This is a genomic window from Arthrobacter echini (genome assembly GCF_004803505.1).
GTDB lineage: Bacteria > Actinomycetota > Actinomycetes > Actinomycetales > Micrococcaceae > Arthrobacter_D > Arthrobacter_D echini.
This window is the reverse complement of the sequence record NZ_SSWH01000006.1, coordinates 56,606-112,849: the sequence shown is the minus strand read 5'-3', so window position 1 is coordinate 112,849 and position 56,244 is coordinate 56,606. Positions and strand designations below refer to the sequence as shown.

Here is a 56,244-nt window from a genome sequence, read left to right as displayed (position 1 = left end):
TTGTCCACCCGGACGTCGTCGTACTTCGGGGACATCGCCTCCACGCGCTCGTCCCAGTAAGGCATGGTGATGGAGATGCCGTTGCTCTTCGTCGCGGAGGTCAGGTGCTTCTTCTCCCGCTTCTGCGCGAGCTCGAACGCGTAGCGGAGGATCCGGTCCACGCCGGTGCGCGTCATGACGGTGTCCTGGATGACGGTCTCGCGCTCGGTGCCCTCGAACATCCTGCCGCCCACGCTCGAGTACTCGCCCTCGGTGTTCTCGCGCACCACCCAGAAGTCGACGTCGCCGGGTTCCCGGCCCGCCAACGGACTCGTGATGCCCGGCAGCAGGCGCACGGGGCGCAGGTTCACGTACTGGTCGAAGTGGCGGCGGAACTGCAGCAGGCTGCCCCACAGCGAGACGTGGTCGGGCACGACGTCGGGCCAGCCGACGGCGCCGAAGAAGATCGCGTCGAAGGTGCGCAGTTCCTCGAACCAGTCATCGGGCAGCATCTGGCCGTGCGCCGTGTAGTACTCGGCACTGGCGTAGTCGAACTCGACGGCGTCGACGGTGAACCCGTACCGGTCCGCCGCTGCCCGCAGGGCCCGCAGCCCCTCGGGTACGACCTCCTTGCCGATGCCGTCCCCTGCGATGACGGCGATGCGGTAGGTCCTGGTCATGGCTGGATCCCCTCGTCGAATGGTGGCTGGTGCTCCCACCCTAGGCGCAGGCCCCTGGCGCCGCACGGCGTGTGTTACGTGGGCGCACGGCAGTGGGGCTGCCAGCCGGTAGCGTTGTGGTCATGAAGTACGCCGAATCGATTGTCGACCTGATCGGCAACACCCCGCTGGTCAGGCTCAACTCCGTGACGGACGGCATCGCCGCCACCGTCCTCGCCAAGGTCGAGTACCTGAATCCGGGCGGGTCGGTGAAGGATCGCATCGCGGTCCGGATGCTCGACGCGGCGGAGGCCGAGGGCAAGATCCTGCCCGGCGGCACCATCGTGGAACCGACGTCCGGCAACACCGGGGTGGGTCTGGCCCTGGTGGCGCAGCAGCGCGGCTACCGGTGCATCTTCGTGGTGCCGGACAAGGTGGGCGAGGACAAGCGGAACGTCCTCAAGGCGTACGGCGCGGAGGTCGTGGTCACGCCCACGGCTGTGGCTCCGGAGAGCCCGGAGTCCTACTACGGTGTGTCCGACCGCCTGGTGCGCGAGATCCCCGGCGCGTACAAGCCCGACCAGTTCTCCAACCAGTTCGGCCCGCTGAGTCACTACGAGACCACCGGCCCCGAGATCTGGGCCGACACCGAGGGCACGGTGACACACTTCGTCACCGGTGTGGGCACGGGCGGGACCATCACCGGGACCGGGCGCTATCTCAAGGAGGTCTCGGCCGATCGCGCCGGAGGCCCCGTGCGCATCATCGGCGCCGATCCCGACGGCTCCGTCTACTCCGGTGGCACGGGGAGGCCCTACTTCGTCGAGGGTGTCGGCGAGGACATGTGGCCCGGCTCCTACGACCCATCCGTTCCCGACGAGATCCTCGCGGTCAACGACGCCGAGAGTTTCGAGATGACCCGGCGCCTGGCCCGCGAGGAGGGACTGCTGGTGGGTGGTTCCTGCGGGATGGCCGTGGTGGCCGCCCTGCGCGTCGCCAAGGACCTGACGGCTGACGACGTCGTGGTGGTCCTGCTGCCCGACGGCGGGCGCGGCTACCTCGGCAAGATCTTCAACGACGAGTGGATGGCCTCCTACGGCTTCCTGGGCGACGACGGCGGCGGCGCGGACACCGGCGTCGGCGCGGTGCTGGGCGCGAAGGATCCAGCTCTGCCGGCTCTCGTACACGCACACCCGGCACAGACCGTCCGCGAGGTGATCGCACTCATGACCGAGTACGGCGTCTCCAGCGTTCCTGTGCTCTCCCAGGAACCCCCGGTGAAGATGGGCGAGGTACTGGGATCGGTGGACGAGCGTTCCCTGACCGGGAAGCTCCTCCGCGGTGAGGCCGACCCCACGGACAGGGTCTCCGACCACCTGGAGGCGAGGCTTCCCCTGATCGGGTCGCTCGAGTCCCTCGAGGCAGCACATGATCGCCTGCAGCACAGCGACGCGCTGATGGTGACATCCCTGGGGTCCCCGGTGGGAATTCTGACGCGCCAGGACGTGCTGACGTATCTGAGCAGGTAAACGACACCCGACCCCAGGAGCACCATGACGCAGCCCGACGCCCAAGGTTTCAACACGCGGGCCATCCATGCCGGACAGAACCCCGACCCCACCACGGGAGCGGTGATCCCGCCGCTGTACCAGACGACGACCTTCGCGCAGGACGGCATCGGCAAGCTCCGCAACGGGTACGAGTACGGTCGTGGCACGAATCCGACGCGGGACTCGCTGCAGACGCAGCTCGCGGCACTCGAGGGCGGTAAGTACGCCTTCAGCTTCTCCTCCGGGCTGGCGGCGGAGGACGCCCTGATCAGGGCCGCACTGCGCCCCGGCGACCACATCGTGCTCGGCAACGACGCCTACGGCGGCACCTACCGGCTGATCGACCGGGTCCTGTCACAGTGGGGCATCACGAACTCGGCCGTCGACATGGCGGACGCCGGCGCGGTCCAGGCCGCGATCTCGGCCCACAACACGAAGCTGGTGTGGGTCGAGACGCCGTCGAACCCGATGATGAAGATCACCGACATCGCCGCGACCGCGCAGCTGGCCCACGACGCCGGCGCCCTGCTCGTGGTCGACAACACCTTCGCCTCGCCGTACCTGCAGCAGCCGCTCACCTTCGGCGCCGACGTCGTCGTGCACTCGACCACGAAGTACATCGGCGGCCACTCGGACGCCAGCGGCGGGGCCGTGGTCGTGAACGACGACGCGCTGGCAGAGAAGGTCGGCTTCGTTCAGTTCGCCGTCGGGGCCGTCTCGGCGCCGATGGAGGCCTGGCTCACCACGCGCGGGCTGAAGACGCTCGGCGTCCGCATGGACCGTCACTCCTCGAACGCCACGGCGATCGCTCGGTGGCTGCAGGAGCAGGCCGGGGTGGAGCGCGTCTACTACCCGGGTCTGCCCGAGCACCCCGGCCACGATCTCGCTGCAGCGCAGATGAAGGACTTCGGCGGCATGGTCTCCGTGACCTTCACGGGTGGGGCCGAGGCCGCGAAGAAGGTGGCCGAGTCGACGCACGTCTTCACGCTCGCCGAGTCCCTCGGTGGCATCGAGTCGCTGATGAACTACCCCTCGGACATGACCCACGCCTCGGTGCGGGGTACGGAGCTCGCCGTACCCGAGAACCTGATCCGCCTGTCGGTGGGCATCGAGGATCTCGAGGACCTGATCGGCGATCTGGAGCAGGCCATCAGCGCCTTGCGCTAGTCCTGCCCGCGCTTCCTCGTGAAAGGTTCTCCGTCCGCTTCGGTTCTTTCACGGTCCGCCGATGAGCGTAACCCCGACGATGATCGCCTGAATGACAAAGAACCCCCAAAGAGCTGAAGCTACCGCCCACCAGGGATGCTCACCTCTGATCGCGAAGCCTGCTCCGATAATTCCGAGTAGTGGAGGAAGAGCAAATATCCAAATCGGGCGATTGTTCCCAGTTCCGGCCCAGTCCGGGAGCAACAGGACAATAATCAGTGCCGCCACCATGAAAGCCCATGTGATGACAGGTCTTCTGGCTTGCGGTGTGGAGCCACTGGTCTCATTGATGTGGGACATCGTCGAACCGCTCCTAGCAAGGATCTTCTACAGTCTGAAGGTAACCGCAACGCCGTAGCGGTTGCCTTCAGAGCCTACGTGAAAGGGTTGCAGAGGCAGTAGGTGAAGTATGTGCTGACGGCTGCGGCTACTGTCCTTTCGGCTTTACCCATGCGCGTGATGTTGCGCTGAATGTCCTTCACGATCGCCCGGTCGCAAGAGCACGCGAAGTAGCCACGCGACCCGTAGCATTTGTCGTGGGTGCGACAAATGGAGTCGAGAACGTCGACAGCAGAGCCACCGCCATGCCCGGGGCCACACCAGTTCCCCCATAGTGGCAGACTGAGCCCGTTGGTGGACATCTGCCCGTCAGAGACAGATTTCTGTCCTGCGGCAAGTCGATTGATGATCGCACCCATTTCGAGAGTCGCAGCATCGGCTCCTGCTGCTCGGGCTGCGCTCATATCGAAGTAGGTGGATTCGTCGGCAGCTGTGCGCATGAATTGCGTTGCTGCATCAACCTGTCGGTTGAAGGCTTCAACCTCGGCTTTCTTCGACTTTCCCAGGGTCGACTCTGAACCCTCCGACACAATTTCATCAATGACACCGGCTGAAAGAATGTCAGGGTACGCCGCTGTTTCGGGAGACCCACCTATCAAGAGGATGGTAGCGACTCCCAGCGCGGTCGATGCTCCCTTTTTTGAGCGGGCAAACTTCAGTGATGAGATGGATGAGGCCATTCTTCCCCCAAGGAAGTAGTAGTCATGCCCGCCTATGAGAGTGACCTGCGGCACTCGAAGTGACCGTATGCCCGGGTTGTTCTGCTGTCAATAGTGTCTGAAATGACTGCTGGACATGGTGTGGGATTCCTGAGGGATGGAGCATCCGGGTCGATTTGGTTCTGGATAGTGGAGTTGTATCCAGTGTCGATTGGATGGCGATTTATGTCTGGCCGAGTTCGAAACAGTACGGGGTGAAGCAGGGCGAGCAAGACGGACGCCGTGTGGCTTCGTCGTTTCTAATGGCCCCGCGGGTGAGTGACCACTGCCGCACGTGGTGAGCGGCTTTGCTGGCTCCCCACTGATCCCCGCCTGTATCGCGGGTTCGCCACGGCCCACGCGCTGAGCCTGCGGACGCGATGAGGTTCGGCTCGCCGAACGAGACTGACAGGGCCGTAGGACTGTGGGGAACTCGTATCTGCGAGGTGCCCTCTCACCGAGGTGACTGTGGGCCTCGGGCAGTCCTATTCGTCCCGGTCAGCCGGGCATTTCGTCGTCAACGACGTGCTGTCTCGCTGACACTCATCGGTGGACCAGGGCTAGGCCATTCGTGGGATTACTGCCTGACATCTGACCCTCGGGACCGAGCTGTCCTGGTTGGTTGCAGCCGAGAGACAGGCCCGCGTTCTCGTTCTTCGCCGTCGCTCCCACCGACTAGGCTCACATGCGTGATCACAGGTGAAATCAAGTCCCAGGTAGACAAGGTCTGGAATACGTTCTGGAGCGGCGGTATCTCCAACCCGCTGGAAGTCATCGAACAGATCACGTATCTGCTGTTCCTGAAGCGTCTCGACGAGAACCACACGCGCGAGGAGAAGCGGGCCAACCTCCTGGGCCAGCCGCTGCAGAATGCGGTGTTCCCGGACGGCCTGGACCCGCAGGGTCGTCCCTACGCCGACCTCCGCTGGTCGCGGTTCAAGGACTTCTCCCAGGCTGAGATGTTCACCGTCTTCTCGCAGAGTGTCTTCCCGTTCCTGCGGAACGAGCTCCCCAAGCTGTCCAACGGCGAGGAGTCTACCTACAGCCACCACATGAAGGACGCGCAGTTCAAGATCCCGAACGCGGGCGTCCTGAAGCAGGTCGTGGATGTCATCGACAGCATCAACATGGACGGCAAGGACACCAAGGGCGACCTCTACGAGTACATGCTCTCCAAGCTCGCGTCCGCCGGCACCAATGGCCAGTTCAGGACGCCGCGGCACATCATCGACCTGATGGTGGGCATGACCGCGCCCAAGCCACTGGAGGCCATCTGCGACCCAGCCTCGGGCACCTGCGGATTCCTGGTCCAGGCAGGTGAGTTTCTGCGGAAGAACAACCCGAACCTGCTCACCAACGACGAGAGCAAGAAGTTCTTCCACAACCAGCAGTTCCATGGCTTCGACTTCGACTCCACCATGCTCCGCATCGGCTCCATGAACATGCTGCTCCACGGCGTGGAGAACCCGGACATCTCGTACCGCGATTCCCTCGCCGACCTCCACGCCGAGGAGGAGGAGAAGTACCACGTCATCCTGGCCAACCCGCCGTTCGCCGGCAGCCTGGACTACGAGAACGTGGCCAAGGACCTCCTGACCGTCGTCAAGACCAAGAAGACAGAGCTCCTCTTCCTGGCGCTCTTCATCAAGCTGCTCAAACCGGGCGGACGCGCGGCCGTCATCGTTCCCGACGGCGTGCTGTTCGGCTCCACCGGAGCCCACAAGGCGCTGCGCAAGATGCTGGTCGAAGGCCACAAGCTCGACGCCGTGGTGAAGCTCCCCTCCGGCGTCTTCAAGCCGTACGCGGGAGTGTCCACGGCCATCCTGTTCTTTACCAAGACCAACTCCGGCGGCACCGACAACGTCTGGTTCTACGACGTGAAGTCCGACGGCTTCAGCCTCGACGACAAGCGCACACCCCTTGCCTCGTCCGATCTCCCCGACGTCCTCGCCCGCTGGAATGAACGCACGACGACGGAACGTCAGCGGGCACGCACGGACCAGTCGTTCTGTGTGCCGCTCTCGGAGATCGCCGCGAACGACTATGACCTGTCGCTGAACCGGTACAAGGAGATCGAGCACGAGGACGTCGAGCACGCCGACCCGGAGGAAATCCTGACGGTGTTGGACGGGCTCGAGGCTGAGATTGCTGAGGGCATGGCGGATCTGCGGGAGCTGCTCGGTGGTTGAGCTTGTTGAAACCCGAAGGGTACGCCTCGGGGAAGTGGCGGACTTCATAAACGGTGCTGCATTTAAGCCTGAAGACTGGGGGCCGACCGGAGCGCGTATCATTCGAATTCAGAACCTGAGTGATCCGTCGAAAGCGTATAACCGCACCGAGCGCATTGTCCCTCAGAAACTCCACGTGCGACCTGGCGATTTGTTGGTTTCATGGTCAGCGTCGCTCGGGGTTTTCGTGTGGGACCAGGACGATATTGCCCTTCTGAACCAGCACATTTTCAGAGTCATCCCTGACGACGCGCTTGTCGACAAAAACTACCTCCGCCACATGCTGAGCGATGCTCTGGACAGCATGAAAAGGCACCTTCACGGGGCTACTATGATGCACGTTAATCGCAAAGAATTCCTTTCCACGAGCATCCCCCTACCGCCCCTCGACGAGCAGCGGCGGATTGCGGCGATCCTGGACAAGACCGACGAGCTCCGCACCAAGCGCCGCGAAGCCCTCGCCCACCTCGACATGCTCACCCAGTCCATCTTTCACTCAATGTTCGGTGGCGTTCTTTCACGTGCGCTGCTGTCGGACGCAATCGGCAGGCTGGTTGGAGGAAAGAATGTGGTCGGACCCGATGACAGCCCCAACGCCTTTCGCGTCTTGAAGATAAGTTCCGTCACCTCGGGACAGTATCTGGAGGCGGAATCGAAACCGTTACCAGAAGATTACGAGCCCCCATCTGATCATGTTGTGCGTGACGGAGACGTCATCATCAGCCGAGCCAACACAACGGAACTCGTAGGATCGAGTGCTTTGGCGGCGACAACGAACGGCAAATCTGTGCTTCCTGACAAGCTATGGCGCGCTGTCCCAACTCCTAGAGCCGATTCTCGGTTTCTGCTGGCGACGCTTCAATCGCCTGCTGTCCGCGGTGAGATAAGTCGACGGTCTAGCGGAAGTGGCGGTTCGATGAAGAACATTTCGCAACCGAAGCTCCTCTCGATACCTATAGCGCTTCCGCCGATGGAACTACAGCAGACGTTCGCAACCCGCGTTGCCGCCGTCGAACGGTTGAAGGAACTACACCGTAAGCACCTGGCTGAGCTGGATGCTTTGTTCGCTTCCCTTCAGCACCGAGCGTTCAGGGGAGAATTGTGATGACTGAGGCGACCGAGCAGGACGGTATTCCGAACTGGCACGGCTTCATGTCGGCTATCCTGCAAGTGCTTGCTGACGGGCAGCCGAAGACCCGGAGTGATCTGGCCAAATTGGCGATGGACGTTGTGGGCCTCACAGACGAACAGCGCGCAGTCCGAGTCAACTCCGGAAGCCTCAAAGCGAAGGGACGGGTCGGGTGGTCCCTATCCCACCTGATTGCCGCCACCGCACTTGAGCGACCTGATAGCGCTTTGTACGTCATCACGGACGTCGGGCGCCAGCTCCTGAGCAACAATCCGAAGGGTCTCGCTCAGTCTCACTTGCGGGAAATTGATGCCTACCGTCGGCACCGGGCCGAGGTGAGCGCGGCTCGGAGGGCTATCTCGTCAGCTACAGAAGCGGATGCCCTCGACGAGGACGAGGATCCGAACGATGTCATCGACACCGCCATGGACCGGATCAACGCCGAGGTTGGTGCGGATCTGATCCAGAAGCTCCGGGAGAATGCTCCTGAGTTCTTCGAGGAAGCCGTCGTAGACCTGCTCCTCAAAATGGGTTACGGAGGGGCGGAACAGCGGGGGCGCCGGATCGGCGGCTCGGGCGACGGCGGCGTTGATGGCGTGATCGACCAGGATGCCCTCGGCCTTGACCGAATCTATGTCCAGGCCAAGCGCTACGCCGATGGCAACACGGTGGGGCGTGAAACCATCCAGGCCTTCGTGGGGGCATTGCACGGCGTCGGGGCGTCCCGCGGCGTCTTCATCACCACCAGTACCTTCACATCGGCAGCGCGTCAGTACGCCGAGAACGTCCCATCACGGATCATCCTGATCGACGCCGCCCGTCTCGTTGTCCTCATGATCAAGTACCGGGTAGGCGTCCAAGTGAAGCAGAGCTATGACGTGGTGGAGCTGGACGAGGACTTCTTCGAGTAATGCTGCTCTGTGCATGGGGCATGGAATGCTTCATTCCACCTCGAGGATCTCGACGACGTCGCTGACCAGCTCGAAGTCCTTCGCGTTCCGCGTCATCAAGGGAATCCCCAACGAGTGGGCCTGCGCTGCGATCATGATGTCCTTGCTCCTGGCATGTTGCGGCCGAAGCGAGCGGACCTTTGCCGCCAGCTCCCCGTAGCTCTCCGCCGCAGGCTCATCAAAAAGGAGCCAGTCCATCAGCTCCCGCCAAACGGCGAGGCGGCGTACGCGCTGCCTCCGGATCTCCTCTGAAGCGGAGGAACGGATGCCGAAATGCAGCTCCGCCAGCGAAATGATGCTTGACCCCAGCACCTCACCTTCCGGCCACTCCGCCGGCGGGCTGATCAGGATGTTCGTATCGAGGAGGATCTCCGCGTCTCCCACGGATCCACCAAGGGGTCCGCTTCGCGGGATTGCCGGTGCTCCTCCAACCAACAGCCGGTCTGGTCTGCATCGAGTCCGGCCAGTTCGAGAGCCCGGGCAACGTCGGCAGCGGGTGTCCACTTCCGGCGGTGCGTGATCGGAGACATTCTGGCCACAGCCCGTCCCTGCAGGGTGATCTCCACACTGGCTCCGTGCTCAACGCGCTCGATGACAGCCCTGGGGTTCTGCTTCAGTTCCCGCACGCCGACCCTGTCCATGAATGCACTGTATTCCCGAAGTAGTCTCTGTTCTACAAGTCCGGGACCGTCGCTTCTGCATGGTTGACTGGTTCCCACATGCGGCGTGGCAGCGACGGGGGTCCAGTAGTGGGGGCAGGCAACAGCAACTTCGGCTTTCTGCTGGCCGAGTGGCCTGACCTCGCCCAATATGCCCGGCGTGCCGAGAAGTTCGCCCGCATCGACCCGCGCGCTTCCATGTTCTACTCCCGGTACACAGTTGAGCGGCTCGTCGAATGGCTCTACACGGTGGAAACCGCGCTGGCGCTCCCGTACAAGGAAGACCTCAACGCCCTGCTCAATGAGCCTGCGTTCAAGGGGCTCGTGGGCACTGTCATCGGCGGCAAACTCACCATCATCCGAAAAGCCGGGAACAACGCCGTCCACAACCCGGTCGACCCCACCGCACAGGGCGCGGACATCGTCCTGCGGGAGCTGCACCACGTCTGCTACTGGCTCGCCCGGAACTATGCGAAGAACGGCAGCCAGCTGCCGCCGTCGCTGGCGTTCGACGCTGAACACCTCGCCCCGGCCGGCACAGCTCCTGCCCAGCAGCAATCTCCCGAGGCGCTCCAGAAACTGGAGGAGGAGCTCAAGGCCAAGGACGCGGCCCTGGCCAGGGCCGCCGCCGAGTCGGCGGACTTCGCAGCACAGCTGAAGCAGCTGCAGGCCGAGATTGCCACCATCAAACAAGAGAACCAGACCGTCCCGGACCAGCACGACTACGACGAGGCGCTGACCCGCAGTCGCCTCATCGACGGGAACCTCGAGGAGGCCGGCTGGCCGCTGGACAATCCGGAGGACCGGGAATTCAAGGTGGACACCATGCCCACGGCCAGCGGCACGCTGAGCGGCGTCGGCTACGTGGACTACGTGCTCTGGGGCGCCGACGGGCTTCCGCTCGCCGTCGTCGAGGCCAAGCGGACCACCAAGGACCCGCACGTGGGCAAGCAGCAGGCGAAGCTGTACGCGGACAGTCTGGAACGCCGGTACAACAGGCGGCCCATCATCTACTACACGTCCGGTCACGAGACCTGGATCTGGGACGACACCATGTACCCGGAGAGGGCCGTCCAGGGCTTCCACACACGGGACCAGCTCCAGCTCCTCGTCAACCGCCGGCAGACCCGCAAACCACTGGCGCAGCAGCAGATCGATGACGGAATAGTCGAACGGCCGTACCAGCACAACGCCATCCGCGCCGTCACCGAAGCGTACGAGAACGACTACGAACGCAAAGCCCTCGTGGTCATGGCGACGGGCACGGGCAAGACGCGCACCGTCGTCGCACTCACCGAACTGCTGCAGGAAGCCAACTGGGCCAAACGCGTCCTCTTCCTGGCCGACCGCGTGGCCCTGGTGAAGCAGGCCGCCAACGCGTTCAAAACCCATCTCCCCGGCTCCGGCCCGGTGATTCTGGGCTCCGGCGAGGAGGCGGACAGCCGCATCCACGTGGCCACGTACCCCACCATGATGAACCTCATCAATAAGACGGAGGGCAGGCTGCGCCAGCGCAGGTTCGGGATCGGCCACTACGACCTCATCATCGTGGACGAAGCCCACCGCTCCATCTACCAGAAGTACAAGGCGATCTTCGACTACTTCGACTCGCTCCTGATCGGCCTCACCGCCACTCCCCAGTCGGAGGTGGACCGCAACACCTACAGCCTCTTCGGCATCGAGGACAACGTCCCCACGTTCGCCTACGAACTGAACGAAGCCATCGAGGCCGGGTACCTCGTACCTCCCCGCGTTGTGCCGGTGCCGCTGAAGTTCCCGTACGAGGGCATCGCCTACGACGACCTCCCCGAGCACGAGAAGGAGCAGTGGGACGAGCTCGACTGGGACGAGGACGGCGAGATCCCCGAATCCGTGGACCCCGCCGTCGTCAATTCCTGGCTCTTCAACACCGACACGGTGGACAAGGCGCTCGAAGTGCTGATGACGCACGGGCACAAGGTGGCGGGCGGCGACCGCCTGGGCAAGACCATCATCTTCGCCAAGAACAACCGGCATGCCGAATACATCGCGACACGCTTCGACAAGAATTACCCGCACCTCAAAGGACACTTCGCCCGGGTGGTCACGTACCAGGTGAACTATGCACAGAACCTCATCGACGAGTTCTCGCGCCGCGACGCCGACCCTCACATCGCGATCTCCGTGGACATGCTGGACACGGGCATCGACGTCCCCGAAGTCGTCAACCTGGTCTTCTTCAAGATGGTCCGGTCCAAGACCAAGTTCTGGCAGATGGTGGGCCGCGGCACGCGCCTGTGCCCCGACCTCTTCGGCCCCGGCGAGGACAAGAAGGACTTCTTCATCTTCGACCTCTGCCGCAACGTCGAATACTTCAACGCCGGCATGCCCGGCAATGAAAGCTCCCTGGGCACCTCCCTCGCGGAGAGCACCTTCGCCACGCGCGTCCGGCTGCTGCGGACGACGGCGGACCTCGCCTGGGATTCCGGCTCTCCCTTCGTCGTCGAACTGCAGGAGTCGTTGAAGCACACCGTGGGCAGGCTGCCGCTGGAGAACTTCCTGGTCAGGCCTGCCCGGAAATGGGTGGAGAAGTTCACGGAGGAATCGACCTGGACGTCCCTGGGCCGCGAGGACTTCGACGCGCTCGAGACCGAGATTGCCCGGTTGGCATCCATCGGCGCCCTGCCCGACACGGAGGAGGCCAAGCGCTTCGACTATCTTGTGCTGCGAACGGAACTGGCAGCACTCCAGGGGAGCCCGCTGGGTCCGTTGCGGACGAAAGTACAAGCCGTAGCCGCCGCACTGCAGGACCAGCCGGACGTTCCCGCCATCGCGGCGCAACTGCCGCTGATCGAGGCGATCCTCGACGACGCCGAATGGGAGTCCGTGTCAGCGGAATGGCTGGAGGAGATCAGGCTCCGGCTCCGCGAACTCGTCCACCTGATCGAGAAACGCAAGCGGCACGTCGTCTACACGAACTTCCTGGACGAACTCGGCGAGCTCGAAGAAACCGACCTCGTGGGGGCATCCAACGGCCATATGGACCTTGCCCGCTACCGCGAGAAGGTCCGGCAGTACCTTGCCGACCACCAGGACCACGCCGCCATCCAGCGCCTGCGCCGGAACAGGCAGCTCACAGCGCTGGACCTCTCCGAGCTGGAACGCATCCTGCTGGAGAGCGGCCTCGGCTCACGGGAGGATCTCGACAGGGCCGCGGCCGAGGGTCTCGGACTGTACGTGCGGTCGCTGGTGGGCCTGGACCGCGACGCGGTGGAGGAAGCGCTCGCCGAGTTCGTTGCGAACACCACGCTGACGGCCCAGCAGCTCGACTTCCTGCAGGTCCTCACGAACCACCTCGTCGACAACGGGACTGTGTCCCCAGGCGCGTTGTTCGACTCGCCCTACAACGAACTGGCTCCGGCAGGTCCCGATGTTCTTTTCGGCGAGGAGGGCGTCGTCAGGCTCTTCGGTGTCCTGCGGACCATCGAGAGCCATGCACGCGTGGGCTGAGCGGAATCGCAGAGGGGGACCGATCAGCTCGCGGCACCTATCGGCTGCGCCCGCACCCATCGGCTGCGCCGGCAGGAGGCTGTCGGCGGGCGCGAGCAGTGCGCCCGCGCCCGGCAGGGTGCTAGCGCGACCCGGGCAGCCTGAACTTTCTCTTCGCCTTGGGCTGGGTGAGCTGGAAGTAGTCGCTGCTCTGCGGCAGCCACATGAGCAGCACCGCGAGGAGCATGGCCCCGGCGATCAGCGACAGGCCCGGCGTCCCGCGAACCAGGATCGGCACGCCGAGCAGGATGCCGATGGTGCTCAGCATCTCGCGGGCGCTCCTTCTACCGCGGCGTAGCGGCAGCAGGAGAACCAGCTGGAGGATCGCGACGACGCCGAACAGGGAGCCGAGGCCGATCGATCCCGCGCGGTCGAGATTCTGCAGCGCGGCCGAGCTGATGAAGGTCGCGGCGGCCACGAGCAGCAGCACAGCGATCACGAGCCACACCGCAAGTGCGGCACGCAGTGTGAAGGGTCGTGGCGGCAGCGTTCGTGCCACGGAGCCGATCAGCCCCGCGGAGCGACGGTGCTACTGCCGCTTGCCGAGTCGTAGGAGTAGACCTCCGTACCGCCGATCCACACCTGCAGCGCGCGCTGCATGACATCGAGCGGGTCACCGCTCCACAGCACCAGGTCGGCGTCCTTGCCGACGCTGATTGAGCCGAGCCGATCGGCGAGGCCGAGCACCTTGGCCGGATTGATGGTGATGGAGCGCAGCGCCGTCTCGCGGTCGAGGCCCTCCTTGACCGCCAGTGTGGCCTGGTGAACGAGGAAGTTGATGGGGATCACGGGGTGGTCGGTGATGATCGAGATCTCGACGCCCGCCTTCGCCAGCTTCCCGGGATTGGCGATCGACCGGCCGCGCAGCTCCACCTTCGACTTCGTGGTGAACAGCGGACCGATCAGCACGGGCGTGCCGCGCTCCGCCAGGACATCTCCGAGCAGATGGGCCTCGGTGCCGTGGTCCAGCACGAGGTCGTAGCCGAACTCGTCGGCCAGCCGGATCGCCGTGGCGATGTCGTCCGCGCGGTGGGCGTGCTGGCGCCAGGGGATCTCACGGCGCAGCACCATGGCCAGGGCCTCGAGATGCGGATCGCGCGCGTTCTCGTCGGCCTTGCCCAGGTAGTTCTGGGCCTTCATGAACGCCTCGCGGATCACCAGGGCTGTGCCGAGGCGAGTGGAGGGCGTCTTGCCCTTGTCCCCGTAGACGCGCTTGGGGTTCTCGCCGAGCGCCGACTTCAGGCCGCTGGGGGAGCGCAGCACCATCTCCTCGAGATAGCGCCCGTGGGTGTGGATGGCAACGGCCTGCCCGCCGATCGGGTTGCCCGAGCCGGGGTTCACGTTCACCGTGGTCACACCACCGGCGAGGGCGTCGTCGAACCCTGGATCATAGGGGTTGACGGCGTCGATGGCGCGGACGCCGGCCATGTTCGGGTCCGTCATCTCGTTGGTGTCGTCACCGGCGGCGCCCTCACCCTCCTCGTGCGTTCCGAGGTGCACATGGGCGTCGACGAACCCGGGCAGCAGCCACTTGCCGCCGGCGTCGATGACGGTGGCGCCGTCGGGCACGGAGATCGCGGCTCCGAGGGCCGAGATACGACCGTCCTCCACGAGGACCGTGCCGTCGAAGGGTTCGCCGTCGATCGGGACCACGTGGGCGTTGGTGATGGCTGTGGTGACGCTGGGGGAGGACATCGGTGTCGACCTTTCCTGGGACGGGTGGGGTGATTTCCACCATATCGGCACTGGAGCACGCTGGAGACGATCCGCCTCCGGGCAGGGTCTCCGGTGCGCCGCTGGCTCACGCACAGGATGCATAGGATGTGGCCATGACCACTGGCACCCTCCTCGCTGTCTGCCGCGTGCACGAACTCCTGCCCACGAAGGACACCACCGGTGTGACCGCCATCGACAAGCGAGCGGTCGAGGGGCCCGTCACCGTCCACCCGCTGGGGCTCACCGGCGATGTCCAGGCCAGCAGGAAGCATCATGGCGGACCGTTGAAGGCCATCTACGCCTACGGGCAGCCCGACGCCGACTTCTGGACGCAGCAGCTGGGCCGGGACATGCGTCCGGGCCTGTTCGGCGAGAATCTCCGGGTCGGCGGGATCGACGCGTCCAACGCCGTCATCGGCGAGCGCTGGAGCATCGGCGACCAGGTGGTCCTCGAGGTGACTATGCCGCGGACGCCCTGCATCAACTTCGCCCGCTTCCTCGATGAGAAGTCGTGGGTCAGACGCTTCTCGGAGGCGAACCGCGTGGGTACCTACCTCCGCGTGGTCTCGCGCGGGAGCATCACGGCTGGGGACACCATCCGCGTGCACGACGTCCCCGCGCACGGAGTCACGGCCGCCCAGGTCTTCGCCGGACTCGACCAGGACCAGGCGCAGGTGCTGCTGAGCGCGGCCGACGACGGCCGAATCACACTCGCTCCGCAGGTGCGGCGCTCCGCACTGCGGGCATCGAAGGTGGCATCGCCGGCCTGACGTGCGGAACGTCACCTGCTCGGGCTCGTGCCCGTGCAGCGCAGGTGGAGGGGTGTGCCGTAGACTGGATACATCCCCCACACCGGTATTCCCGTCATCTCCGGCCATTCGGTCCGGATAGGTTGTGTTGGGGCTCGGAGCCAAGACTCGCGAGCAGATTCATCAGGGAGCGCCGGCGAGAGAAAAGTTCCATATCGCAGCTCATAGCGAGCGTCAGCGATGCGGGACGAGGAATCACGGCGCGGGATTGAGACAGTGCCGGATTCCCACGTTCATCCGGCACTTCGGGCTTCCTCCCGCAGGGCCGGCCGGCACCTACCTGGAGGACTGTTTCCCGTGCCTGAAAATCTGACCGAGCAGAACACCGAAACCACATCCGGCATCGAGGCAGCACCGGCTGCATCCGGCGCCCAGCCGGTCGACGACGGCGTGGACATCCGCTTCGCCGACCTCAACCTCGACGGGCGCGTTCTCGCGGCCCTGTCCGACGTCGGCTACGAGAAGCCTTCACCCATCCAGGCGGCGACGATCCCCGCGCTGCTCGACGGCCGCGACGTCGTCGGTCTCGCCCAGACCGGCACCGGCAAGACCGCCGCGTTCGCCATCCCGGCGCTGTCCAAGATGGCCGAGCTCGCCGATATCAACGGCGGACCCAGCAAGAACACGCAGGTGCTGGTGCTCGCACCGACCCGCGAGCTCGCACTCCAGGTCGCCGAGGCCTTCACCTCCTACGCCAAGCACATGGACGGCTTCACCGTCCTGCCCGTCTACGGCGGTTCGCCCTACGGACCGCAGCTCAACGGGCTGCGCCGTGGCGCGCAGGTGGTCGTCGGGACCCCGGGCCGCGTGATCGATCACATCTCCAAGGGCTCGCTCGACCTGTCCAATCTCGAGTACGTGGTGCTCGACGAGGCGGACGAGATGTTGCGCATGGGCTTCGCCGAGGACGTGGAGCAGATCCTCTCCTCGACCCCTGACGAGAAGCAGGTGGCCCTGTTCTCCGCGACCATGCCCCCGGCCATTCGGCGCATCGCCAAGAAGTACCTGAACGATCCGGCCGAGATCTCGGTCAAGGGCAAGACGACGACGGGCACCAACACGCGCCAGCGGTACCTGCAGGTCATGGGCCCGCACAAGCTGGACGCGCTCACGCGGATCCTCGAGGTCGAGGACTACGACGGCATCATCGCGTTCGTCCGCACCAAGATGGCGACCGAGGACCTGGCGGACAAGTTGCGTTCACGGGGCTTCTCGGCCGCAGCCATCAACGGTGACATCCCGCAGCAGCAGCGCGAGCGCACCGTCGAGGCCCTCCGCGACGGCAAGATCGACATCCTCGTGGCGACCGACGTCGCGGCCCGCGGTCTGGACGTGGACCGCATCTCGCTCGTCGTGAACTACGACATCCCGCACGACACGGAGTCCTACGTGCACCGCATCGGCCGCACCGGCCGCGCGGGCCGTTCGGGGGACGCCATCCTGTTCATCACGCCGCGGGAGAAGTACCTGCTGCGCTCCATCGAGAAGGCCACGCGCCAGCCCGTGGAGCAGATGCAGTTGCCGTCCACGGCGAAGATCAACGAGCTGCGTCTGGGCAAGTTCGCCGACAGGATCACCCAGACCCTCTCCGGTGAGGACGTCTCGCTGTTCCGCGAGTTGATCGCGAACTACGAGCAGGAGCACGACGTCCCGGCCAGCGAGATCGCCGCGGCCCTCGCCGTCATGGCACAGGGCGGCCAGCCGATCCTCGTGAAGGACATCCCCGTGGCTCCTGCCGGTCAGCGCGAGCGGGCCGAGGGGCGCAAGGACGGCTTCGGCTCCCGGGGCCCGACGCGCACCCTCACGGAGGGCAACGCCACCTACCGCATCGCGGTGGGACGTCGTCAGCGGGTGATGCCCGGTTCCATCGTCGGCGCCATCGCCAACGAGGGCGGATTGTCCTCGGCACAGATCGGCGGGATCGACATCCGCGCCGACCACAGTCTCGTGGAGCTTCCGGCCGATCTGTCCAAGGATCAGCTGCGTGCCCTGTCCAGGACGCGCATCGGCGGCGAACTCATCCACCTCGAGCTCGACAAGGGCCGCAAGCCCTCGGGCGGACGCGGCGCCGGCGAGTTCAAGAAGCCGTATCGGAAGGACTACCCCAAGCGCGACGGCGATACCCGGTTCTCGGGTGACGCCAGCCGCAAGCCGCGCCAGAACAAGGGTGCAGGCGCCGGCACGGGGCGCTCCAGCGCGCAGTCCGAGCAGTAGCAGGAACGCACGGGAGGACCGCGTGGGAGTGGCGGCTGACGCTGCTCCCACGCGGTCCGCGGATCCGCCCTTCCGGAGCGGCTCGCGATTTCGCCCCACCGCCGGAGAACTGGTAACGTAACGTGCTGTTGCCCCCCTAGCTCAGTGGTAGAGCGCGTTCTTGGTAAGAACGAGGTCACCGGATCGATTCCGGTGGGGGGCTCACGAATGAGAGGCCCGTGACGATCCTCGGATCGGTGCGGGCACCCTCATTTGCGGCGGTGTAGCTCAGCTGGTTAGAGCGCACGACTCATAATCGTGAGGTCCCGGGATCGAGTCCCGGCACCGCTACAGCAGGAAGGCCCCGGAGCTCGTGCTCCGGGGCCTTCCTGCTTTTCGTGGTGTGCGGGGGAACCCGCTACTGCTTCTTCATGGCCGCTTCCTTGACGGACTGCGGTGTCTTACGGCCGAGCTGTTCGTCGAGCGCTACACGCAGCCGCGCCTTCGCGGCGCTCACCCTCGGGGTGTCAGCCGGTCGCCGGTAGACGGGCTGCCCGTTCGGCGCTGGTCGTGCACGTGCTGTATCGGTCATCGCCACTCCTCGGTCGGTCGTCCTGTTCTCATTGTCCGCCACCGTCGTCGGGCAGTCCAGCACGTGGGTCCTCAGGGTTGGCGACCGGGCTGCTGACCCAGATGGCATCGAGGATCAGGCGGTCCTCCTCCGTGGTGAGCTCACTGTAGGACAGCCGCAGGAGGGCCTCCACACCAGCCTCCTGCCGTACCGGATCGAGGGAGGTCGCGGCGTCGATACCCCACTGCGTCCGGCGCCACCACTCCGACCGGTCGTCGGCCCGCCTCTTCTGCTCGAGCGCCGCGCGGTCCGCCGTCGCCCGCTGGCGCAGTGTCGCGAAGGCGGTGATCGTGGCCAGCGCTGCGGCGAGCAGGACGGCCAGGGGCGCCAGGGCTCCGACGATCTCCCACCATCGCGGGCCCTCGGAGACGATCTCCACGACGATCGGGTCGGGCGGCAGAGTCACGGTCAGGACGGACATGGCGCCAGCCTAGTTGCAGGCACTCCCGCCGGCAGCAGCTCCGGCGTGCTCCGAGGACCCGCGCCGCCGGCACTCAGCGCAGGCGCACCGCGTGGACGACGACGTCGTTCACGCCCACGTCGCGTCCGTCCGGCGTCCGTTCGGTGCGCGCGCGGGATTCGCCGACGCGGATGTCCCACGAATCGTCGAGCACGGCGGCTACCTGCTCCGGGGTGTAGTACAGCTCGGGCTGCGGCGGTCTCCCGACGCCCGTGTGCAGGTCCGAAGGATCGTGGGCGACGATCAAGAGCGAGCCACCGGTGCCCACGCGGGTGGCGAGCATGCGGAACAGGCGTGTGCGTTCGGGGTCCGCAAGGTGCATGAACTGTACGGAGACGAGATCGAAATCCGCGGGGAGTTCGGGTGAGGACAGCAGATCCACTTGCCGCCAGTCGAGACGGGCGGTCACCGATGCATCGAGTTCCCGCGTATGCGCACGCGCACGGGAGAGAGCGACCGCTGAGACGTCGACCCCGAGGACGTCCCAGCCGGACGTGGCAAGCCAGATCGCGTCCGCTCCCTCACCGGCCCCGACGTCGAGCGCCCTGCCGGGCTGAAGGCTCTCCGCCACGGCGACGAGCTGCCTGTTCGGCTCTCCGCTCCACACGTGGGAACGCTTCCGGTAGCGCTCGTCCCAGAACTCCTGCATCGATCCGGACTGCATCGTGTCTCCTTCCTCGGGCCGGCTCAGGACGGCAGGCCCGCAAGTGCCGACTCCTGCCCCACCTCATGGTGGCTGGCCCGCGCGCTGTGCGGAAGATCAGGAAGTTTCCCGGGGAAGACCTTCACGGGGCAGTGATGGCGCCATAGGATGAGCGCACATTCGACGGACGCCCGGTCCGCGGGCCCCCAAGGGGAAGCAGCCACGATGACACACGAGAAGTCTGCCAGGACCACCGCGGACCCACAGGACGCACCGGGTGGCGCACGCCGACGTCGGGCGCAGGACATCCCACCACGTTTCGTGGATCGCTTCTCTCCCGGTCCGGACGGACACGCGCCGGAGATCGCCCCGGACTCTGCGGGCTCCGACGCCGTGGTGCAGGCTCAGGCCGCGGACGAGAAGCCGGCGGAGAGGAACCCACAGGAAATGAGTCCTCCCGTACGGGTGGTGGTGACGGCGTCGAACGGCGTACGTCCCGGGGTGGGGACCGGCGAATCGCTGCGCATCGCGGAGCCGCCGATCCCCGCGGAGGCCTCGTCCGCACCGGCTCCGGATGCCGAGGCGTCGGCGCCACCCTCGGGGGTAGCGGCCACGGGTCTGCGCCCCAGAGAGGGACGGCGCTCCTTCCTGACCCCGGACGATGTCGTCGTGCCGGCGGAGACCGGATTCCGCGGCTTCCTCGCCGGGCTCGGTATCCGTCTCGGCCCCTCCGCCGCGGAGCGCGCTGTCCGGGCCGATGTCGCAACCGTGAGCAGGCACTGGCCCGGGCCCCGCACCATCTCGGTGGTCAACGGCAAGGGCGGCGCCAACAAGACCCCCACCACGGTGCTGCTCGCCGCCGTCTTCGCGCGCAACGGCGGCGGGCCGGTGCTGGCCTGGGACAACAACGAGACCAGGGGAACCCTCGGCTGGCGGACCGAGCAGGGTCCGCACGAGGCCACGGTGCTCGACCTCCTGCCGCAGACCGATGCCCTCCTGGCTCCCTCCGCGCAGTCGGCGCTGCTGGCGCGGTATGTCCACCACCAGACGGCCGACAAGTTCGACGTCCTCCGCTCGAAACCGGCCGTGCTCGCATCCGAGCAGAAGGTCACAGCCGGGGACTTCGACGCCCTCCACGAGGTTGCGTCCAAGTACTTCCGCCTCAACGTCGTCGATTCGGGGAACGACGAGACCGCCGAGCGCTGGCTGCGCATGATCCATCACACCGACCAACTGGTGATCGCCACCACGACGCTCGAGGAACATGCCGAAGCAGGAGCGCTCCTGCTCGAGGCACTGCGCGACCGCGGTGGACGCTACGGGGAACTGGCACGGCAGGCCGTGGTGATCATCAGCCAGTCGGACAAGAACGGCAGCAGAACCCAGGGGCGGGCGATAGCCGACGGGTTCGGCGACCTGGCGCGGCGCACCCTGACCATCCCGTTCGATGTCGCGCTGCTCAAGGGCCGCATCCGCTTCAGCGCCATGCGACCGGCCACCCAGCGGGCTTGGCTCGCCGCGGCGGCCGCCGTGGCCGAGGGGTTGTAGAGCCGAATGCCGAGCCGGCTCCTCGGAGGATGATCTCCGTGCGGTCACTCGTGCGTTCATGAAGCCCGACATAGTCAGAGGTGGCGGGATACGACAGGATCAGGACATGACCGAGCTGCCCTTTCCCGTCAAACCCATGCTGGCCAAAGCCGTCAGCGCCGTCCCCGAGCCCGACAGTCTCCCGGGAGGGCTCGTGTACGAACCGAAGTGGGACGGGTTCCGGGCCATCGTGAAGATCGAGGACGGCGCGTGTGAGATCGGGAGCCGGGGCTCGAAGCCGCTCACGCGGTACTTCCCCGAGCTCGTCGAGGCGTTGCTCGAGAATCTTCCCGACCGGTGCGTGGTCGACGGCGAGATCGTCATCCGGCAGGGTGAGACCGGGGCCGAGCGGCTCGACTGGGAGGCCCTCTCCCAGCGGATCCATCCCGCCGGGAGCCGGATCCAGCTCCTCGCCGAGCAGACGCCGTCGTCGTTCGTTGCCTTCGATCTCCTCGCACTCGACGCCACCGACCTGACAGGTCTGCCCTTCGGCCGGCGCCGCACGGTCCTGGAAGGCATCGGCGAGACCTTCTCCGCGCCGGTCCATCTCTCCCAGATCACGCGCGACGTCGAGGTGGCCCGGCGCTGGCTGGTCGAGTTCGAGGGCGCAGGCCTCGACGGCGTCGTGGCGAAGCCGCTCAGCGCGGCCTACGAGCCCGACAAGCGGCGCATGCTCAAGGTCAAGCATCATCGCAGCGCGGACACGGTGGTCCTCGGATACCGGGTGCACACCTCCGGCCGGGGCGTGGGGTCGCTGCTGCTCGGGCTGTACGACGACGGCGGCGAGCTGCGGAACGTGGGCGGTATCTCGGCCTTCTCGAATGCACGCAGACTGGAGCTGATCGACGAGCTCGACCCCGACGTGGTGCGCGACGACGACGGCGAGCCGGTCCGGGGTGCCACGGAGCGCAGCCGCTTCGCGTCCGCGAAGGACGTGTCCTTCGTCCGGCTGCACCCGCGCCGCGTGGTCGAGGTGCGGTACGACCAGATGGAGGGCGCACGCTTCCGGCACACCGTGCAGTTCGAGCGCTGGCGCCCCGACCGTCAGGCGCGCTCGTGCACGTTCGAGCAGCTCGAGATCCCGGCAGCCTACGACCTCAGCGCCGTGCTGGCGTGAGAGTCGCCGGCTGACGGATCGCGGCGCGGCCCTCGGTTCGGGGGAGGCCACGCCTACTGTGGGGGAATGGAACCGACCTATCTCTGCAGCGGCGTGACCTGGCATGCCGACGGACCAGTCCTGTCACTGCACGAGACCCTGCCGCAGGACAGGACCCTGGCGGACAAGGAGACACCTGCCTATTCCGGGTCCGGACGGCCGCACGCTTTGCGCGAGGAATCGGCCGGTGTCTCGACCGGAGGACCTGACACGCCCGGCACGGACCGCATCATCCCGGCCGGAACGGCCGACGCCGCCACGCCCGATCTCCAGCTCGCCTCGGGCGCCAGAGTGGCGTTCGAGATCGCAGCCGAGGAGAGATTCTGTCTGGGGTTCCACCGGGTCCATGACCGGGACGAGCGGACCTGGAGTCCGTGCGCCGATCAGTTGCCGGCCGAGCGAGGCTATCAGTGCGGGCGCTGCTTCGCGCAGGACGATCTGCGCTTCATGCACGACATCCACCGCTCGGGCATCGCACCGGCAGGCCTCAAGCGGTACCTGGACCAGCCGCACTGGCTCTACGTCGCGACCTTCGCCGATGGTGCGTCCAAGGTGGGAACGGCGTCGCACCTGCGGAAGCGGGCACGGCTTGTGGAACAGGGTGCAGTCCTCGCGCAGTACGTGGCCTACGCGCGCGACGGCCGGACGGTGCGGATCCTGGAGGACGAGGTGACGCGCTCCGTCGGTCTGCAGCAGGCCGTGCGTTCCGGCGCGAAAGCCGCAGCGCTCTGTGCGCCGCTACCGGCTGCGCAGCTGCAGGACATCAACGACGGCTTCGCGCTCGCAGCCCGCGGGCTGCTCGCCGGAGGCATCGACGTGGAGGGTTTCGAGGTGGTTCGGGAGGAGTTCGTCCCGCCCGAGGCCGACGTCGTCCTCGCCTACAGCGGTCTGCAGCCCTACCCCGAGCCGCTCGGAGCAGGCCGCCATGGCTTCACGATCCGCGAGCTGCTCGGGCCCTCCGCGCTGGTCTCGATCGACGGAGCCGATCTCGTCTTCGTCGCCGACCTCTCGCAGCTCAAGGGCAAGCGGCTGCACCTCGGCGACTTCACCACAGCAGTGCCCGCCGTCCAGGAGGCACTGTTCTGAGCGGCGCTGTTCGGGATAGCACTGTCAGTATGGCCCGCCGGTACTTCATTGTCGGCACGGCCCCGAACCGTCGCGTGCACGACGACGGTAGAATCAGGCCATGCTGAATACGCCCTGGGAGACCGGCTCGGACCTGTACCGCAAACTCGTGGTCTCCGCGCTCGTCACGACAGCCATCGGTATCCTGGTCGCCGTCGTCGGTGCCGGAAAGGCCCAGGACAATCTCGTGTACACGGGCATATCGGTGATCGTGGTGGGCATGATCTGCCATGTCGCAGGGATGGTCGTCCGCTCACGCGACATCAGGCGTCGCATGAAGCAGCGGGGCTGAACCCGCTCCGGATAGCACCGGGCGGTTGAGCGTGCCCGCCGTCGTCCTGCGTACCGTCCGCTCTCCTGTTCCCAGACCTGCACCGCACGCTTCCATCGGAGGATCCATGACCATCGCCCCAGACCTGCAGGGACGCACGTACCCGGCAGGCGAGCCCTATTCCGTGGGACGCGAGGCCATCCGCGACTTCGCCCGGGCCGTGAAAGCCACCCACCCGGCGCACTTCGACGTCGACGCCGCTGCGGCTCTCGGATACGCCGACCTCCTCGCGCCACCGACGTTCGCGATCATCATCGCCCAGCGCGCCGACGCGCAGCTGATCACCGACCCCGACGCCGGCATCGACTTCACCCGGGTGGTCCACGCCGATCAGCGGTTCGTCCATCACCGGCCGATTCTTGCCGGCGACCAGATCGTCGCCGAACTCCACGTGGATCAGGTACGGGCCATGGGCGGGGGAGCGATGATCACCACGCGTGCCGAGCTCTCCACGGTCGACGACGAGCCCGTGGCCACGACGACATCATCCATCCTCGTCCGCGGAGAGGGCCAGTAATCATGGCAGTGTCAATCACCACACTGGAAGTCGGCCGGCAGATCGGCTCCGCGACCGTCCACGTCACCCGACAGGATCTCGTGCGGTATGCCGGTGCCTCGGGGGACTTCAACCCGATCCACTGGAACCGGTCCTTCGCCGAGGGCGTCGGTCTGCCCGGGGTGATCGCGCACGGGATGTTCACCATGGGTGCCGCCGTCCAGCTGGTCACCGACTGGGCGGGCGACCCGGGCGCCGTCGTCGACTACCAGACGCGCTTCACCAAGCCCGTGGTCGTCGAGGACACCACCGCGGAGCCCGGCGAGCCGGGGGCCGTCGTCGAGGTTGCCGGGGTGATCGGTGCGATCGACGCCGAACTCTCGACGGCGCGCATAGACCTCACGGTGACGTCCGCCGGGCAGAAGGTGCTCGTGAAGGCGCAGGCCGTCGTGAGGCTGCCGTGAGTGCTCCCGTGACCGGGACGGGTCTCGCGGAGCTCACCACCGCCCGTGTCGGCGGAGCGGCCCGCACGTTCGTGGCGGCCCGGAGCGAGCAGGAGATCGTCGACGCCGTCCGCGCAGCCGATGCCGCCGGTGAGCCTCTGCTGATCATCAGCGGCGGGTCCAATCTGCTGATCAGTGACGACGGCTTCGACGGCACCGTCGTCCACATCGCCTCGACCGGCTTCACCGTGGACGACTCCGTGCACGGCGGCGTCGTGGTGAGTGTGCAGGCGGGCCAGGACTGGGACGACCTGGTGGAGTACACCGTGCTCCACACTCTGTCCGGGCTGGAAGCGCTCTCGGGTATCCCCGGCTCCACCGGTGCCACGCCCGTCCAGAACGTCGGAGCCTACGGATCGGATGTCTCGCAGACCATCGCAACCGTGCGCGTGTACGATCGCGAGACCGACCGCCTGAGGACCTTCACCAACGCCGAGCTGGCCTTCGGCTACCGGGATTCGCTCCTCAAGCGCAGCACCGTCAACGGTTCCCCGCGCTACGTGGTGCTCTCGGTCGACTTCCTGCTCGCCTCGGACGCGATGAGCACGCCGATCCGCTACACGGAGCTCGCGCGCGCACTCGGCGTCGACGTGGGGGAGCGCGCCTCGGTGCACGATGTGCGTCGGGAGGTACTACGGCTGCGCGGAGGCAAGGGCATGGTGCTCGATGCCCCCGATCCCGACACCTGGAGTACCGGCTCCTTCTTCACGAATCCCATCGTCAGCGCGGCGACCGCGGCCGGATTGCCGGAGGATGCGCCCCGGTTCTCATCGGGCACTGAGCAGGAGGTGAAGCTCAGTGCCGCGTGGCTGATCGAACACGCCGGCTTCGGCAAAGGGTTCGGGCTGACCGACGACGACGGCCACGCCGTCGCGGGAGGGCGGGCGGCTCTCTCGACGAAGCACACGCTCGCCCTGACCAATCGGGGCGGTGCGTCCACCAGCGATCTGCTGGCCGTGGCAAGGCTGGTCAGGGACGGCGTCGAGCGGGTCTTCGGCATCCGGTTGGAGCCGGAGCCGTTGCTGATCAACTGCGCGCTGTAGTCCTCCGCAGGGTGCAGTCCTCCGAGGTCAGGCCTCGAGGTGCGGGTACTCCGGGGAGCGGTCCTGGAAGGACAGGATGTTCTTGTTGCGGATCACGCCGTCGCTGATCTCCACCGCGTACCGCAGGACGTCGTCGTTCTCCCATGCGGTGGGCCCGTCGAGGACGGTGCGCAGATACGGCAGGAGCGCCTCGCTGATCTCCCAGGTCGCCGAGTCCCACAGGTAGGACGGGCTGTGGTCCACACCGTAGTACCGGACGTGATTTCCGACCTCGAACATCGGGTCGTCGAAGGAGGTGGGCCTGGCCCAGCTGAACCCCATTCCCTCGTCGCAGGAGACGTCGACGATCAGCGTGCCAGGATCCAGCGCGGGCAGATCGGAGTCGACGAGGAACATCACCGGCGCGTTCGGATCCTGCAGGATGCAGTTCACGATCAGGTCGTGCCCGGCGAGGAACCCGGCGAGTGGCGTGGGTCCGTCGTCCTCGTGGACGATGCTGTTCCGTGAATCCTCGGTGTCGTGCTCGACCTGCAGGATCCGTGCCGAATGGATCGGCGCACTGACCGCGGCGACGTCACGACCCGTGAGGACATCGACGTCGTGGATACCCTGGGCGTTCAGCGCGGTGACGGCGCCGCGTGCGGTGGCCCCGAAACCGATCACCACGGCGTTCAGCTTCCGGCCATAGTCACCCGTCGACCCCACGAGCTGCAGGGCGTGCAGCACGGAGGAGTATCCGGCGAGCTCGTTGTTCTTGTGGAAGACATGCAGGCTGAATGCGCCCGCCTCGGTCCAGTGGTTCATGGCTTCGAACGCGATCAGGGTCAGTCTGCGGTCGATCGCGTGCTGGGTGAGGTCGCGATCCTGCACCAGATGGGGCCATCCCCACAGGACCTGGCCCTCCCGCAGTTGGGCGACGTCCGCTGCCAGCGGCTTCGGGAGCAGGACGACGTCGCTGTCGGCGATCAGTTCCTCGCGGGTCGCGAATCCGGCGACGAAGGGAGCGAGCTGTTCGTCGGGGACCCCGAACTGGTCCCCGTAGCCGTGTTCCAGGCGGATGCGCTGTTGCAGATCCTCGTCGATCCGGGAGAAATGGTGTGGATGGATCGGCAACCGGCGTTCATTGGTCTTGCTCGAATGAGCCATGATCCCGAGGCTGAGCTGATTCACGCGTACTCCTTCTGGTTACCTTCTGTCTAGCACGTCGGTGGCGGCCGGACGAGCCGAGCCACTCTCGGGCGTCGCGCCGCTCGACGACTCCGACGTCGCCGGCCGCACGATTGCCGCTTGGTCAGCGAATGCTCCTGGCACGGCGACGTTCGAGTGCTGCTGCGAGTTCCGTCGGGTCGTCCGTCGAGACGAGCACGTCGGCGTTGCCCTTGGATATGCGCACGGACGGCCCTCCCACCAGATATCCGGTCGTGCTGTTCGGTAATTTGCGCAGGCCCATTCCTGCACCCAGGCCCGTGACCTTGTCCGGGGCGACGCCGTCGATCTGGCGGTAGGGGATGGATGTGCCGAAGATACCGGCAACCTTGATTGTCAGTTCTTCGTCGTCCAAACGCACCACAGCCTGCATCATGACGATCGCAATGAAGGTTACAGCGAGGAGAACTCCGAGGAGCAGTCCCACGGCGGTCAACCCGTCCAGGAGCATCCCCACCACTGCCAGTGTCGTCGACACCGCACCCAGGAGCAGCAGGCCCAGCCGGTACTTCCGAGGCATTCGTGCGCGGAACGTCTCTCGCGGATCCCCCTGGTGATTGCTCATGCCTTCATTGTGGTGATGGGCCTCCTTGCCGTCCAGCCGTTGAGTTCGTCGGTGCGTGCTGTTCGCTTCCTCTGCTCGATCCCACCGGTCGGCGTCGGCGGGTGGGAACGAGCGCTCCTCCCTCTGCTCGATCCCACCGGTCGGCGTCGGCGGGTGGGAATGAGCTGTCGATCCCGGTGTTCGGGTTCGGGCGGTGGGATCGGCCGGTGAGGTGGAGGCAGGTCCGGCGTTGATCCCACTGCTCCGTCTCGGGCGGTGGGGTCGAGGCAGGTTCGAGGGAGGTGCGGTGTCGATCCCAGTGGTCGGCGTCGGCGGGTGGGAACGAGCGCTCCTCCCTCTGCTCGATCCCAGTGGTCGGCGTCGGCGGGTGGGAATGAGCTGTCGATCCCGGTGTTCGGGTTCGGGCGGTGGGATCGGCTGGTGGGGTTGAGGGAGGTGCGGTGTTGATCCCGGTGTTCGGGTTCGGGCGGTGGGATCGGCTGGTGGGGTTGAGGGAGGTGCGGTGTTGATCCCAGTGGTCGGGTTCGGGCGGTGGGATCGGCCGGTGGGGTTGAGGCAGGTCCGGTGTCGATCCCAGTGGTCGGGTTCGGGCGGTGGGATCGGCCGGTGAGGTGGAGGCAGGTCCGGTGCTGATCCCAGTGGTCGGCGTCGGCGGGTGGGATCAGCCGCTGAGGGCTACTCGGCGTACGGTCAGGAGCGGGCCCAGGCCACAGGCACAGGAGCGTTACATTGCTGGAGAACGCCGTGCCTGTTCAGCGGCGGCGCGGGTGAGTACGACGTCGCTCCAGCTGCGCTCCCGCTCGACGAGTTGACGCGAGCACAGCCACTGCGCCAGTCGTGACGCGACACTGATCTGCGCGAGCCGGTCATGGAAATCCGGCAGCAGATGAGGCTGGGCGAGGAAGTCGGGCAGCGCGTGCAGTAATGCCGGTGCACCCATGATGCGCGCGTACGGACTGTCCGTACCGAACTGGCGCTCCAATGCGAGCAATTCCCGGTCCTCGGGAGCCAGCCGGGTGGCAGCGACGTCCTCGAGGTAGGAACGGAGGTGGTCCTGGACACGCTCGTACCGCAGCAGACTCTCCGGATGCCGGGCATGAGAGCTGGATGCGAAGAAGCGCCGGAGAATGGTGTCTGCGTCCAGGAAATCCATGCGGGTCATCCTGCCGCTGCCCACCGACCTTTTGTTCCGATTCTGTTGCGGGCCCATGACATCCGGGACCTGCTTCGACAGCCCCTTGTGACCAAGCGATCGCGGCCGTGGTGCCCGAACGCCCCGAGCTGGACTCGGGAGCCACTCGAACGCCCCGAGCTGGACTCGGGAGCGGCCCGACCTCCCCCCCGAAGAATGCCTACAGGTTTCCGGTTGCAATCAGCAACATTCGACGCAGCGGTTCGGCCGCTCCCCACAGGAGCTGATCCCCCACGGTGAAGGCGCTGATGTACTCGGGCCCGGGCTCGAGTTTCCGGATGCGCCCCACCGGGATCTCCAGCGAGCCGGTCGCGGCAATGGGCGTCAGACCGGTAACTGTAGCCGCCTTCGTGTTCGGGACCACCCGGACCCACTCGTTGTCCGCGGCGATGATCCCCTCGATTTCACTCACCGGCAGATCCTGCGTGAGCTTCAGGGTCAGCGCCTGGGAGTGCGAGCGCATGGCCCCGACGCGGACGCAGAGGCCGTCGAAGGGTATTCGGGTGTCCGTCCCGAGGATCTTGTTCGTCTCCGCCCCGGCCTTCCACTCCTCCTTCGACTGTCCGTTGCCGAGGTCGGCGTCGATCCAGGGAATGACGGAACCGGCGAGCGGCACCCCGAACTGGGTGGCATCCAGGCCCGGATCGCGCTGCGCTGCGAGGACGGCCCGGTCGATATCGAGGATCGCGGACGCCGGGTCGTCCAGGTTCCCGCTCACGCTGCCGTGGAGAGCGCCGAACTGTGTCAGCAGCTCGCGCATGTGGCGCGCGCCGCCCCCGGAGGCAGCCTGGTACGTCATGGACGTTCCCCACTCCACGAGTCCACTGCGGAACAGCCCGCCCAGCCCCATGAGCATGCAGGAGACCGTGCAGTTCCCGCCGATGAAGTCCCGCACTCCACGCGCCAGACCGGCATCGATGACGGACCGGTTGACCGGATCGAGCACGATGATGCTGTCCTGCTCCATGCGCAGCGTCGACGCGGCGTCCAGCCACAGCCCGGTCCACCCGGCCGCGCGCAATCTCGGATGCACCTCCGCGGTGTAGTCGCCGCCCTGCGCGGTCACGATGATCGGCAACGTTGCCAGCGTCTCGACGTCGTACGCGTCCTGCAGCACACCGGTGCCGGCGGCGAACGACGGCGGGGCGCCGCCGGCCGCCGAGGTGGAGAAGAACACGGGGTTTATGCGGGCGAAGTCGCCCTCGTCCTGGAGACGCTGCATGAGGACGGAGCCGACCATGCCGCGCCACCCGACGAAACCGACGGAGGGCAGGGCGGATGTCGCGGGAACTGAAGTCATGGGCTCCAGCCTAGGCGCGGCAACGTGGTACGCGGCACTCCATGACGGAGCTCGCACGACGGCGGCAGCATGAACGGAGACGGAGCACGGACGACGCAGCACGGACCACGGCGAGAGCACGAACGACGAGCGTCCGAATAAGACACCAGTGCTACAGCTGGCGCGTCCACAGACTGATCCGGTACCGGAGGCCGCCGGAGGATTCCAGCCAGCCGCTCTCCGGGGTGATCGCGGCCAGCGCCCAGTCGGTGTCGAGGGGTGGCGCCACGGTGTCGCCGTCCACTGCGGACTCGACAACCGTCACGAGCGCGGCATTGGCCAGGGGCATCGCCTCGGCGTAGACGCGCCCACCGCCGATGATCCAGATCTCCTCGGCTCCCGGACTCGCCCGGGCCGCCTCCATGGCTGCTTCGAGGGAATGCACGACGACGGCGCCCGGGAAGGTGCCGGGATCGTGGTGGGAGACAACGATGTTCGTGCGGTCCGGCAGGGGCTGGAACCTCGTCGGGATCGACTCCCAGGTACGCCGTCCCATGATCACCGGATGGCCCGCCGTCGTGGCCTTGAAGTAGGCCATGTCCTCCGGCAGGTTCCAGGGGATGCCGCCGTCCCGGCCGATCACACCGGCCTCCGTCTGGGCCCAGATCATGCCGATCACGGGTGCGGATCCGACGGCGTCCGGCACGCTCAGGGTGCCGGGGTCGGGAGCTGCAGTCATACGGCCACCGGCGCCTTGATGGTGGGGTGGTGCTGGTAGTCGATCACGTCGAAGTCCTCCAGGGTGTACTCGAAGATGCTCGCGGGCTTCCGGGTGAGTTCCACGCGCGGGTAGGGGTAGGGGGTGCGGGAGAGCTGCTCCCGGACCTGCTCCAGATGGTTGTCGTACACGTGGACGTCGCCGCCGGTCCAGATGAACTCACCGGGCTCGAGCCCGGTCTGCTGGGCCACCATGAGCGTCAGCAGGGCGTAGGAGGCGATGTTGAAGGGCACACCGAGGAACGTGTCGGCGGAGCGCTGGTACAGCTGGCAGGAGAGCCTGCCGGGGGCGCCGTCGACGCCGGGGCTCACGTAGAACTGGAAGAACACGTGGCAGGGTGGCAGTGCCATCGAGTGCAGCTCCGACACGTTCCACGCCGAGACGAGGTGACGGCGCGAGTCGGGTGTGGTCCTCAGACTCTCGATGACGTCCGCGATCTGGTCGATATGGCCGCCGTCGGGTGTGGGCCACGAGCGCCACTGGACGCCGTAGACCGGGCCGAGGTCGCCGTCGTCGTCCGCCCACTCGTTCCAGATGGAGACACCGCGATCCTGCAGCCAGCGGACATTCGAGTCGCCACGCAGGAACCAGAGCAGCTCCAGTGCCACGGACTTGAAGTGCACACGCTTGGTGGTGATCAGGGGGAAGGACTCGCTCAGATCGAAGCGCAGCTGCCGGCCGAAGACGCTCCGGGTTCCGGTGCCGGTCCGGTCACTCTTGACGACGCCGTTGGCCATGACGTCGCGCAGCAGGTCCTCGTACGGGGTGGGGAGGGCAGTGGTCACTCGGCCAGTCTAGGACGAACGGCGGGCCGGACGCTCACGACGCCGCCACCTGCTCCGGAGTGGCCGGGCGCTGTGTGTGCTGTCGCGCGAGCAGCAGCGGCAGCACCGCGACGACGCCGGCTGCGAGGAACAGGATGATCACGAGTGCGTCGAGCTGGCCCGCTCCCGGCGGATAGGGCACTGCCTGCACGAGGGTGTCGTCCGGCACCAGGGCCGCGCGATTGTCCGAGAGGACGAAGGCGGCCAGGGCGGCCATCCCGGAGACGGTCATGAGCAGGACACGCGCGACGGATCCGGCGCGCAGCTCACCTTCCCCCGTCTCGTCCGCCGTCCGGAGCCCCGGACGAACCATGACGGCGGACAGCACGACGGCGGAGCCGGTCAGGAGCAGGGCGAAGGACACCCACCAGAGAGCGGTCTGGGTCGAGGCGCCCGGCAGTGTCCTCACCCACAGCGCCAGCCAGGCCGTGCCGACAACCGCCGCGAGCGCCGGTACGCCGAGCGCCAGGAGTGCCGCCAGGAGTGCCGCCGGCAGTCGCCGCCGGACGCGCGGGCGGGAGGGCCGGCTGTGGTTCTTCAGCAGGATCACCTCGGCCCACAGCTGGACGCCGAGGAACACGAGGTAGGCCAGCGTCAGCACGATGAGCTGCACCGCCCCGGGGGCCATGCCGAGGGAGAACAGCAGCGGTGCGACACCGAGGCACCACGCCGCGTAGCCGATGCGCCGGCCGCTGAGGACCACGCTGCGCGCGCGGGGCAGTGAACCGGCGGGTGACGGGGGCAGCAGATCGCGCGGCGCGTCGACGTCGGCAGGTTCGACGCGCGGTCGGGTCGCTGCGGTCATGAGCACCGTCGCCGCCCAGAGCACGAACACCGCGAAGCGCAGCGCATTCCACCCGGAGTCGTCGCCCGCGGCGAACTCCACGCTGCTCCTCACCATTAGGACCGCGACCAGTGCCACGGTCCGCAGCAGGCGATTGACGAAGACGTCCCGCATGATGTCGTCCTCGGCACCAGTGAGCGTTCCGTCGCCGCGACGGCGGACGATCACCAGCAGGGTCAGGACCACCCCGCTGACCAGGGTGGTGTACGCGATGCCGGCGATGGACGCGAAGTAGGGTCCGGGAATGCGGACCGCCAGCGCGGCGCCGTCGCCGTCGAATGTGTCCTCCGGGCCGATTGCGGGCACGGATGCGCTGAGTATGATCGCAGCGAAGCCGAGCAGCACGAGGAATCCGGTGGCCAGGGTGAGCCCGGGTGGCAGGTGGTCGCGGAGCCGCCTCGTCGGGGACCCGGTGCTGCGGGACTCGACGACGCGGGGATCGGAGCCGCGTGACCTTCCGCGTGCACCCGAGCGATGCGGCACGGTGAACTGGGCGATGAGGTAGATCCCGACGAGGGAGACGAAGGGCGTCAGTGCCATGACCAGATCCTCTGCGAACACAGAATCCCGGGCGGGCGCTTCCCTGAAGGTCCACGGGGTGTAGAGGAACTCGAACGGCAGGGGCCCGACCACGCCACCGGCGGCGAGCGCGAGCAGCGCCGCCCACATGGCGTGCCGCCGCGCCACGCGCATCGGCGCCAGGTCCGTCCGACTCGTGCGGTGCGCCGCGTGGAGCACCGCGTACACCAGGAGTGCACCTACGGCGAGATCCAGGAGCGTGGAACTGAGAAGATCGGCCGTGCTCACACTGTCCCCCGGGGTCATGGAACTCAACCCTTTGCCACGGACCGGGTGGAGTCAAGCTTTCCGGCTCTAGTCGTCGTACGCCCGGTACTGCTCCACCGAGACGATCCGGCCGGGGTTCATGCTGCTGACCTGGCAGATGAGCGCCTCGCCGGGGGCCAGGTAGGGATCCTCGCTGGGCAGCAGTGTCCGTAGGTGCTTGCCCAGATGGCCCGCCAGGACCGAGAAGACCACCGGCAGGACGGGGCGGTGGGTGCAGATCGCCACCGGCCGGCGTTTGTCCAGTACGCGCTCGACGGCGGCTCTCGTCCGTCCGGGCTTCCGCGCGGCGTCGCGCTCGGTGAGGGCGTCCACGAGTTTGAGCTTGGCGCTGCGCTGGTTCACGTAGGGTGAGACGGTCTGGACGCAGCGGACCCATGGGCTGCTGACGACGCGTTCCGGGTTCCAGGCCTGGAGCAGTCGACTGACGGCGACGGACTGGCGCCGACCGGTGGCGGCGAGGGGACGATCGCCCTCGGCGAGGCTCCAGGAGGAGCGGGGTTTGGCCTTCGCGTGCCGCACCACGATCATCGGCCAGGTCTGGAGGTCATTGGCCTCGTACGCCTCGACGAGGCCCTCGAGGGGCTCGACGTCGGAGGGGTTGCTCAGCAGGGAGCGCGCCTTCTTCGGTGAGACCCACTGCACGCCGTCGACCTCCTTCCCGTCGGGGACCGGTGTGAGGTGCCTGATCCCGGCCGCCCAGTACTGGACGATCTTCTCCCCGGAATTCACCGGGTAGGTGATCGTGGCCAGTGGTATTCCGAGCTCGACGCGCAGACCCACTTCCTCGAAGGTCTCGCGGACCGCGCACTCCGGCGTCGTCTCTCCCTCGTCGAGCTTGCCCTTGGGCCAGGACCAGTCCCCGTAGCGGGGTCGATGGATGACCAGGACCTCGAGCAGTCCCTTCTCGACCCTCCAGCACAGGGTCCCGGCGGCGATCACGGCCGCAGCGTCCGGGGGCATGCCGGAGGTGGAGTCCTTCGTCGCGGAAGCCATCAGCGGCGCGAGACCGCTTGCTGGCGTGTCCTGGACGCGAGCAGCCAGGACTGGATGTCCTCGAGAGGCTCGCCGTCGTCGTCCCTGTGGTGGCGGGTCCAGCACCCGGTGTCGTCGAGGTGCCAGCTGGAGACCGAGGGATCCATGTAGCGGTCCATGAGATTCATCAGATCGGAGATGTCCTCCGGGGCGCTGAGCTGCACCAGCGCCTCGACCCGGCGGTCCAGGTTGCGGTGCATCATGTCCGCCGAGCCGATGAAGACGGCGGGGTCACCACCGTTGGCGAAGGCGAAGACGCGCGAGTGCTCGAGGAAACGGCCGAGGATCGAGCGGACCGTCACGTTCTCGCTGAGGCCCGGTACCCCCGGGCGGACGGAGCAGATCCCGCGGACGATCACATCCACCGCGACACCGGCCTGCGATGCACGGTAGAGCGAATCGATGATCGCCTCGTCGACGATCGAGTTGACCTTGATGATCACGCGTGCGGGCAGGCCCGCGCGGCTGTTGGTGATCTCCTGCTCGATGCGCTCCATCAGACCCGAGCGGACCGAGCGCGGGGCGACGAGGAGTCGCTTGAACGTGGACTTCGGGGCGTACCCGGAGAGCTGGTTGAACAGGCGCGAGAGATCCTGGCCCACCTGGTCGTTGGCGGTGAGCAGACCCAGGTCCTCGTAGTACCTGGCGGTGCGCGGGTGGTAGTTCCCCGTGCCGATATGGCAGTAGCGCCGCAGGCCGTTGATCTCCTGGCGCACCACGAGCGAGAGCTTGCAGTGCGTCTTCAGGCCCACGATCCCGTACACCACGTGGACGCCGGCCTGCTCGAGCTTGCGTGCCCAGGAGATGTTGGCCTGCTCGTCGAAGCGCGCCTTGATCTCGACCAGGGCGAGGACCTGCTTCCCCGCCTCGGCGGCGTCGATCAGTGCGTCGACGATGGGGGAGTCGCCGGAGGTCCGGTACAGCGTCTGCTTGATGGCCTGGACCTTGGGATCCGCCGCGGCCTGCTCGAGGAAGGCCTGCACCGACGTCGAGAAGGAGTCGTACGGGTGGTGCAGCAGGATGTCGCGACGACGCATCGCGGCGAAGACGTTCGCGGCCTTGGAGGTCTCGCTCTCGTTCAGGTGCCGGCTCGTGTGCGGGACGTGCTTGGGATAGTGCAGGTCGCCGCGGTCGATCGCGGCGATCACGCTGAGCCCGCGCAGGTCCAGCGGCGCCGGGAGGGCGTAGACCTCGTCGTCCTCCACGCCGAGCTCACGCGAGAGCAGCGCACGGATGCTCGGGTTGATGTCCGTGGTGACCTCGAGGCGCACCGGCGGGCCGAAGCGGCGTCGCAGCAGCTCCTTCTCGAGAGCCTGGAGCAGATTCTCGGCGTCGTCCTCCTCGACCTCGAGGTCCTCGTTGCGGGTGACCCTGAACAGGTGGTGCTCGAGGACCTCCATGCCGGGGAAGAGCTGGTCGAGGTGGACGGCGATCACTTCCTCGAGGGGGATGAAGCGTGCGATCCGGCCCGCGACGTTGCCGGCGCGGGGCCCGTCGACGGACATCAGGCGCGGGAGCTGGTCGGGGACCTTGACCCGGGCGAAGAGTTCCTTCTCGCTCACCGGGTTGCGCACCACGACGGCGAGGTTCAGCGACAGACCGGAGATGTAGGGGAAGGGGTGGGCCGGGTCGACGGCGAGGGGGGTCAGGATCGGGAAGACCTTCTCGGCGAACATGGTGTGCAGTTCGGCCTGCGCCGCGTCGTCGAGTTCGTCCCAGGTGGTGAGGAAGATCTGCTCCTCGGCGAGGGCCGGGCGGATCTGCTCGGTGAAGACGGCGGCATGGCGCCGCTGCAGCTCGTACCCGTTGTGCATGATCTTCTCGAGTTGTTCGAGGGGGCTGAGTCCGGCGGCGGAGGGGACGGCGAGCCCGGTGGCGATACGCCGCTTCAGGCCGGCCACCCGCACCATGAAGAACTCATCGAGATTGGACGCGAAGATGGACAGGAAGTTGATCCGTTCGAGCAGGTAGAGACTCGGATCTTCCGCGAGTTCGAGGACGCGCGCGTTGAAGTCGAGCCAGCTGATCTCGCGGTCCAGGAAGCGGTCCGGGCCGATATCGCCCTCGGGCAGGAGAGTGGGAGGGAACTCGGGGATGTCGATGCGGTCCTGGGTCGCACGGGCCGGCGTCGACTCGGACGAACCGTACAGGGACGCTCGTTGGCGTGCGGTCTTCGATTCCATGGCGTCTCCTTGAGCGGCGAGCACGGGCGTGGCGGGAAACCGCTTTGGAACGATCGGTCTCCGCCTTGGATGAAACACTACAAGGTGGGCTCGGCGGCCTTGTGTGCATACATCACATCCACGTCCCAGCGCGTGAAGCCGAGCTGCCTGTACAGGGACACCGCGGCCGTGTTGTCGGCGTCGACGTACAGCATGATGGCCTGCAGGCCCTTGCCGTGCAGGTACTCGATGCCTGCGATCGTGAGGGCCTTGCCGAGGCCCATGCCCTGGGCGCCGGGCGTCACGCCGACCACGTACACCTCGCCCATCGCGGCGCGATCGCCGGCGCCCGGATGGATCTTCGTCCAGTGGAAGCCGAGCAGGGCTCCGTCGTCCTCGCTGACGGCGAGCAGGAATCCGTCGGCGTCGAACCAGTCCTCGGCCATGCGTGCCTGCAGATCCGCGAGCGTGGTCGCGCCCTGCTCGGGGTGGTCCGCGAAGGCCGCCGCATTGGCGGCGAGCCAGGCCTCCTCGTCCTGACCGGGGACGAACGCGCGCAATCCCACACCGGCGGGCAGGCGCAGTGCCGGCACCGACTGCTCGACGGCGGCGCGCGTCAGCCGCATGCGCCACAGTTCGCGCACCGGCTCGAAATCGAAGCGTTCGGCGAGATCGGCCGCAGCGGAGTGATTCCCGTGCGACCAGCCGCGCAGCTCGCCGATACCCTCGCGCAGGACCTGCTCGATCAGCGCCGTCCCGGCTCCCTCGCCGCGGCAGTCGGGCCCGACGACGAGTTCGAGCACAGCGCCCTCGGAGGTGCCGCGCGTGATCACGGCGATGCCCGCGAGCTCGCTGTCCTGCTGCCCGGCGGTGCGCGCCGCGAGAACCAGCACGCGGTCCCCGGCGTCGTGGTCCCTGAGGGTCACGAGGGTCTGCTCGGACAGCGGGGGGTTGCCGTCGGATTCGGCGGCGGCCGTGGCCAGGGAGAGGATCTCGCCCAGGATCTCGTCCGGCGGGGCGCCGGTGATCCGGTCGATGGACCAGGTGGGAGCGTGGTTCTCGGTGGTCATGCGCACAGCCTAGTTGTTCTTCCCCCGGAGGGTCTCCGCAGCACCGTTTGGTCGGGGCACCGCACTGCGGTAGTGTCGTGAACTGCTCGAGGGGGATGCACCAGTGGGGTGCCCGCGATACGTTCGACCCGTATGTCCTCCACCACCGTTCCGGCTCGATCAGCCGGCGACGATCAGGCCCCTGCCGACCGGTGGGGGCTTCTTCGTCTCCGCGATGGCATCAGGCGTCCTGACGTATGCCCGGAGCCGGGCGAAGGTAGTTCAGGAACGCGCCCGGCGTGTGCCCCCCGTGACGGGCGATCCGCCGCCCGTGGAGGACGTAGGGCAGTATTGCAGGGTGAACAGGACGAATGCGGCACTCGCCGCGGCCATCGCCGGCGGGGTCCTCGTCGTTTCCTCCTTCGTGTCGCTGTCCGTCGTCGCGGCCGCCGTCGGTGCACTGTGCGTCGTCGCCGCGTTCGGATGGACGCACATCCTGGGGGTGCCCGCGCGCAAGAGCCAGTCGACGGCGATCGGCCTCAGTGCCCTCCTGTCCGTGATCCTCGCCGCGACAGTCCCCGGCCCGTCCTTTCTCGTCTGGTTCCCGGCGTGCGTGGTGCTCGGCGTCGGCGCCGTCTTCATGATCCAGCTCCTGCGGGGAACCGGGCAGAGCCACCGCCTCGAGTCGACGCTCGGTGCCACGTCCGGCGTCGTCACCATCTGCATGGGCTCGGGCTGGGTGGGCGCGCAGCGCCTGGCCGCGGACGCCGCCGGACCAGGGATGACGCTCGTGGCAGGACTCAGTATCGTCGTCGCAGCGGCTGTGGCCCTCGTACCCTTCCCGGACCGCTTCGTCGCCCCGGCCGTCGTCGTGCTCGCGGCTCTGGCCGGGCCGCTCGGCGCGCTGCTGTTCACCGATGTCCCGGCGCTCGCCGCAGGCCTCGTAGGAGTGGCGTGCGGGGCGGTCGTGGCAGGGACACGGCGGCTGGTCCTGGCGCGCGAGACCGGGCTGTCGGTCCCGGCGGCCGTCTCCGCCGGCGTCAGCCCGGTGCTCGCTCTCGGAGCGGTCGTCTACTTCCTCGCGAGCTTGCTGCTGGCCTGACTCGTCCCGGGCCGCCTCCGCCCCGCTCGGTCCTCGCAGGGCCGCCGGATCGCGGGTCGGACGAGATGCCGCACCGGGTGTCGGATCCGCAGGCGTTCCCGCGCTGTCGGGTGCGAGCGTTAGGATGAAGCCATGTCCATTCTCGCGCTCGAAATCTTCTTCATCTCGCTGCTGGTCGTCGCCGGCCTCGGCATGGCGGGCTTCGCGGCCCTCGTGATCACCCGCCTGTACAAGGGCCAGAAGTAGACGACAGGACCTCGCACTCCATGTCCTTCGATCTGCCCACAGACCTGACACCGGAGCTGGTGCCCCTGTCCTGGCTGCTCGGTTCCTGGGAGGGCACCGGCATGCTCGGGGAGGGCACCGCGGAGTCCGAGCGGTTCTCCCAGCGTGTGGAGTTCTCGCAGAACGGGCTGCCCTACCTCAGCTACAGCGCCGAGTCCTGGCTCATCGACGAGCAGGGGGTGCAGCTGCGCCCGCTCTCCGTCGAAACCGGGTTCTGGGCGCTCGACCGCAAACTGAACGACGCCGACGTCGGGCCGGGCCTGCGGCCGGCGGACATGATTCCCGCTCTGAAGACCGCCGACGAGGTGGAGCAGTTCCGGAACGATGCCGGGGGCTTCGACATCACCGCCACCATCGTGCATCCCGGCGGAATCGCGGAACTCTACTACGGCAGCATCAAGGGGCCGCAGATCCAGCTCAGCACCGACCTCGTGATGCGGGGCCAGCACTCCAAGGAGTACACGGCGGCCACACGGCTCTTCGGCCTCGTCGAGGGCGATCTCTACTGGCGCTGGGACGTCGCGTCGAACGGCGGCTCCCTCGAGGCCCACGCCTCGGCCATTCTCAAGAAGGCCTCCTGAGGCTCTCCGACAGTGCCTGGTCCACGCTCGGACCGCACTCCCGGGCGACGCGGTACGGAATAGGCCCTGCCGGAAGGCGTTGTACCTGACATGACCCGACAGAGCCCTCTCCTCAGCCACCCCGGTGCCGTCGACGGCGGTGGCGCGGACGCCGGCGTGGCGTCCCACTACGGTGACCCCTTCCGTGAGCAACGACTCCTGGCCGACGGGCAGGCGGTGGTGGATCTCTCCCAGCGCGGCGTCGTCACCGTCTCCGGCCCCGATCGCCTCAGCTGGCTCAATACGCTCTCGTCCCAGTTGCTCCTCGGTCTGCAACCCGGCCGGAGTTCCGAGACACTGCTGCTCACCATGCAGGGCAGGATCGAGTACTGGGCGCACGTGGTGGACGACGGCGCGACGACCTGGCTCATCACGGAGGGAGGCGAGGCCGGGCCGCTGACCGAATGGCTCGACCGGATGAGGTTCATGCTGCAGGTCGAGGTCGCGGACGTCACGCACCAGTGGACGGTGCTGGGCTCCACGCGGATGCTCCCCGAGCTGGGTGAGGACGCCGTGGTCTGGGAGGATCCCTGGCCTACCGTCGCGCCCGGCGGTTACGCCTATTCGGATGTCACCGACGCCGAGCATCCGGGCAGGGAGCGATCGTGGTTCGAGTACGTCGTGCCCCGCGCAAAGCTCGAGGAGGTCGTCGCCTCGACGGGCCTGGCGCTCGCCGGGTCCCTGGCCGCCGAAGCCCTCCGCATCGCCGCGTGGCGGCCGCGTGCCGGCTTCGAGACGGACGAGAAGACCATCCCGCACGAGCTCGATCTCATGCGCACCGCCGTCCACCTCTCCAAGGGGTGCTATAAGGGCCAGGAGACCATCGCGCGCGTCCACAACCTCGGACACCCCCCGCGGCGACTCGCGTTCCTGGATCTCGACGGTAGCCAGCACACCCTCCCCGCTGCGGGAAGCGCCGTCATCAGCGACGGCCGCACCGTGGGCCGGGTGAGCTCCGTGGCACACCACCACGAGATGGGTCCGATAGCACTGGCCGTCCTCAAGCGCTCCGTCGATGCCACCGCCGATCTGCTCGTGCAGGACGGCGAGGAGTCCTACGCCGCGGCGCAGGAGGTCATCGTCGCTCCGGACGCCGGGCAGGTGGTGGGCCGGGCCACCGGTTTCCTGCGGAAGCCGCGATGAGCGCCGGGAACGACGACACCACGGCGAACGACGACGCGGCGGCAGCCATCGCGCTGGCCCATGCCCTGTTCGACGCGGCCCGCGACGGCGACACCGCCATGCTGGCGCGCTACCTGGACGCAGGTGTGCCCATCACGCTGACCACTGCTGCAGGGGACAGTCTGCTAATGCTTGCGGCCTACAACGGACACGCGGTCATCGTCGAGGATCTGCTTGCGCGGGGTGCCGGGGCCGATCAGGCGAACGACCGCGGTCAGACGCCGTTGGCCGGTGCCGTCTTCAAGGGCCATGCCGAGGTGGTGAAGCTGCTGGCCGAGGCCGGAGCCGATCCCGACGCCGGGACGCCGTCGGCCCGAGCCACGGCCGCGATGTTCGAGCGCCCCGACCTGGCCGCCCTGTTCGACCGGTAGTACGTTCTGACGCCGCCGCCGTCGGAGGCTCGACCGTGACGGATCCGGGGACATTGCCCGCACAGTAGAGCTGATTCGCGGCGTGTCGCGCCACGACACGCCCTCGACTACGGCAAAGACCCCGGATCCGGCCCGGACCAGTGTGTCGCGTCCCGACCTCAGGTCCGGTCCAGGGCCACCGAGGTCTGGGTCCCGGCGTACGCGAAGCCTGCCCGGCGTGCTGTCCGCTGGGAGGCCGTGTTGTCGGTGCGGGCACGCCACTGCGGCACGAGGCCTGCGGCCATGGCCTCCTCGATGGCGACGGCCGTGACGGCCTGCGCGTAGCCTTTCCGCCGTTCCTCCGGCGGTGTGAGGACGGCCGTGTGGGCCAGGATGCCCTCCCAGACGTCGTACCCCGCACCGGCCAGGGGCAGCGGTGACGCGTCGTCCTCGTCGGTGTCGCCGGCCACGAGCACGACGGCGTGCTCCACGGTGCCCAGCCCCGCCTCGGCGACGTCGTCAGGAGGGCACCGCTGTTCCAGTGCGCGGACGAGGGCGGCGTCGGAGGTGACGACGGCCGGAGGTCCCTCGAATTCCGGCAGCACGTCGCAGAAGTAGAGCTGGGCCTCGCCGAGTCCGCGCCCGCCGTGTTCGCGGCTGAGCGTGAGCAGCGTCGAGTGGTCCCGCAGCTCGGTCCCCGGCAGGGCGCGCGCCGCATCGACGGCCCAGCCGGGTCCGCTGAGGATCTCCCGCCCGAACAGCGTCACGAAGGTCAGCAGTCCGGCGTCGTCGTCGGTGCGGTAGAGCCGGTCCGTGCCGCCGTCGTCGAGCGCGCCGTCGCCCAGGCCCAGCAGTCTGGCCCAGGCGAACCGGATGATCGAGATGGTGCCGGCCTCGAGTTCCATGTCGCTCATCCGAAGAGGATGGCTGCTTCGTCGTAGCGATGCTGGGGTACCCGCTTGAGATTGCCCAGCGCCGCTTCGAAGCCCACGTGGACGATCTCGGTACCCTCGAGGGCCACCATGGTGCCCCAGAGCCCGTCCATCACCGAATCGACGGCGGCCATGCCGAGCCGCGTGGCGAGGACGCGGTCGAAGCCCGTCGGAACCCCGCCGCGCTGGATGTGCCCGAGGATCGTGGCGCGGGTCTCGATGCCGGTACGCGCCTCGAGCTCGGGGGCGAGCTGATCCGCGATCCCACCGAGCCGGGGCCGACCGAAGGTGTCGAGTCCCCGCTCGGAATGGGCCTGGTCCAGGTGCGCGGGCACGAAACCCTCGGCCACGACGACGAGCGGCGCGCGTCCGCGGGCGTTCGCCATCGACACCCACTCGGTGATCTGCTCGATGCTGGTCCGCTGCTCGGGGATCAGGATGGCGTGGGCCCCGGAGGCCATCCCGGCGTGCAGCGCGATCCACCCCACGTGGCGGCCCATGACCTCGGCGATCATGCAGCGGCTGTGGGACTCACCCGTGGTGCGCAGCCGGTCGATCGCCTCGGTGGCGATCTGCACGGCGGTGTCGAAACCGAACGTGTAGTCGGTGGCGTCGAGATCGTTGTCGACGGTCTTGGGTACACCCACGATCTTGAGGCCGAGATCGGTGAGCCGCTTGGCCGCGGCCAGCGTGCCCTCACCCCCGATCGCGATGATCGCATCGATGCCGAGCCGCTCCAGCTTCTCTCCGATGGCCTCCGCGCCGCCGTCGCCCTCGAAGGGATTGGTCCGCGAGGTGCCCAGGATGGTGCCGCCCTGCTTGGAGATGCCACGCACGGCGTGGCGGGGCAGATCGATGATGTCGCCCTCGACCACGCCGCGCCAGCCGTCACGGAAGCCGACGAACTCCTGGTCGTGCACCTTGATGCCCTTGAGCACCGCGCCGCGGATCACCGCGTTGAGTCCGGGGCAGTCGCCGCCGCTGGTGAGGATTCCGATCTTCATGTGTCCTGGGTTCCTTACGACGGGGTTGGGTCCTTGCGAGCACGACGTCGAGCCCTTCTCATCGAGTCTAGACTCCGGGACCTCTCGATCCTGCGGCGTCGCGGAGTCGGTCCGAGCACGTAGGCTGGAAACATCCTGCGCACGAGGGCCCCGGCCCTGAGGAGTGCGCGTCCAGCCGGTCCGAGGAGGACACCGATCGTGCCCCAGGCAGGTCTCGCCCCCACGGTGCTGCGCATGGTCCACATCTCCCGGCCGGTGCTGTGGATCAATACCCTGGGGACGGGGGTGATCGGGCTCTGGCTCACCGGGACCCTGTGGGACGGCGATGTCCTCGTGCTCCTGGTCTGGCTCACGCTGCCCTTCAATCTGCTCATCTACGGTGTCAACGACATCTTCGACCAGGACACCGATGCCCTCAATCCGCGCAAGGGCTCCCTCGAGGGCGCCCTGATCAGGACCACCGAGGTACGCGCCATCTGGGTCTCGGTGCTCGTGACGAATCTCCCGTTCCTCGCCTGGTTCGCGCTCACGCTCCCTCCGGCAGCGCTGGCCTGGATCGCGGCGTACGCGCTCGTCTTCGTCTTCTACTCCGCGCCGCCCCTGCGCTTCAAGGCCCGCCCCTACCTCGACTCGATCAGCAATGCGGCCTACGCCCTCCCGCTCGTCTTCGTCCCCTACGCTCTCGGGACCTCACCGGTCTGGGCGGCGGCCCTCGGGCTCATGGCGTGGAGCGCGGCGAAGCACACGTACGACGCCGTCCAGGACATCGACGAGGATCGTTCGGTGGGAATCACGACGACGGCGGTCCGGGTCGGTGCGCGCGGCGTGGTCGCCTGGAGCGGAGCATGGTGGATCGTGTCCACCGTCTGCTTCGCGCTCGTGAACGTGCCGGTCGCGCTCGTGAACGCGCTGATCGCCGGCTGGCTGGTGCTCGCGCTGCACCGGGATCCACGACCGGAGACCGGTCACCGGCTGTACCGGTACTCCATCGCCTTCCCCTATGTGGCGGGTACCGTTGCCGGTGTGCAGCTCGTCGTCGCCCTCACGCTGGATCTGCTGCCATGAGCCGTGTCGTCGTCGTCGGTGGTGGCATCGGCGGGCTCACGGCCGCCGCCCTGCTGGGTCGGGCCGGTCATCGGGTGACCCTGCTGGAGGCCGCGGACCGGGTCGGCGGGAAGAGCCGCCGCATCGACGTGGGCGGACAGCGGACCGACACCGGTCCGTCCCTGTTCACCTTCCCCGGCGTGTGGGAGGAGCTCCTGCGCCGGCTCGACGCCGCGGGCCCGACCGGGCAGGCGAGCGCGGCGGACATCGCGGACCTGAAGCTCGAGCGGCTCGCAGAGGTCGGCACCTACTACTACCGCGGTGAGCAGTGTTCGCTCCCGGTCCCCGAGGGCCACCCGTGGCATACCGCCTGGACCCGCTTCGCCGCCGAGCACGGCGTCCTCGGGCCGGAGGTCTCGCGCCTGCTGACCACCGGACCGCTGGACGCGGCCTCGTATCCCGCACTCGCCAGGCTGGCCGGTCTGTACGGACCGCGGCTGACCACGCGGCGCTACCTGGACAGCCTGACGTGGCTGCCCGACGGGCTCCGGGAGGTCATCGCGATCCACACGCTCAACGCAGGCGTCAGTCCCACCCGGACGCCCGCACTCTACGCGAGCATGCCCGCCATCATGGCCCACGACGGCGTCTGGATCCCGGGCGGCGGCGTCTACGAACTGGTCCTGGCCCTCGAACGGCTCGCGCTCGACGCCGGCGTCGAGATCCGTACGTCGGAGCCGGTGCAGCGCATCGGACGACGGCGCGTGGTGACGCACGAGGGCACCTATCCGGCGGACGCCGTCGTCAGTGGTCTCGACGCGTACCGGTTGTCGGGGTTGCTGGGTGGCAGGGCACCGCGTGGAACCGGTGCGACCCGTGCACGCCATGCAGCCCGGCGGCTCACCTGCTCCGCCGTCGGTGTCTACGCGGTGCTGTCCCGGCCCCTGCCGGAGGGTACGGCGCGCCACGGCGTGATCCTCCCCGACGACACCGCGGAGCTCTACGCCAGTCTGGACGCCGGGCTGGAGCCCGAGCAGACCATGGCCTTCGCCAACTACTACCCGGCACACGAGGTGTATCCGAATGCGTCGGCAACGCTGGCACTGCTGCTGACGGCGCCGGCCAACGGGAAGAGGTATACCCTCGCTGATCCGTTCGTGCAGCGCGAGCTCGAGCGGACCACGCGTGTGCTGGGGCTGGAGGAGCCCATCGAGAACTATGTCGGGACCCACGAGGTCCTCGACCCCGCCTACTTCAGCGAGCGCGGATCAGGCGGTGGCGCGCTGTACGGCGCCGTGCATCCGGTATGGCTGAGCGGACCGTTCCACGTACCGCCCTACTCGGATCCGTTGCGGCCCTGGCTCTGGCGCGTCGGCGCATCGGTGCATCCGGGTGGGGGACTGCCCGCCGTGCTCGGCGGGGCCATGATGTCCACGCAGAAGCTCCTGGCCCGGCTGGGCCCCGCGACCTGACTCGGGCCGAGCCGGCTGACCCGGGCCGGTTCAGGAGCCCGGGACCGCGTCCACGGATCCGCGCGGGAGCGAGCGCAGTGAGCGCACGAGCTGTGCCCGGCGACGGCCGATCAGCAGGATCAGTGCCGCGGCGAGCAGGGCGGGGAACACGAGCCCGGAGAAGATGCAGACGCTCAGCCACAGGACCATGGAAATGAGGAGGCTGTCGAGCAGTCCGGGTCGGAGCGGTCGATCGATGAGCCGCCGGCCACCGATCCACGTCACCAGGGCCGAGGCGATGAGCCCCGAGATGAGCCAGCCGCCGAAGTTGGAGAGCGGAACGCCGTAGTACGGTCCGCCGCCGGGCCAGATCCAGAACCCCAGGGATGCGGCTCCCGGGTCGAGGACGCCGTCGATCACGACCAGCAGCAGCCCGCCGAGGACGATCCTGCGCAGCATCGTCCCTGTCCCCGACACCACGGCGACCGCCCCGATGACGAGGGGCACGTAGGACAGGGGCAGCAGGTAGGGCACGAGGCCGAGGATGGTGGGGCCGAGCGGATCACCGTAGTAGAACTCGCCGTAGGGTACGTGCGTGGCGACCCCGAACCCCTCGATCAGGTAGCCGAAGACCGACACGGCGGCCAGCGCTGCGATGCCCCGGCCGGCGCCGAACTGGCGGACGATGGCGATGAACGCGGGCAGTGCGATGAGCAGGTTGAAGCCGTAGGAGGCGTAGGAGGCACCCTCGACATCGGGGAACCTGGACAGGAAGAAGCCGGAGATGAAGAGGAAGACGCAGGATGCGATGAGCAGGGGCGGGAAGCTGCGGGCAGCTGAGGTCTTCGGCACGGCACCCATCCTCTCAGGTGCCACGTGCAGCAGGCGCATCCGCACCGGATGCGCCTGCTGCACGTGCGTGCCCCGCCGGGATCGTCAGCGCTTCAGGATCTCCTCGAGCGCGATGGTCCCGTCGGTCTTGGGGAGCAGGAGCCACAGCACCGCGTACAGCGGGAGGCTGATGAACGGGAGCAGGAAGCTGAGCAGCATCCCGATGCGCACGTAGGAGACGCGCCACCCGGTCTGGCGTGCGATTCCCGAGGCGATGCCGCCGAGGATCCCGCCGGGAGCGCGCTTGATGGGCGAGGAGCGGAGGATGCGGTAGAAGGTCTGCATGGTCTGCCTTTCGGAGGCCGGGCGAACGGCCCGGTGGGTGGTCGAGGGTGATGTGCCGACGTACTGCATTCAGTATCCCGTGGTGCTGCCGATACCGGGTCCGTCGTCGTCCCGGTCGGCGGGATCCGTGTCGTCGGTGTGCCGCGAGCCGAGCGACAGGATGCCTCCGATGACCAGGGACAGCCCGACGTTGACGAGCAGTCCGAGCGTCAGGATCACGGGGTCGATCGACACGGAGAAGAACTGTCCGGCGAGGAGGAGAGCGGCGGTGCCCAGGAGCACCGCGCCCCAGCTGATGGTGCCCACGCGGGGCCGGGGTGCCGGTGGTGTCAGGGAGGTGCTCATGGGGTGTCTCCTGTCGGTGCCGGATCGGTCGGTGCCGGATCGATCGGTGCCGGATCGGTTCGTTCTGGATCGTCAGTTTCGGTGACGACGGTGACGACGGTGACGTCGCTCAGTGCGCCCCCCAGCTCGAGGATGATCGCGGGTCCGGTCGCGCCCGGGGTCAGCTCGTCCCGGTCCACGTCGAGGACGCCGCCCTCGAAGGTGCGGGCGGCGGCGTCGGATCCGGTGGACCGCGTGTCCACACTGCCCAGCGGCATCCGTCCCCGCACCTCGACGGGCACGTCCTGGGGCACCAGCACCGTGACATCGCTGACGAGGGAGTCCACCGGCACGAGGAGATCCTCGCTGAGCTGCGGCAGCTCCGTCAGATCGATGGTGGTGTCCGCCGCGATGCTGCCGTAGCCACCCGCGGCGACGCCCGGTGTCGTGGGCCGGACGGTGCTCTCCTGTGCCATGGCCCAGGTTCCGCCGACCGGCGTGAACGATGCGACGAGCGCTCCGACGATCGCCAGCGCCGCAGTGAAGCCGACCAGCCCGGAGCTCCGCCCCCGCACCCCGAGGCCGATGATACCGAGGGCCAGGACGGTCGTGCCCGCGGCGAGGCCGACGACCAGGGGGTCGGTCAGCCCGAGGACCCCGGTGTAGTCCAGGGCCAGCACGAGGGCTGCGAGGATGAGTGAGCCGCCGATGAGCAACGCCGTGGTCGATCCGGAGGGGCGGAGGGCACGCGGCGGTGTCATGGGCTCCCTCGCCGGGAGTGGCTGCTGGTAGCTGTCGCCCGCGTAGGAGAACGAGGAGCCGGCCCAGGGACTCTGCCCGGGCTGGTACGGCCGGTAGGGCGGTGCATGCGTCGGCACGAGGTCGTCCTGAGGTCCGACCGGCTCATCGCCGGGTACCGCGTCGTCGTGAGCCTGAGGCCGCGCGTCCTGACCCCTCATCCCGGGAGGCGGCGTGTCCCCACCGGAACGATTGATGATCCAGTACACGACGAGCACGACGGCGCCGATCCAGAACAGCGCCCAGAGCAGGTCGCTGCCACCGTCCCCGAGGACGGGCAGACCGGGCCGCAGCAGCCCCAGCGCCACCAGGACGGTGGCCCCCGTCAGACCGGTGGTCCAGGAGCCGCGCCCTGCCTGCTCCACATGGATGCGCCCGTCCGGTTCGGGCAGTAGCGCCCACGCGATCCCGTAGAGCAGCACTCCGACGCCGCCGAAGATGACGAGGACCACGATCAGCCCCCGGACGAGCGCCAGATCCAGGCCGGTGCGCCGGGCTATGCCGCCCGCGACGCCGCCCACCCAGCGATCCTGCGTCCGGGCGATCCCCAGGTCTCGGATCCAGCGGTAGAACGACGATGAGTCGGGAGCGGGTCCCTGGTTCGTCGTGGCCGGTTCCTGGTTCCGGGGCGGCCCGCCCGGTGATGGTGATGACATGTCTCCATCGTTGCCCCGTGATCGCGCAGGTACCATCGGGGCCTACCCTGAGTGAACCCTGAGATCCCCCTGATTCTGCCCCGGGTATGGCGCTGCAGGTCTGACCGCGTGATCTCATGGGGTGATGAGACCTCCCCTGGTGCGCAGGCCCGACGGCGTGATCGCCGGCGTCTGCACGGGTCTGGCTGTTCATCTGGGCATCAGCCCTGCCTGGGTGCGGATCGCCATGGTGGTGCTCACCCTCGCCTCCGGCGCGGGCGTGGTCCTCTACGGCTGGCTCTGGATCTTCGTCCCCACGACGGCGGACCGCGTTGACCTCGGACGGCGCAGCGGCCCGGCCTCGTTCATGCGCGACGTCGATGGTGTCGGCGCACCGGGTGCCGGGCCGGACGGGGGTACGGCAGGTGCCGCGATGGTCGGAGCCCTGGATGATGCCGCAGGATCGGCCCCTGCTCCAGGGCAGACACAGACCTGGGCCGACCGGGCGCGTCGTGCGGGTCGGCGGGAGATCCTGTTCGGCGCGGGGCTGCTCATCGCGGCGGCTGCACTCCTGGCCCAGTTGCTCGGCGTGGAGGCCGACTGGGGATTCCTCCTTCCGGTCTCCGTGGTGGTCATCGGCGCCGCTCTGGCCTGGTCCCAGCTGGACGAGGCGCGGCGCGCCCGGGTGATGAGCCAGGCACACGGGGCAAAGGGTGGATGGGGCTTCCGCCTGTTGGCGGGTATCGTCCTCGTGGTCGCGGGGGTCCTCGTAGCGCTCTCGAGCAGCAATTCCCTGTCACTGACCATGACCACCCTGGTTGCCGTCATCGCAGTGCTCACCGGCGTCGGTCTGGTCCTGGCGCCCTGGGGACTGAAGTTCTGGCGTGATCTGGAGACCGAGCGGGCCTCCCGCGTGCGGGAGACGGAGCGTGCCGAGATCGCAGCCCACCTCCACGACTCCGTCCTGCAGACCCTCGCACTGATCCAGAACAGGGCAGACTCGGAGGCGGACGTGCTGCGCCTGGCGCGGGCGCAGGAGCGTGAACTGCGCCAGTGGCTGTTCGCGGATCCGACCCGGGATCCGGGGAGTCTCGCCGAGCGCCTTCGCGTGACGGCAGGGGAGATCGAGGATCTGTACGGACACCCCGTGGCGGTGGTGGCCGTCGGAGACGCGCTCCTCGGACCCGGCGAGGACGCGCTCGCGCAGGCGGCCCGGGAAGCGATGCTCAACGCGGCGAAGCACGCCCACGTCGCGGTCTCGGTGTATCTCGAGGCGCGCGCGGACAGCATCGACGTGTTCGTGCGCGACCGCGGAGCAGGTTTCGACCCCGACCGGGTGCCGGCGGACCGCGCGGGAATACGCGAGTCGATCCACAGCAGGATGCAGCGCAATGCAGGCTCAGCGGACCTGAGGACCGGACCCGACGGCACGGAGGTGCACCTCCGGCTTCCCCGGACCAGCGGCAACGACCTGCCGGACAAGGCCTCCGGACTCGCAGGGAGCAGGAAGGACACCGGATGACCAGCAGGGAATCAACGCACCGGGCAGAGCCGCCACGCGTGTCCGTGGTGATCGTCGATGACCACGCCATCTTCCGCTCCGGTCTCCGCGCGACTCTCGGTGACGTCATCAGCGTGGTCGGCGAGGCGGCGACGGTCGAGGAGGCGGAGGTGGTGATCCGGGCCACCGGGCCCGACGTCGTCCTCCTCGACGTCCATCTGCCGGGCGGCCGTGGGGGAGGCGGGGCGGAGGTCATCCACCGCTGCGCCGCGTTCGCCACCACGTCCCGCTTCCTCGCCCTGAGCGTCTCCGACTCCGCGGAGGACGTCGTCGCCGTCATCCGTGCGGGCGCTCGCGGTTACGTCACGAAGACCATCTCCGGGCCGGAGATCACCGACGCCGTGCAGCGCATCGCCTCGGGGGACGCCGTGTTCTCGCCCCGGCTCGCCGGGTTCGTCCTCGATGCGTTCGGCACTGCCGCCGTCGCCGTCGACGACGAACTCGACCGTCTCTCGGGCCGCGAACTCGAGGTCATGCGCCTGATAGCGCGTGGCTACAGCTACCGCGAGACGGCGACGGAGCTCTTCATCTCGATCAAGACCGTCGAGACGCACGTCTCGGCCGTGCTCCGCAAATTGCAGCTCTCCTCGCGCCACGAACTCACGCGCTGGGCCACGGAGCGACGTCTCCTCTGAGCGCCTGCCCCTTCCGCCCACGACGGGAGTAGCCCGTACCTGTATCGGCAACGTCCGGCCCGCTCCACGTACGGGCCGGTTACAGGCCGGCCAGCGTTCCCTCGAGCGCCGGCCAGACGAGGCCTGCCACCACCCCGCCCGCCACCACGAGTCCTCCGCTGAGCACCGCGACGGTTGCCGGCCACCGCCTCACCCCCACGGTGTCGCCTGCCTGCTGGTCCGGCGTCGAGGGTTCTGTCGACTCGGTGGCCGCCCGTTGGAACTCCGCCCCCTGGAACATGGGAGCGAGCCAGCGCAGGTAGTAGAACAGGCTCGCCACGGTATTCAGGGCCGCGACCACGACCAGCCACGCAAGTCCGCCGTCCCAGCCCGCGGCGAAGGTGGTGAGTTTGCCGACGAACACGACCGTGGGCGGTGTGCCGACCAGGCTCAGCAGGCTCACCACGAGCACACCGGCCAGCCACGGACTCCTCCGCGCCAGGCCCCGGTACTGCCCGACTTCGTCATGCCCGGTGGCGGCGACGACGGCGAACGCACCGATGTTCGACAGCGCGTAGGCGCCCAGGTAGAACAGCAGCGACGGCAGTGCCAGGTCACTGGCCCCGGCGACGGCCACGGGAACCAGAAGGTACCCGGCCTGGCTGACCGTGGACCAGCCCAGCAGGCGCCGGACATTCGTCTGGGAGAACGCCGCGAAGTTGCCGATGGTCATGCTCGCGGCGGCCAGCACCGCGATCACCAGGGGCGCGTCGACCGAGTCCGGCAGCGTGCTGAGAAGCCGGTACGCGGCGACGAGCGCCCCGATCTTCGGTACGGTCGTCAAAAAGGCAGCGACGGCGACACCGGCACCCTGAGAGGCATCCGGCACCCAGAAATGCCCCGGTACTGCCCCGGCCTTGAACGCGATCCCTGCCAGCACACCGAGGAGCCCGGCAGCGATGGCGCCCGACGGCGCGTCCGCCAGCCCGGCGCGCAGCTGATCGTAGCTGCTCGCTCCGGCGAGGGCGTAGAGGATGGTGATGCCCAGGAGCAGGGCGATGCCCAAAAAGGCGCCCAGCAGGTAGGTCTTCAGCGCTGCTTCGGCTGCTCGCGGGGAGCGGCCCATGCCGATCAGGGCGTAGAGCGGGATGCTGGCGAGCAGGTATGCGACGGCGAGGATCAGCAGGTCGTCGGTGCCTGCCATCACCAGGGCGCCCAGGGTCGACAGCAGCATCAGTGCATAGGTCTCGCTCTCCCGCGGACTGCCGCGGAGTTCGTCGGCGCCCAGACAGATGACGAGCAGCGTCGCGGTGCAGATGATCAGCCGCGCGATGGTGGTCGGGGTGTCGAGGGAGAAGCTGCCCTCGAACACCGTGCGGGATCCCGCGGACAGACCCGTTCCCGTACTGACCACAGCACCGAGCAGAGCGATGATCCCGATCAGGCGGGTCGGACTCTGTCTGTCCCTGGGCAGGAAGGACCCGGTCAGCAGCGCCGTGACGGCCCCGGCGAGGAGGAAGAGTTCCGGCAGGAGGGCCGCGAAGTCCGCCTCCATGCTCATGCCGGCATTCACAGCGTCCACGGCATTCCCGGCGTCATCGTCCGACGAGATCGACGACGACCGCGGCAGCCGGTTCGATCAGCTCCAGCAGCGGGCGGGGGAACACGCCGATGAGCAGTGAGAGCAGCAGCAGGGGCCCGATGGAGAGCACCTCCGACGCGCGCAGATCCGTGAAACCGACCGCCTTCTCCCGAACCTCCCCGGTCAGCAGACGCTGGGTGGCGAGCAGGAACAGCGCCGCTGTGAGCAGGATGCCCGGCAGTGCCAGCGCGGTCCAGGGGACCGCTCCGATGGCGCCGGCGAAGATCTGGAACTCGGCGATGAACCCGCTGAATCCCGGCAGCCCGAGCGAGGCGAACGCACCGACCGCGAACAGCACCGCGAACCTCGGGGCCACCGAGGCGAGGCCTCCGAAGGCACTCATGTGATAGGTCCCGGCACGGGCCCGCAGCACTCCCGCGAGCAGGAACAGGGCCGCGGTGATGAGGCCATGGCTCACCATCTGCGTCAGCGCGCCGGTGACCGCCAGTTCGCGTGCCTGCGTGTCGGTTCCTCCGGCCACGCCCGCCGCGCCGACAGCGAGGACCACGTAGCCCATGTGGTTCACCGAGGTGTAGGCGATCATCCGTTTGAGATCGGTCTGGGCCAGAGCCACCAGTGCTCCGTAGAGCACGGAGACGATTCCGACGACGACGATGACCCACGCCCAGTCCCGCCAGGCGGCCGGGAGCATGGGCATCGCGATGCGCACGAAACCGTAGGTGCCGAGCTTCAGCAGGATCCCGGCGAGGACCGCCGAGCCGATGGCCGGGGCGTCCGTGTGCGCGGGTGGGAGCCAGGTGTGGAAGGGGAAGGTGGGAGTCTTGATGGCCAGTCCGAGCAGGATGGCGCCGAGGACGAACCCCCCGGCCACGGGGTTGCCGTCCAGGGGCGCCGATTCTGCAAGCTCGACCATGTCGAAGGTCCGCGGTTCGGAGAAGAGATAGAGCCCGATGAAGCCCAGCAGCAGGGCCAGCGACCCCAGGAAGGTGTAGAGGAAGAACTTCAGGGCCGACGCTGCGGCATTGCCGTGACCCCAGCCCGCGATCACGAAGTACATACCCACGATCGACAGATCGAAGAACAGGAAGAACAGGATGAGATCCTGCGCCGCGAACACGCCGAGGCACGAGGTCTGCAGGAACAGGAACAGGGCGGACTGGGGTCTCGGGCGGTCCCGCTCCGCGACCGCGTGGACGGCGCAGGCGAGGAACACCACCGCTGTCAGTGCCAGTAACGGCAGGGACAATCCGTCCACGCCCACGTGATAGCTGCTGCCGACCGTGGGAATCCACGCCACCTGCTCCTCGAAGGCCACACCACCGTCTCCCGGCCGCTCGAAGCCGGCCCACAGGACGGCGACGAGGACCACCTCCACGGCCGTGACCGCCACCCATGCCCAGCGGGCCACAGCATCCGGGATGCCCGGGACGACCGCCAGGACGAGCGCTGCGGCAAGGGGCAGGAAAATGACGAGACTGAGCACGGTCACCTCACGAGGAGCAGGAGGATGAGTGCCGCCGCGAGGAACACGGCGGCCTGGGCGTAGTACTGGTGGACCTGACCGGTCTGCGGTCTCCGGGCCAGGGCCCCGAGACGGCGGGCACCACGGCCGACGGCGCGCACCACGGCGTCGATCCCGCCGGTATCGGCCCGTTCCAGCGCGACCGCGGCAGCGCTTGTGCCCCTGGAGGTCGCCGTCACTGCGCGATCGACGTGCGTGTCGTCGACGTGCGCGGCGCCCCGCGCGGTGCGTGCGACCAGGGCTGCTCCGTGCAGTAACCCTCGGTCCACCACATGGTCGTCGAACCGTGCCAGCGCCCTGGCGAGGGAGAGCACCGGAGCCACGACGAGCACGTGCGCTGCGCGCTCGAGGCCGAACCATCGAGCTGCCCAGCGTGGCTCCGGTACACCGACGCGGGCCACGAGGAGCAGGACGGCCAGGGCGAGGACGGCGGAGAGCACCAGCTCCCACCAGGAGGCCGTGGACGAGCCTTCGTCCCCCAGGAAGACCCGGAGCGTCGTACCCACGGGCGGAAGGGCGAGGACTCCGAGGACGGTGGCTCCGGCCGCGAGGACGAGCAGGGGGATCTCCTCCCAGAGCCCGATACGCCGTGAGCCCTGTTCCTCGGTGTCGTAGTTGAGGGACGTCGCCGGTCGGGGACGGCGCCAGACGATGACCAGTGCCTTGCCCGCGTACGCCGCCGAGAGCGCCGAGGCGATCAGGCCGATGACGTACAACCCCGGCGATGCTTCCCGCGCGGCAGCGAGTACCGCGTCCTTGGTCGACCAGAGTGCGAGCGGCGCCACGCCTGCGAGGCTCAGGGCCCCGAGAGTGAACGCGACGCCGACCAAGGGCCACCGGCGTGCCGCACCCCGCAGGGCGCGCAGCTTCTTGGTCCCCAGCGCCGACAGCCAGGCGCCGGCGACGAGGAACAGGAGGGCCTTCGTGGCTGCATGGGCGATCAGGTGTGCCGTTCCTCCCGCGACGGCGCCGAGACCGGCCCCGAGGACCACGAAACCGAGCTGCGCCGCCGTCGAGGCGGCCAGCAACTGCTTGAGATCCTTCTGCGCGAGGGCGACGACCCCCAGGACCAGGGCGGTCAGGACCCCCACCCACGCCGTGACCGCTCCGGCCCAGCCCGTCACCTGCAGCAGGGGTGCCACGCGCAGCAGCAGGTAGCCACCCATGGCCACCATGGCCGCCGAATGCAGCAGGGCGCTGACCGGGCTCGGTCCCTCCATGGCGCGGGAGAGCCAGAAGCTGAACGGCAACTGGGCTGCCTTGCCGAGCGCCGCCAGGAGGACGCCCGCAGCGATCACGTGCCTCCAGCCTTCCTCGGCAGCGGGCAGCTCCACGAACGCGGCGCCCGTTCCTGCTGCCAGGGCCGCCGCCGTCGCGCCGTAGAGCCCGAGGTCGGCGGTGCGGGTGGTGAGGAAGGCTGTCAGCCCTGCCGATACCCGGTCCTGGTCCTGCCGGCGGAAGCCGATCAGGGCGTAGGACATCGCGCCCATCACCTCCCAGGCGAACAACAGGGCGGGCAGGGTGGTCGCGGTGACGGTCACCACCACCGCTGCGACGAAGATCAGCATCAGGCCGTGGAATCGCGTCGGTGGCGACACCTCGCCGGCGATGTCGCGGGTCGAGGCGAAGACCAGGACCAGCAGCGCCACGAGCGCCACCGTCGGGAGGACCACCGCCGACAGCGGATCGACGGCGAGGCCGAAGCCGGCACCCGTGATGAAGGGAAGCTCCAGGGCCGGACGCCGTACTGCTGCCAGCACGGACAGCACAGTGATGAGTGCGACGACGGTGACCGAGAGCGGAGCGGCGATCCTCGTCAGGCGGCGCCCGCCCAGGCAGAGCAGCGTCCCTGCGAGCGCAGGCAGGCCGACCAGGGTCCACAGCAGTGCGCTCATCCGCTCAGATCCGTTGCCATGTCGGTCATGTCGGACTGCCGGGACCGGTTGAGCAGTGTCGCGACCGCGAAGCCCATCGCCATCTCCACGGTCATCGCCGCGATGACCACCAACAGGAGGACCTGTCCGTCCGGGGCAGGCGCGAGGAACCACCAGAGGCCCGCAGCGGCGAGGATCACGCCGTTGAGCATCAGCTCCAGTCCCATCATCACCATCACGACGACCTGCTGGGACAGCGCGCCGTAGACCCCGACGGAGAACAGACCCGCCGCCACCACCAGAACGGTATCCAGGGTCACGAGTCGTCCCCTTCCCTCGCGGGCCCGCTCGGTGTCCCGGCGCGCAGGTCATCACCGAACCTGTCGTAGCGCCCACGCGGGTTGGCCAGGACCAGGGCAGCCACGAGCGTGGCGAACAGCAGCGGGCTGACCGTGAGCATGACGAGCATCTTCGAGCCCATGATGGCCTCTCCCAGGGAGCGGGTGAGATCGCCTGCGGGTGCACCTCGGCGATCGGGCCAGTCGATGAGCAACGCGCCTCCGGCCAGGACGACGAACACTCCGACGGCCAGGACCAGCGAACCCACCTTGTTGTGCACCATGCTCATCGGCATCAGGGCCGGATTCATGCCCATGAACATGATCATGAAGATGCCCATGATCGCCATCTCCATCACCATCATCAGGATGGTGATCACCCCGATGTACTCGAGATTCAGCAGCAGCAGCATGGCGCCGACCGCCACGAAGGA

53 protein-coding genes and 2 tRNA genes (2 of these 55 only partly in view) are annotated in these 56,244 nt (G+C 67.9%); 25 read left to right on the top strand and 30 right to left on the bottom strand.

The annotated features are described in order from the left end of the window. Positions 1-659, bottom strand: the 5' portion of a protein-coding gene (locus E8P82_RS08505) for a tartrate dehydrogenase (protein WP_136454066.1). The gene continues 418 nt to the left of window position 1, outside the view; only the first 659 of its 1,077 coding nucleotides appear in the window; it begins with the start codon at positions 657-659; its stop codon lies off the left edge, out of view. A gap of 122 nt (positions 660-781) precedes the next feature. Here E8P82_RS08505 and E8P82_RS08500 point away from each other — a divergent pair, with 122 nt between their 5' ends. Together E8P82_RS08500 and E8P82_RS08495 are read left to right on the top strand one after the other, a co-directional pair. Then, a complete protein-coding gene (locus E8P82_RS08500) occupies positions 782-2,167 on the top strand; it encodes a cystathionine beta-synthase (RefSeq protein WP_136454065.1) in 1,386 nt (461 codons plus the stop codon). A 24-nt stretch (positions 2,168-2,191) separates the two neighbouring features. Then, positions 2,192-3,355, top strand: a complete 1,164-nt coding sequence (locus tag E8P82_RS08495) for a cystathionine gamma-synthase (RefSeq protein WP_136454064.1) — start codon at positions 2,192-2,194, stop codon at positions 3,353-3,355. A gap of 48 nt (positions 3,356-3,403) precedes the next feature. Here the strand turns inward: E8P82_RS08495 and E8P82_RS08490 are convergent, their stop codons facing one another. Next, positions 3,404-3,694, bottom strand: a complete 291-nt coding sequence (locus E8P82_RS08490) for a hypothetical protein (protein WP_136454063.1) — start codon at positions 3,692-3,694, stop codon at positions 3,404-3,406. A gap of 74 nt (positions 3,695-3,768) precedes the next feature. Beyond that, entirely contained in the window at positions 3,769-4,413 is a 645-nt protein-coding gene (locus tag E8P82_RS08485) for a phospholipase A2 family protein (RefSeq protein WP_136454062.1), read from the bottom strand. A 707-nt stretch (positions 4,414-5,120) separates the two neighbouring features. Between E8P82_RS08485 and E8P82_RS08480 the strand changes: the two genes are divergently transcribed. Genes E8P82_RS08480 through E8P82_RS08470 form a run of 3 tightly spaced genes read left to right on the top strand, consistent with a single transcriptional unit; the run spans position 5,121 to position 8,699 of the window. Continuing rightward, entirely contained in the window at positions 5,121-6,620 is a 1,500-nt protein-coding gene (locus E8P82_RS08480) for a type I restriction-modification system subunit M (protein WP_136454061.1), read from the top strand. Beyond that, positions 6,613-7,764 (top strand): restriction endonuclease subunit S, encoded by a 1,152-nt coding sequence (locus E8P82_RS08475; RefSeq protein ID WP_136454060.1) that lies wholly within the window; start codon positions 6,613-6,615, stop codon positions 7,762-7,764. Before E8P82_RS08480 ends, E8P82_RS08475 begins: the two co-directional genes overlap by 8 nt. Then, the gene (locus E8P82_RS08470; protein ID WP_136454059.1) at positions 7,764-8,699 is read left to right on the top strand and encodes a restriction endonuclease; all 936 of its coding nucleotides are present in this window, start codon (positions 7,764-7,766) and stop codon (positions 8,697-8,699) included. The genes E8P82_RS08475 and E8P82_RS08470 overlap by 1 nt, the downstream gene beginning before the upstream one ends. A 30-nt stretch (positions 8,700-8,729) precedes the next feature. On the opposite strand, the gene E8P82_RS08465 is transcribed toward E8P82_RS08470, so the two are convergent. Continuing rightward, the gene (locus tag E8P82_RS08465) at positions 8,730-9,122 is read right to left on the bottom strand and encodes a PIN domain-containing protein (RefSeq protein ID WP_168796527.1); all 393 of its coding nucleotides are present in this window, start codon (positions 9,120-9,122) and stop codon (positions 8,730-8,732) included. 335 nt (positions 9,123-9,457) lie between these two features. Here E8P82_RS08465 and E8P82_RS08455 point away from each other — a divergent pair, with 335 nt between their 5' ends. Then, the gene (locus E8P82_RS08455) at positions 9,458-12,886 is read left to right on the top strand and encodes a DEAD/DEAH box helicase family protein (RefSeq protein WP_136454056.1); all 3,429 of its coding nucleotides are present in this window, start codon (positions 9,458-9,460) and stop codon (positions 12,884-12,886) included. 121 nt (positions 12,887-13,007) lie between these two features. On the opposite strand, the gene E8P82_RS08450 is transcribed toward E8P82_RS08455, so the two are convergent. Further along, positions 13,008-13,424 carry a hypothetical protein gene (locus tag E8P82_RS08450; RefSeq protein WP_136454055.1) on the bottom strand — a complete coding sequence of 139 codons (417 nt, stop codon included), beginning with the start codon at positions 13,422-13,424 and terminating at the stop codon, positions 13,008-13,010. Positions 13,425-13,432: 8 nt separating this feature from the next. Continuing rightward, the gene (locus E8P82_RS08445) at positions 13,433-14,620 is read right to left on the bottom strand and encodes an amidohydrolase (RefSeq protein WP_136454054.1); all 1,188 of its coding nucleotides are present in this window, start codon (positions 14,618-14,620) and stop codon (positions 13,433-13,435) included. Between the two features lie 134 nt (positions 14,621-14,754). Here E8P82_RS08445 and E8P82_RS08440 point away from each other — a divergent pair, with 134 nt between their 5' ends. The 4 genes from E8P82_RS08440 (at position 14,755) to E8P82_RS08425 (ending at position 17,994) form a co-directional block, all read left to right on the top strand. Next, positions 14,755-15,411 carry an MOSC domain-containing protein gene (locus E8P82_RS08440; protein ID WP_136454053.1) on the top strand — a complete coding sequence of 219 codons (657 nt, stop codon included), beginning with the start codon at positions 14,755-14,757 and terminating at the stop codon, positions 15,409-15,411. 381 nt (positions 15,412-15,792) lie between these two features. Continuing rightward, positions 15,793-17,664 carry a DEAD/DEAH box helicase gene (locus E8P82_RS08435; RefSeq protein WP_246021152.1) on the top strand — a complete coding sequence of 624 codons (1,872 nt, stop codon included), beginning with the start codon at positions 15,793-15,795 and terminating at the stop codon, positions 17,662-17,664. 130 nt (positions 17,665-17,794) lie between these two features. Then, positions 17,795-17,866, top strand: a tRNA-Thr gene (locus tag E8P82_RS08430). A gap of 54 nt (positions 17,867-17,920) precedes the next feature. Beyond that, positions 17,921-17,994: transfer RNA gene (locus E8P82_RS08425), tRNA-Met, on the top strand. Between the two features lie 67 nt (positions 17,995-18,061). On the opposite strand, the gene E8P82_RS15020 is transcribed toward E8P82_RS08425, so the two are convergent. From E8P82_RS15020 to E8P82_RS08415, 3 genes are all read right to left on the bottom strand, one after another. Further along, on the bottom strand, positions 18,062-18,235 hold the full coding sequence (locus E8P82_RS15020) for a hypothetical protein (RefSeq protein WP_168796526.1): 174 nt from the start codon (positions 18,233-18,235) through the stop codon (positions 18,062-18,064). A 28-nt stretch (positions 18,236-18,263) separates the two neighbouring features. After that, positions 18,264-18,695, bottom strand: coding sequence for a hypothetical protein (locus tag E8P82_RS08420; RefSeq protein WP_136454052.1), 432 nt, complete (start codon positions 18,693-18,695; stop codon positions 18,264-18,266). A gap of 73 nt (positions 18,696-18,768) precedes the next feature. Then, a complete protein-coding gene (locus E8P82_RS08415) occupies positions 18,769-19,398 on the bottom strand; it encodes a class I SAM-dependent methyltransferase (RefSeq protein ID WP_136454051.1) in 630 nt (209 codons plus the stop codon). A 204-nt stretch (positions 19,399-19,602) separates the two neighbouring features. Here E8P82_RS08415 and E8P82_RS08410 point away from each other — a divergent pair, with 204 nt between their 5' ends. From E8P82_RS08410 to E8P82_RS08380, 7 genes are all read left to right on the top strand, one after another. Next, positions 19,603-20,925 carry a MinD/ParA family ATP-binding protein gene (locus E8P82_RS08410; protein WP_211096836.1) on the top strand — a complete coding sequence of 441 codons (1,323 nt, stop codon included), beginning with the start codon at positions 19,603-19,605 and terminating at the stop codon, positions 20,923-20,925. 106 nt (positions 20,926-21,031) lie between these two features. Further along, entirely contained in the window at positions 21,032-22,081 is a 1,050-nt protein-coding gene (locus tag E8P82_RS08405) for an ATP-dependent DNA ligase (protein WP_136454050.1), read from the top strand. Positions 22,082-22,147: 66 nt separating this feature from the next. Then, positions 22,148-23,206 (top strand): DUF2797 domain-containing protein, encoded by a 1,059-nt coding sequence (locus tag E8P82_RS08400; protein ID WP_136454049.1) that lies wholly within the window; start codon positions 22,148-22,150, stop codon positions 23,204-23,206. 100 nt (positions 23,207-23,306) lie between these two features. After that, the gene (locus tag E8P82_RS08395; RefSeq protein WP_136454048.1) at positions 23,307-23,537 is read left to right on the top strand and encodes a hypothetical protein; all 231 of its coding nucleotides are present in this window, start codon (positions 23,307-23,309) and stop codon (positions 23,535-23,537) included. A 106-nt stretch (positions 23,538-23,643) separates the two neighbouring features. Continuing rightward, positions 23,644-24,093 carry an FAS1-like dehydratase domain-containing protein gene (locus E8P82_RS08390; protein ID WP_136454047.1) on the top strand — a complete coding sequence of 150 codons (450 nt, stop codon included), beginning with the start codon at positions 23,644-23,646 and terminating at the stop codon, positions 24,091-24,093. Between the two features lie 2 nt (positions 24,094-24,095). Beyond that, on the top strand, positions 24,096-24,536 hold the full coding sequence (locus tag E8P82_RS08385; protein ID WP_136454046.1) for a MaoC family dehydratase: 441 nt from the start codon (positions 24,096-24,098) through the stop codon (positions 24,534-24,536). Positions 24,537-24,544: 8 nt separating this feature from the next. Next, positions 24,545-25,618 (top strand): UDP-N-acetylmuramate dehydrogenase, encoded by a 1,074-nt coding sequence (locus E8P82_RS08380; RefSeq protein WP_136454160.1) that lies wholly within the window; start codon positions 24,545-24,547, stop codon positions 25,616-25,618. A gap of 27 nt (positions 25,619-25,645) precedes the next feature. Here E8P82_RS08380 and E8P82_RS08375 read toward each other — a convergent pair whose 3' ends face one another. From E8P82_RS08375 to mshD, 10 genes are all read right to left on the bottom strand, one after another. Beyond that, entirely contained in the window at positions 25,646-26,764 is a 1,119-nt protein-coding gene (locus E8P82_RS08375) for a N(5)-(carboxyethyl)ornithine synthase (RefSeq protein WP_168796534.1), read from the bottom strand. Positions 26,765-26,909: 145 nt separating this feature from the next. Beyond that, positions 26,910-27,389, bottom strand: coding sequence for a hypothetical protein (locus E8P82_RS08370; protein ID WP_136454044.1), 480 nt, complete (start codon positions 27,387-27,389; stop codon positions 26,910-26,912). Between the two features lie 724 nt (positions 27,390-28,113). Continuing rightward, complete coding sequence (locus E8P82_RS08365; protein ID WP_136454043.1) at positions 28,114-28,542, bottom strand: hypothetical protein; 429 nt, start codon at positions 28,540-28,542, stop codon at positions 28,114-28,116. Positions 28,543-28,741: 199 nt separating this feature from the next. Next, the gene (gene asd / locus E8P82_RS08360) at positions 28,742-29,881 is read right to left on the bottom strand and encodes an aspartate-semialdehyde dehydrogenase (protein WP_136454042.1); all 1,140 of its coding nucleotides are present in this window, start codon (positions 29,879-29,881) and stop codon (positions 28,742-28,744) included. A 151-nt stretch (positions 29,882-30,032) separates the two neighbouring features. Further along, entirely contained in the window at positions 30,033-30,599 is a 567-nt protein-coding gene (locus E8P82_RS08355) for a dihydrofolate reductase (RefSeq protein WP_136454041.1), read from the bottom strand. Then, the gene (locus tag E8P82_RS08350) at positions 30,596-31,375 is read right to left on the bottom strand and encodes a thymidylate synthase (protein WP_246021145.1); all 780 of its coding nucleotides are present in this window, start codon (positions 31,373-31,375) and stop codon (positions 30,596-30,598) included. The genes E8P82_RS08355 and E8P82_RS08350 overlap by 4 nt, the downstream gene beginning before the upstream one ends. Positions 31,376-31,457: 82 nt before the next feature. Beyond that, positions 31,458-33,131 carry a hypothetical protein gene (locus tag E8P82_RS08345; protein WP_136454039.1) on the bottom strand — a complete coding sequence of 558 codons (1,674 nt, stop codon included), beginning with the start codon at positions 33,129-33,131 and terminating at the stop codon, positions 31,458-31,460. A gap of 48 nt (positions 33,132-33,179) precedes the next feature. Beyond that, entirely contained in the window at positions 33,180-34,145 is a 966-nt protein-coding gene (locus tag E8P82_RS08340; protein ID WP_136454038.1) for an NUDIX hydrolase, read from the bottom strand. Next, positions 34,145-36,367: an RNA degradosome polyphosphate kinase gene (locus E8P82_RS08335; protein ID WP_136454037.1), complete on the bottom strand. Its 2,223-nt coding sequence runs from the start codon at positions 36,365-36,367 to the stop codon at positions 34,145-34,147. The genes E8P82_RS08340 and E8P82_RS08335 overlap by 1 nt, the downstream gene beginning before the upstream one ends. A gap of 77 nt (positions 36,368-36,444) precedes the next feature. Next, complete coding sequence (gene mshD, locus E8P82_RS08330; RefSeq protein WP_136454036.1) at positions 36,445-37,416, bottom strand: mycothiol synthase; 972 nt, start codon at positions 37,414-37,416, stop codon at positions 36,445-36,447. 337 nt (positions 37,417-37,753) lie between these two features. Between mshD and E8P82_RS08325 the strand changes: the two genes are divergently transcribed. The 4 genes from E8P82_RS08325 (at position 37,754) to E8P82_RS08310 (ending at position 40,955) form a co-directional block, all read left to right on the top strand. Further along, positions 37,754-38,497, top strand: a complete 744-nt coding sequence (locus E8P82_RS08325; protein ID WP_246021119.1) for a hypothetical protein — start codon at positions 37,754-37,756, stop codon at positions 38,495-38,497. 266 nt (positions 38,498-38,763) lie between these two features. Then, complete coding sequence (locus E8P82_RS08320) at positions 38,764-39,363, top strand: heme-binding beta-barrel domain-containing protein (RefSeq protein ID WP_136454035.1); 600 nt, start codon at positions 38,764-38,766, stop codon at positions 39,361-39,363. Positions 39,364-39,453: 90 nt separating this feature from the next. Further along, positions 39,454-40,545, top strand: coding sequence for a CAF17-like 4Fe-4S cluster assembly/insertion protein YgfZ (ygfZ, locus tag E8P82_RS08315; RefSeq protein WP_136454034.1), 1,092 nt, complete (start codon positions 39,454-39,456; stop codon positions 40,543-40,545). Beyond that, a complete protein-coding gene (locus E8P82_RS08310) occupies positions 40,542-40,955 on the top strand; it encodes an ankyrin repeat domain-containing protein (RefSeq protein WP_136454033.1) in 414 nt (137 codons plus the stop codon). Before ygfZ ends, E8P82_RS08310 begins: the two co-directional genes overlap by 4 nt. A gap of 158 nt (positions 40,956-41,113) precedes the next feature. Here E8P82_RS08310 and E8P82_RS08305 read toward each other — a convergent pair whose 3' ends face one another. Next, positions 41,114-41,848, bottom strand: coding sequence for a GNAT family N-acetyltransferase (locus E8P82_RS08305; RefSeq protein ID WP_246021117.1), 735 nt, complete (start codon positions 41,846-41,848; stop codon positions 41,114-41,116). Then, the gene (locus E8P82_RS08300) at positions 41,845-42,870 is read right to left on the bottom strand and encodes an ATP-dependent 6-phosphofructokinase (RefSeq protein ID WP_136454032.1); all 1,026 of its coding nucleotides are present in this window, start codon (positions 42,868-42,870) and stop codon (positions 41,845-41,847) included. The genes E8P82_RS08305 and E8P82_RS08300 overlap by 4 nt, the downstream gene beginning before the upstream one ends. Before the next feature lie 198 nt (positions 42,871-43,068). Between E8P82_RS08300 and E8P82_RS08295 the strand changes: the two genes are divergently transcribed. Both E8P82_RS08295 and E8P82_RS08290 read left to right on the top strand, forming a co-directional pair. After that, positions 43,069-43,935: a UbiA family prenyltransferase gene (locus tag E8P82_RS08295; RefSeq protein ID WP_246021114.1), complete on the top strand. Its 867-nt coding sequence runs from the start codon at positions 43,069-43,071 to the stop codon at positions 43,933-43,935. Next, positions 43,932-45,386, top strand: a complete 1,455-nt coding sequence (locus E8P82_RS08290) for a phytoene desaturase family protein (protein ID WP_136454031.1) — start codon at positions 43,932-43,934, stop codon at positions 45,384-45,386. The genes E8P82_RS08295 and E8P82_RS08290 overlap by 4 nt, the downstream gene beginning before the upstream one ends. Positions 45,387-45,416: 30 nt before the next feature. Here the strand turns inward: E8P82_RS08290 and E8P82_RS08285 are convergent, their stop codons facing one another. The 4 genes from E8P82_RS08285 to E8P82_RS08270 all read right to left on the bottom strand — a co-directional run bounded on the left by E8P82_RS08285 (position 45,417) and on the right by E8P82_RS08270 (position 48,319). After that, entirely contained in the window at positions 45,417-46,217 is an 801-nt protein-coding gene (locus E8P82_RS08285; protein ID WP_168796525.1) for a carotenoid biosynthesis protein, read from the bottom strand. Between the two features lie 84 nt (positions 46,218-46,301). Then, the gene (locus E8P82_RS08280) at positions 46,302-46,541 is read right to left on the bottom strand and encodes a PspC domain-containing protein (RefSeq protein ID WP_136454029.1); all 240 of its coding nucleotides are present in this window, start codon (positions 46,539-46,541) and stop codon (positions 46,302-46,304) included. Between the two features lie 69 nt (positions 46,542-46,610). Next, positions 46,611-46,886 (bottom strand): hypothetical protein, encoded by a 276-nt coding sequence (locus tag E8P82_RS08275; protein ID WP_136454028.1) that lies wholly within the window; start codon positions 46,884-46,886, stop codon positions 46,611-46,613. Beyond that, on the bottom strand, positions 46,883-48,319 hold the full coding sequence (locus E8P82_RS08270; RefSeq protein ID WP_168796524.1) for a PspC domain-containing protein: 1,437 nt from the start codon (positions 48,317-48,319) through the stop codon (positions 46,883-46,885). Before E8P82_RS08270 ends, E8P82_RS08275 begins: the two co-directional genes overlap by 4 nt. Positions 48,320-48,443: 124 nt before the next feature. On the opposite strand from E8P82_RS08270, the gene E8P82_RS08265 reads away from it, so the two are divergent. After that, positions 48,444-49,820 (top strand): ATP-binding protein, encoded by a 1,377-nt coding sequence (locus E8P82_RS08265; protein ID WP_136454026.1) that lies wholly within the window; start codon positions 48,444-48,446, stop codon positions 49,818-49,820. Further along, positions 49,817-50,494, top strand: a complete 678-nt coding sequence (locus E8P82_RS08260) for a response regulator (RefSeq protein WP_136454025.1) — start codon at positions 49,817-49,819, stop codon at positions 50,492-50,494. The genes E8P82_RS08265 and E8P82_RS08260 overlap by 4 nt, the downstream gene beginning before the upstream one ends. Before the next feature lie 79 nt (positions 50,495-50,573). Here E8P82_RS08260 and E8P82_RS08255 read toward each other — a convergent pair whose 3' ends face one another. The 5 genes in view from E8P82_RS08255 to E8P82_RS08235 are tightly spaced (at most 34 nt apart) and all read right to left on the bottom strand, a layout consistent with a single transcriptional unit that may run on beyond the window. Continuing rightward, positions 50,574-52,034 (bottom strand): NADH-quinone oxidoreductase subunit N, encoded by a 1,461-nt coding sequence (locus E8P82_RS08255; RefSeq protein ID WP_136454024.1) that lies wholly within the window; start codon positions 52,032-52,034, stop codon positions 50,574-50,576. A 34-nt stretch (positions 52,035-52,068) separates the two neighbouring features. Next, the gene (locus E8P82_RS08250) at positions 52,069-53,565 is read right to left on the bottom strand and encodes a complex I subunit 4 family protein (RefSeq protein WP_246021112.1); all 1,497 of its coding nucleotides are present in this window, start codon (positions 53,563-53,565) and stop codon (positions 52,069-52,071) included. Continuing rightward, entirely contained in the window at positions 53,562-55,493 is a 1,932-nt protein-coding gene (locus tag E8P82_RS08245; RefSeq protein ID WP_136454023.1) for an NADH-quinone oxidoreductase subunit 5 family protein, read from the bottom strand. The genes E8P82_RS08250 and E8P82_RS08245 overlap by 4 nt, the downstream gene beginning before the upstream one ends. Then, complete coding sequence (locus E8P82_RS08240; protein ID WP_136454022.1) at positions 55,490-55,792, bottom strand: NADH-quinone oxidoreductase subunit NuoK; 303 nt, start codon at positions 55,790-55,792, stop codon at positions 55,490-55,492. Before E8P82_RS08240 ends, E8P82_RS08245 begins: the two co-directional genes overlap by 4 nt. Beyond that, on the bottom strand, positions 55,789-56,244 hold the 3' portion of the coding sequence (locus tag E8P82_RS08235) for an NADH-quinone oxidoreductase subunit J (RefSeq protein WP_136454021.1). It continues 114 nt past the right edge of the window; the window shows 456 of its 570 coding nt (coding positions 115-570); its start codon lies beyond the right edge, outside the window; it ends in the stop codon at positions 55,789-55,791. The genes E8P82_RS08240 and E8P82_RS08235 overlap by 4 nt, the downstream gene beginning before the upstream one ends.

What these genes read in the sequence shown, in the direction of transcription:
- E8P82_RS08390 (WP_136454047.1), top strand. Translation starts at nt 23,644, where the DNA reads ATGACCATCGCCCCAGACCTGCAGGGACGCACGTACCCGGCAGGCGAG.
- E8P82_RS08440 (WP_136454053.1), top strand. Translation starts at nt 14,755, where the DNA reads ATGACCACTGGCACCCTCCTCGCTGTCTGCCGCGTGCACGAACTCCTG.
- E8P82_RS08245 (WP_136454023.1), bottom strand. Translation starts at nt 55,493, where the DNA reads ATGAGCGCACTGCTGTGGACCCTGGTCGGCCTGCCTGCGCTCGCAGGG.
- E8P82_RS08375 (WP_168796534.1), bottom strand. Translation starts at nt 26,764, where the DNA reads ATGGCTCATTCGAGCAAGACCAATGAACGCCGGTTGCCGATCCATCCA.
- E8P82_RS08420 (WP_136454052.1), bottom strand. Translation starts at nt 18,695, where the DNA reads ATGTCCGTCCTGACCGTGACTCTGCCGCCCGACCCGATCGTCGTGGAG.
- E8P82_RS08490 (WP_136454063.1), bottom strand. Translation starts at nt 3,694, where the DNA reads ATGTCCCACATCAATGAGACCAGTGGCTCCACACCGCAAGCCAGAAGA.
- E8P82_RS08370 (WP_136454044.1), bottom strand. Translation starts at nt 27,389, where the DNA reads ATGAGCAATCACCAGGGGGATCCGCGAGAGACGTTCCGCGCACGAATG.
- asd (WP_136454042.1), bottom strand. Translation starts at nt 29,881, where the DNA reads ATGACTTCAGTTCCCGCGACATCCGCCCTGCCCTCCGTCGGTTTCGTC.
- E8P82_RS08280 (WP_136454029.1), bottom strand. Translation starts at nt 46,541, where the DNA reads ATGCAGACCTTCTACCGCATCCTCCGCTCCTCGCCCATCAAGCGCGCT.
- E8P82_RS08270 (WP_168796524.1), bottom strand. Translation starts at nt 48,319, where the DNA reads ATGTCATCACCATCACCGGGCGGGCCGCCCCGGAACCAGGAACCGGCC.
- E8P82_RS08255 (WP_136454024.1), bottom strand. Translation starts at nt 52,034, where the DNA reads ATGAGCATGGAGGCGGACTTCGCGGCCCTCCTGCCGGAACTCTTCCTC.
- E8P82_RS08470 (WP_136454059.1), top strand. Translation starts at nt 7,764, where the DNA reads ATGACTGAGGCGACCGAGCAGGACGGTATTCCGAACTGGCACGGCTTC.
- E8P82_RS08300 (WP_136454032.1), bottom strand. Translation starts at nt 42,870, where the DNA reads ATGAAGATCGGAATCCTCACCAGCGGCGGCGACTGCCCCGGACTCAAC.
- E8P82_RS08500 (WP_136454065.1), top strand. Translation starts at nt 782, where the DNA reads ATGAAGTACGCCGAATCGATTGTCGACCTGATCGGCAACACCCCGCTG.
- E8P82_RS08310 (WP_136454033.1), top strand. Translation starts at nt 40,542, where the DNA reads ATGAGCGCCGGGAACGACGACACCACGGCGAACGACGACGCGGCGGCA.
- E8P82_RS15020 (WP_168796526.1), bottom strand. Translation starts at nt 18,235, where the DNA reads ATGACCGATACAGCACGTGCACGACCAGCGCCGAACGGGCAGCCCGTC.
- E8P82_RS08345 (WP_136454039.1), bottom strand. Translation starts at nt 33,131, where the DNA reads ATGACCCCGGGGGACAGTGTGAGCACGGCCGATCTTCTCAGTTCCACG.
- E8P82_RS08355 (WP_136454041.1), bottom strand. Translation starts at nt 30,599, where the DNA reads ATGACTGCAGCTCCCGACCCCGGCACCCTGAGCGTGCCGGACGCCGTC.
- E8P82_RS08335 (WP_136454037.1), bottom strand. Translation starts at nt 36,367, where the DNA reads ATGGAATCGAAGACCGCACGCCAACGAGCGTCCCTGTACGGTTCGTCC.
- E8P82_RS08410 (WP_211096836.1), top strand. Translation starts at nt 19,603, where the DNA reads ATGACACACGAGAAGTCTGCCAGGACCACCGCGGACCCACAGGACGCA.
- E8P82_RS08350 (WP_246021145.1), bottom strand. Translation starts at nt 31,375, where the DNA reads ATGGCCAACGGCGTCGTCAAGAGTGACCGGACCGGCACCGGAACCCGG.
- E8P82_RS08415 (WP_136454051.1), bottom strand. Translation starts at nt 19,398, where the DNA reads ATGCAGTCCGGATCGATGCAGGAGTTCTGGGACGAGCGCTACCGGAAG.
- E8P82_RS08385 (WP_136454046.1), top strand. Translation starts at nt 24,096, where the DNA reads ATGGCAGTGTCAATCACCACACTGGAAGTCGGCCGGCAGATCGGCTCC.
- E8P82_RS08340 (WP_136454038.1), bottom strand. Translation starts at nt 34,145, where the DNA reads ATGGCTTCCGCGACGAAGGACTCCACCTCCGGCATGCCCCCGGACGCT.
- E8P82_RS08365 (WP_136454043.1), bottom strand. Translation starts at nt 28,542, where the DNA reads ATGGATTTCCTGGACGCAGACACCATTCTCCGGCGCTTCTTCGCATCC.
- E8P82_RS08260 (WP_136454025.1), top strand. Translation starts at nt 49,817, where the DNA reads ATGACCAGCAGGGAATCAACGCACCGGGCAGAGCCGCCACGCGTGTCC.
- E8P82_RS08320 (WP_136454035.1), top strand. Translation starts at nt 38,764, where the DNA reads ATGTCCTTCGATCTGCCCACAGACCTGACACCGGAGCTGGTGCCCCTG.
- ygfZ (WP_136454034.1), top strand. Translation starts at nt 39,454, where the DNA reads ATGACCCGACAGAGCCCTCTCCTCAGCCACCCCGGTGCCGTCGACGGC.
- E8P82_RS08405 (WP_136454050.1), top strand. Translation starts at nt 21,032, where the DNA reads ATGACCGAGCTGCCCTTTCCCGTCAAACCCATGCTGGCCAAAGCCGTC.
- E8P82_RS08395 (WP_136454048.1), top strand. Translation starts at nt 23,307, where the DNA reads ATGCTGAATACGCCCTGGGAGACCGGCTCGGACCTGTACCGCAAACTC.
- E8P82_RS08400 (WP_136454049.1), top strand. Translation starts at nt 22,148, where the DNA reads ATGGAACCGACCTATCTCTGCAGCGGCGTGACCTGGCATGCCGACGGA.
- mshD (WP_136454036.1), bottom strand. Translation starts at nt 37,416, where the DNA reads ATGACCACCGAGAACCACGCTCCCACCTGGTCCATCGACCGGATCACC.
- E8P82_RS08485 (WP_136454062.1), bottom strand. Translation starts at nt 4,413, where the DNA reads ATGGCCTCATCCATCTCATCACTGAAGTTTGCCCGCTCAAAAAAGGGA.
- E8P82_RS08455 (WP_136454056.1), top strand. Translation starts at nt 9,458, where the DNA reads ATGCGGCGTGGCAGCGACGGGGGTCCAGTAGTGGGGGCAGGCAACAGC.
- E8P82_RS08265 (WP_136454026.1), top strand. Translation starts at nt 48,444, where the DNA reads ATGAGACCTCCCCTGGTGCGCAGGCCCGACGGCGTGATCGCCGGCGTC.
- E8P82_RS08445 (WP_136454054.1), bottom strand. Translation starts at nt 14,620, where the DNA reads ATGTCCTCCCCCAGCGTCACCACAGCCATCACCAACGCCCACGTGGTC.
- E8P82_RS08275 (WP_136454028.1), bottom strand. Translation starts at nt 46,886, where the DNA reads ATGAGCACCTCCCTGACACCACCGGCACCCCGGCCCCGCGTGGGCACC.
- E8P82_RS08290 (WP_136454031.1), top strand. Translation starts at nt 43,932, where the DNA reads ATGAGCCGTGTCGTCGTCGTCGGTGGTGGCATCGGCGGGCTCACGGCC.
- E8P82_RS08495 (WP_136454064.1), top strand. Translation starts at nt 2,192, where the DNA reads ATGACGCAGCCCGACGCCCAAGGTTTCAACACGCGGGCCATCCATGCC.
- E8P82_RS08305 (WP_246021117.1), bottom strand. Translation starts at nt 41,848, where the DNA reads ATGAGCGACATGGAACTCGAGGCCGGCACCATCTCGATCATCCGGTTC.